Annotated in this window: 45 protein-coding genes and 5 pseudogenes; 22 read left to right on the forward strand and 28 right to left on the reverse strand. The window is 59.7% G+C overall.

All coding sequences use genetic code 11. The features are described 5' to 3' along the window. Positions 1-511: 511 nt before the first annotated feature. The 7 genes from NKH67_RS29910 to NKH67_RS29940 all read right to left on the reverse strand — a co-directional run bounded on the left by NKH67_RS29910 (position 512) and on the right by NKH67_RS29940 (position 6,704). The gene (locus NKH67_RS29910) at positions 512-1,216 is read right to left on the reverse strand and encodes a GntR family transcriptional regulator (RefSeq protein ID WP_352474573.1); all 705 of its coding nucleotides are present in this window, start codon (positions 1,214-1,216) and stop codon (positions 512-514) included. A 102-nt stretch (positions 1,217-1,318) separates the two neighbouring features. Further along, the gene (locus NKH67_RS29915) at positions 1,319-2,059 is read right to left on the reverse strand and encodes an aspartate/glutamate racemase family protein (protein WP_352474572.1); all 741 of its coding nucleotides are present in this window, start codon (positions 2,057-2,059) and stop codon (positions 1,319-1,321) included. Positions 2,060-2,067: 8 nt separating this feature from the next. Next, positions 2,068-2,790, reverse strand: coding sequence for an ABC transporter ATP-binding protein (locus NKH67_RS29920; RefSeq protein WP_352474571.1), 723 nt, complete (start codon positions 2,788-2,790; stop codon positions 2,068-2,070). A 2-nt stretch (positions 2,791-2,792) separates the two neighbouring features. Beyond that, the gene (locus tag NKH67_RS29925; RefSeq protein ID WP_352474568.1) at positions 2,793-3,572 is read right to left on the reverse strand and encodes an ABC transporter ATP-binding protein; all 780 of its coding nucleotides are present in this window, start codon (positions 3,570-3,572) and stop codon (positions 2,793-2,795) included. Positions 3,573-3,576: 4 nt separating this feature from the next. Next, on the reverse strand, positions 3,577-4,551 hold the full coding sequence (locus NKH67_RS29930; RefSeq protein ID WP_352474567.1) for a branched-chain amino acid ABC transporter permease: 975 nt from the start codon (positions 4,549-4,551) through the stop codon (positions 3,577-3,579). Between the two features lie 5 nt (positions 4,552-4,556). Beyond that, positions 4,557-5,423: a branched-chain amino acid ABC transporter permease gene (locus tag NKH67_RS29935; protein WP_352474566.1), complete on the reverse strand. Its 867-nt coding sequence runs from the start codon at positions 5,421-5,423 to the stop codon at positions 4,557-4,559. A 78-nt stretch (positions 5,424-5,501) separates the two neighbouring features. Continuing rightward, a complete protein-coding gene (locus tag NKH67_RS29940; protein WP_352474565.1) occupies positions 5,502-6,704 on the reverse strand; it encodes an ABC transporter substrate-binding protein in 1,203 nt (400 codons plus the stop codon). A 562-nt stretch (positions 6,705-7,266) separates the two neighbouring features. On the opposite strand from NKH67_RS29940, the gene NKH67_RS29945 reads away from it, so the two are divergent. From NKH67_RS29945 to NKH67_RS29970, 6 genes and pseudogenes are all read left to right on the forward strand, one after another. Next, positions 7,267-7,641, forward strand: a complete 375-nt coding sequence (locus NKH67_RS29945; RefSeq protein WP_352474564.1) for a VanZ family protein — start codon at positions 7,267-7,269, stop codon at positions 7,639-7,641. 1,302 nt (positions 7,642-8,943) lie between these two features. Next, positions 8,944-9,195 (forward strand): annotated as a pseudogene (locus NKH67_RS29950) (Tn3 family transposase); the annotation flags it as partial. A 245-nt stretch (positions 9,196-9,440) separates the two neighbouring features. Further along, positions 9,441-9,692: a type II toxin-antitoxin system Phd/YefM family antitoxin gene (locus NKH67_RS29955; protein WP_352474563.1), complete on the forward strand. Its 252-nt coding sequence runs from the start codon at positions 9,441-9,443 to the stop codon at positions 9,690-9,692. After that, positions 9,685-10,080, forward strand: a complete 396-nt coding sequence (locus NKH67_RS29960; protein WP_352618550.1) for a hypothetical protein — start codon at positions 9,685-9,687, stop codon at positions 10,078-10,080. The genes NKH67_RS29955 and NKH67_RS29960 overlap by 8 nt, the downstream gene beginning before the upstream one ends. Before the next feature lie 488 nt (positions 10,081-10,568). Continuing rightward, the gene (locus NKH67_RS29965; protein WP_352617492.1) at positions 10,569-10,997 is read left to right on the forward strand and encodes a putative toxin-antitoxin system toxin component, PIN family; all 429 of its coding nucleotides are present in this window, start codon (positions 10,569-10,571) and stop codon (positions 10,995-10,997) included. Next, entirely contained in the window at positions 10,994-11,245 is a 252-nt protein-coding gene (locus tag NKH67_RS29970) for a toxin-antitoxin system HicB family antitoxin (protein ID WP_353032469.1), read from the forward strand. Before NKH67_RS29965 ends, NKH67_RS29970 begins: the two co-directional genes overlap by 4 nt. Here the strand turns inward: NKH67_RS29970 and NKH67_RS34235 are convergent. The 9 genes and pseudogenes from NKH67_RS34235 to NKH67_RS30010 form a co-directional block, all read right to left on the reverse strand. Then, positions 11,220-11,735: a Y4oE-related protein gene (locus tag NKH67_RS34235; protein WP_502893832.1), complete on the reverse strand. Its 516-nt coding sequence runs from the start codon at positions 11,733-11,735 to the stop codon at positions 11,220-11,222. The genes NKH67_RS29970 and NKH67_RS34235 overlap by 26 nt on opposite strands. A gap of 849 nt (positions 11,736-12,584) precedes the next feature. Beyond that, entirely contained in the window at positions 12,585-12,824 is a 240-nt protein-coding gene (locus tag NKH67_RS29975) for a DUF736 domain-containing protein (RefSeq protein ID WP_352474556.1), read from the reverse strand. A gap of 35 nt (positions 12,825-12,859) precedes the next feature. Further along, positions 12,860-13,420 (reverse strand): S26 family signal peptidase, encoded by a 561-nt coding sequence (locus NKH67_RS29980; protein WP_352474555.1) that lies wholly within the window; start codon positions 13,418-13,420, stop codon positions 12,860-12,862. Further along, positions 13,417-13,881, reverse strand: a complete 465-nt coding sequence (locus NKH67_RS29985) for a DUF2840 domain-containing protein (protein ID WP_352474553.1) — start codon at positions 13,879-13,881, stop codon at positions 13,417-13,419. The genes NKH67_RS29980 and NKH67_RS29985 overlap by 4 nt, the downstream gene beginning before the upstream one ends. Before the next feature lie 313 nt (positions 13,882-14,194). Further along, positions 14,195-15,061, reverse strand: a complete 867-nt coding sequence (locus tag NKH67_RS29990) for a replication initiator protein A (protein WP_352474551.1) — start codon at positions 15,059-15,061, stop codon at positions 14,195-14,197. 24 nt (positions 15,062-15,085) lie between these two features. Next, positions 15,086-15,367: a helix-turn-helix transcriptional regulator gene (locus NKH67_RS29995; protein ID WP_352474550.1), complete on the reverse strand. Its 282-nt coding sequence runs from the start codon at positions 15,365-15,367 to the stop codon at positions 15,086-15,088. Positions 15,368-15,500: 133 nt separating this feature from the next. Beyond that, a complete protein-coding gene (locus NKH67_RS30000) occupies positions 15,501-15,926 on the reverse strand; it encodes a DUF2285 domain-containing protein (protein WP_352474548.1) in 426 nt (141 codons plus the stop codon). 163 nt (positions 15,927-16,089) lie between these two features. Continuing rightward, positions 16,090-16,299, reverse strand: a complete 210-nt coding sequence (locus tag NKH67_RS30005) for a transcriptional regulator domain-containing protein (RefSeq protein ID WP_352474546.1) — start codon at positions 16,297-16,299, stop codon at positions 16,090-16,092. A 143-nt stretch (positions 16,300-16,442) separates the two neighbouring features. Beyond that, a pseudogene (locus tag NKH67_RS30010) lies at positions 16,443-16,720 on the reverse strand (DUF2285 domain-containing protein). A gap of 111 nt (positions 16,721-16,831) precedes the next feature. On the opposite strand from NKH67_RS30010, the gene NKH67_RS30015 reads away from it, so the two are divergent. The 5 genes from NKH67_RS30015 (at position 16,832) to NKH67_RS30035 (ending at position 22,213) form a co-directional block, all read left to right on the forward strand. After that, positions 16,832-17,062: a helix-turn-helix domain-containing protein gene (locus NKH67_RS30015; protein ID WP_352474544.1), complete on the forward strand. Its 231-nt coding sequence runs from the start codon at positions 16,832-16,834 to the stop codon at positions 17,060-17,062. 150 nt (positions 17,063-17,212) lie between these two features. Further along, entirely contained in the window at positions 17,213-19,213 is a 2,001-nt protein-coding gene (locus NKH67_RS30020) for an SDR family oxidoreductase (RefSeq protein WP_352474543.1), read from the forward strand. Positions 19,214-19,403: 190 nt separating this feature from the next. Beyond that, positions 19,404-20,639 carry a DegT/DnrJ/EryC1/StrS family aminotransferase gene (locus tag NKH67_RS30025; protein WP_352474542.1) on the forward strand — a complete coding sequence of 412 codons (1,236 nt, stop codon included), beginning with the start codon at positions 19,404-19,406 and terminating at the stop codon, positions 20,637-20,639. Continuing rightward, entirely contained in the window at positions 20,636-21,358 is a 723-nt protein-coding gene (locus tag NKH67_RS30030; protein WP_352474540.1) for a class I SAM-dependent methyltransferase, read from the forward strand. Before NKH67_RS30025 ends, NKH67_RS30030 begins: the two co-directional genes overlap by 4 nt. A gap of 24 nt (positions 21,359-21,382) precedes the next feature. Beyond that, a complete protein-coding gene (locus NKH67_RS30035; protein ID WP_352474538.1) occupies positions 21,383-22,213 on the forward strand; it encodes a hypothetical protein in 831 nt (276 codons plus the stop codon). 69 nt (positions 22,214-22,282) lie between these two features. Here the strand turns inward: NKH67_RS30035 and NKH67_RS30040 are convergent, their stop codons facing one another. The 3 genes and pseudogenes from NKH67_RS30040 to NKH67_RS30050 form a co-directional block, all read right to left on the reverse strand. Continuing rightward, complete coding sequence (locus NKH67_RS30040) at positions 22,283-23,200, reverse strand: nucleotidyltransferase domain-containing protein (protein WP_353032474.1); 918 nt, start codon at positions 23,198-23,200, stop codon at positions 22,283-22,285. Between the two features lie 60 nt (positions 23,201-23,260). Next, positions 23,261-23,470, reverse strand: a complete 210-nt coding sequence (locus NKH67_RS30045) for a hypothetical protein (protein WP_352474536.1) — start codon at positions 23,468-23,470, stop codon at positions 23,261-23,263. 443 nt (positions 23,471-23,913) lie between these two features. Then, a pseudogene (locus tag NKH67_RS30050) lies at positions 23,914-25,117 on the reverse strand (DUF932 domain-containing protein). A 947-nt stretch (positions 25,118-26,064) separates the two neighbouring features. On the opposite strand from NKH67_RS30050, the gene NKH67_RS30060 reads away from it, so the two are divergent. Together NKH67_RS30060 and NKH67_RS30065 are read left to right on the forward strand one after the other, a co-directional pair. Beyond that, positions 26,065-26,262, forward strand: a complete 198-nt coding sequence (locus NKH67_RS30060; protein WP_353032476.1) for a hypothetical protein — start codon at positions 26,065-26,067, stop codon at positions 26,260-26,262. Next, positions 26,252-28,324 (forward strand): recombinase family protein, encoded by a 2,073-nt coding sequence (locus NKH67_RS30065; protein ID WP_353032478.1) that lies wholly within the window; start codon positions 26,252-26,254, stop codon positions 28,322-28,324. Before NKH67_RS30060 ends, NKH67_RS30065 begins: the two co-directional genes overlap by 11 nt. Positions 28,325-28,347: 23 nt before the next feature. Here the strand turns inward: NKH67_RS30065 and NKH67_RS30070 are convergent. Further along, positions 28,348-29,115, reverse strand: a pseudogene (locus NKH67_RS30070) (IS3 family transposase); the annotation flags it as partial. On the opposite strand from NKH67_RS30070, the gene NKH67_RS30075 reads away from it, so the two are divergent. From NKH67_RS30075 to NKH67_RS30085, 3 genes are read left to right on the forward strand one after another with little or no spacing between them, the layout of a single operon-like run. Further along, the gene (locus NKH67_RS30075; protein ID WP_352474915.1) at positions 29,018-29,701 is read left to right on the forward strand and encodes a hypothetical protein; all 684 of its coding nucleotides are present in this window, start codon (positions 29,018-29,020) and stop codon (positions 29,699-29,701) included. The pseudogene NKH67_RS30070 and the gene NKH67_RS30075 sit on opposite strands and share 98 nt — an antisense overlap. 1 nt (position 29,702) lies before the next feature. Continuing rightward, a complete protein-coding gene (locus NKH67_RS30080; protein WP_353032480.1) occupies positions 29,703-30,758 on the forward strand; it encodes a hypothetical protein in 1,056 nt (351 codons plus the stop codon). Then, positions 30,745-31,644, forward strand: coding sequence for an SPL family radical SAM protein (locus tag NKH67_RS30085; protein ID WP_352474902.1), 900 nt, complete (start codon positions 30,745-30,747; stop codon positions 31,642-31,644). Before NKH67_RS30080 ends, NKH67_RS30085 begins: the two co-directional genes overlap by 14 nt. A 688-nt stretch (positions 31,645-32,332) precedes the next feature. On the opposite strand, the gene NKH67_RS30090 is transcribed toward NKH67_RS30085, so the two are convergent. After that, positions 32,333-32,794 (reverse strand): hypothetical protein, encoded by a 462-nt coding sequence (locus NKH67_RS30090; RefSeq protein ID WP_353032482.1) that lies wholly within the window; start codon positions 32,792-32,794, stop codon positions 32,333-32,335. A gap of 275 nt (positions 32,795-33,069) precedes the next feature. Further along, the gene (locus NKH67_RS30095; protein WP_352474906.1) at positions 33,070-33,369 is read right to left on the reverse strand and encodes a hypothetical protein; all 300 of its coding nucleotides are present in this window, start codon (positions 33,367-33,369) and stop codon (positions 33,070-33,072) included. 192 nt (positions 33,370-33,561) lie between these two features. Between NKH67_RS30095 and NKH67_RS30100 the strand changes: the two genes are divergently transcribed. Together NKH67_RS30100 and NKH67_RS30105 are read left to right on the forward strand one after the other, a co-directional pair. Then, positions 33,562-34,050 (forward strand): hypothetical protein, encoded by a 489-nt coding sequence (locus NKH67_RS30100; RefSeq protein WP_352474908.1) that lies wholly within the window; start codon positions 33,562-33,564, stop codon positions 34,048-34,050. Next, positions 34,047-34,487 (forward strand): hypothetical protein, encoded by a 441-nt coding sequence (locus NKH67_RS30105; protein ID WP_353032485.1) that lies wholly within the window; start codon positions 34,047-34,049, stop codon positions 34,485-34,487. Before NKH67_RS30100 ends, NKH67_RS30105 begins: the two co-directional genes overlap by 4 nt. Positions 34,488-34,656: 169 nt before the next feature. On the opposite strand, the gene NKH67_RS30110 is transcribed toward NKH67_RS30105, so the two are convergent. Further along, positions 34,657-38,049 carry a TM0106 family RecB-like putative nuclease gene (locus tag NKH67_RS30110; protein ID WP_353032487.1) on the reverse strand — a complete coding sequence of 1,131 codons (3,393 nt, stop codon included), beginning with the start codon at positions 38,047-38,049 and terminating at the stop codon, positions 34,657-34,659. Positions 38,050-38,399: 350 nt separating this feature from the next. Further along, positions 38,400-39,452, reverse strand: a complete 1,053-nt coding sequence (locus tag NKH67_RS30115) for a class I SAM-dependent methyltransferase (RefSeq protein WP_352474911.1) — start codon at positions 39,450-39,452, stop codon at positions 38,400-38,402. A 465-nt stretch (positions 39,453-39,917) separates the two neighbouring features. On the opposite strand from NKH67_RS30115, the gene NKH67_RS30120 reads away from it, so the two are divergent. Beyond that, positions 39,918-40,187: a 2OG-Fe(II) oxygenase gene (locus NKH67_RS30120; RefSeq protein ID WP_352474914.1), complete on the forward strand. Its 270-nt coding sequence runs from the start codon at positions 39,918-39,920 to the stop codon at positions 40,185-40,187. Between the two features lie 3 nt (positions 40,188-40,190). Here NKH67_RS30120 and NKH67_RS30125 read toward each other — a convergent pair whose 3' ends face one another. Beyond that, positions 40,191-40,778, reverse strand: a complete 588-nt coding sequence (locus NKH67_RS30125; protein WP_352474912.1) for a hypothetical protein — start codon at positions 40,776-40,778, stop codon at positions 40,191-40,193. Between the two features lie 187 nt (positions 40,779-40,965). After that, positions 40,966-41,154, reverse strand: a complete 189-nt coding sequence (locus NKH67_RS30130; RefSeq protein WP_352460891.1) for a hypothetical protein — start codon at positions 41,152-41,154, stop codon at positions 40,966-40,968. Positions 41,155-41,625: 471 nt separating this feature from the next. Here NKH67_RS30130 and NKH67_RS30135 point away from each other — a divergent pair, with 471 nt between their 5' ends. The 3 genes and pseudogenes from NKH67_RS30135 (at position 41,626) to tnpC (NKH67_RS30145) (ending at position 43,987) form a co-directional block, all read left to right on the forward strand. After that, entirely contained in the window at positions 41,626-42,006 is a 381-nt protein-coding gene (locus NKH67_RS30135) for a transposase (RefSeq protein WP_245274633.1), read from the forward strand. Further along, positions 42,003-42,347, forward strand: coding sequence for an IS66 family insertion sequence element accessory protein TnpB (gene tnpB / locus NKH67_RS30140; RefSeq protein WP_023675163.1), 345 nt, complete (start codon positions 42,003-42,005; stop codon positions 42,345-42,347). Before NKH67_RS30135 ends, tnpB begins: the two co-directional genes overlap by 4 nt. 73 nt (positions 42,348-42,420) lie before the next feature. Continuing rightward, positions 42,421-43,987: pseudogene (tnpC, locus tag NKH67_RS30145) on the forward strand (IS66 family transposase). Between the two features lie 192 nt (positions 43,988-44,179). On the opposite strand, the gene NKH67_RS30150 reads toward tnpC (NKH67_RS30145), so the two are convergent. After that, positions 44,180-44,413, reverse strand: a complete 234-nt coding sequence (locus NKH67_RS30150) for a hypothetical protein (RefSeq protein WP_353032490.1) — start codon at positions 44,411-44,413, stop codon at positions 44,180-44,182. 2 nt (positions 44,414-44,415) lie between these two features. Further along, positions 44,416-45,760, reverse strand: a 1,345-nt coding sequence (gene tnpC, locus NKH67_RS30155) for an IS66 family transposase (protein WP_353032492.1), incomplete at its 5' end; no start/stop codon positions are given.

Below are 45,760 nucleotides of genomic sequence, written 5' to 3' on the forward strand. Positions count from 1 at the left end.
GGTGAAGTCGTCGCGCGAGAAGGTGCCATCCTTGCGCCTAGACTTGTCGAAGACCGGGATATGCGGCTCGATCCCACGCTCATGCTGCAGCAACCCGGACTTTTTCAACACTATCAGTCGGATCGCGAAGTTCCCCGCCGCATTGGCGAAACGTCCCGAGATGGCGCATGGTGCCGTTTCGGAACCGGGTGGACGGGGGGCAGGATCGCCAATCAACCTGGGATCATGTTGCAACCAAGTTCGAACGTCGCGTTACTGGCAAGTAGAAACGTCGCATTGGGACGTTTCAGAGGTAGGCGCCAGGTCAGGATAGCGGGGTGACGTGCATCCTGGCGTCGCCGTGAGCGCCCGATCGGGGGCGATCCAGTATGGCACTTCGGCTTTACCAGCTTTGAGAGCCACTTACGCGCGAGCTTCGTTGGCCGGTGTCGGTTGCGGGTGATCCGATATTCGTCCAGCATCGCGACGACATATGCAATGCGAAGCTTGGCGAAGAGTTTGACAGCGCAGATCAGCGCAAGATGTCCGACAGGCTCTCGGGCTTCTTCTCGCCAAGCGACAGATCAAGGCCCGACAGAAGTTCGACGAGGTGGCTTTGCATCAGGTCGGACGCGTTTTGTGCGTCGTGCTTTTCGATGGCATCGACGAGGGCGTGATGGGCGTGGCTTTCGCAGGTGGTGTCGCGGCGGCGCCAGTAGAGCGCGATGATCAGCGACGACCGCGACAGCAGGTCTTTGACGAAACCGGTCAGGATAGAATGGCCGGCGATTTGGGCGATGCCGACATGGAATTTTGCCGACAGCATGATGGCGTCGCTGTCGCGGCCGGCATGCAGGGCCTCGTGCTCTTTTTCGAGATGAAGCCGCAGTTGCGCGATCTCGGCCGGCTTTGCCACTTCGGCGGCAAGCGCGGCGACCTTGGGCTCGATCAGCGCCCGCGCTTCGAACACCTCGCGCGCTTCCTGCTTGGTCGGCTGGGCGACGAACGCGCCGCGGTTCGGCTCGAGCCGAGCCAAGCGGTCATGCGACAGCGCCTGCAGCGCCGCGCGTATCACCGCGCGGCTCACCGAATAGATCGAGGCGAGTTCGTCCTCGGGTAGTTTTGTGCCCGGTGCGAGGCGGTGGCTGACGATGGCGTCGCGCAGGCCGGCATAGACCGGAAACCAGCGCATCGTCGGCTTGTCGCCATCCCGTGGCTTTGGCCCAAGCAGGTCCATCGTCTCATTGTCCCGGCGGCCGGATCGCTTAGCGGCGCGAACACCGCGTTTCCGGCCGGACATCGAACATCCTGTGTGGGAATGTCAACAATTTTGCACGCATCAGGATACACGGCCGGAGGGCGAAAAGGACGCAAAGATTCCGGCGAAGGATTTTTCGAGTGGAACCTGGTAGCCGCCGCGCTTTGAGGTCGACAGGCCAAGGCCGACGAGGCTCTCACAGAGTTTTACTGCGCAGGCGACGCCGTCGAGCACGGGAAGCCTATGTTCGCGGCTGAGCGCGGCGGCGAGGTCGGCCATGCCGGCGCATCCCAGCACAATCGCTTCGGCCCGGTCGTCGCGGATGGCGCGCTCGATCTCCTCCGAAATTCGATGGCGGGCGTTGGAGCCGGGCACTTCGAGCTCCAGAACGGGAACGTCGCTGGCCCGCACCCTGGCGCAGCGGCTGGCGAGGCCGTACCGCACCAGATTGTGCTCGATCGCCGGCACCGAACGCGACAGTGTCGTCACCACGCTGAACTTGCCGGCAATCAGGCTCGCCATGTGAAACGCCGCTTCGCCGATACCGACCACCGGCATCTCGCCGAGGCAGCGTACTGCGTCGAGGCCGGTGTCGTCGAAGCAGGCGATGACGCAGGCGCTCGCCGCCGGATGTTTTTGGATCTCGCCGATCATTCCCGGGATGGCGAAGACCTCGTCGAAATAGCCTTCGACGCTCGGCGGCCCGTCCTTCGGATTGACGGCGATGATCCTGGTGCCGGCCGAAGCCGCGCGGCGCGCCGCCTCGCCGATCTTTTCGGTCATCGACGCGGTGGTGTTGGGATTGACGACGAGTACGTCCATTTGCGCTTTCATATTTCGCCGCCGAGATAGAGTTTCTTGACCCGGTCGTCGCCAAGCAGCTCAGCCGAATGTCCGGCCAGCGCGATCTTTCCGGTCGTCAGTGCGTAGGCACGCTGCGAGATGCGCAGCGCCATGCGCGAATTCTGCTCGACCAGCAGCACGCTGACCTTTTCGTCGCGGTTGATCGCGACGATCGAGCGGGCGATGTCCTGAACGAGCTTCGGCGCGACGCCGAGCGAGGGTTCATCGAGCAGCAGAAGCTTCGGTTTGGCCATCAGCGCCCGCCCGATCACCAGCATCTGCTGTTCGCCGCCGCTCATCGTACCCGCCGTCTGGGAATAGCGTTCCTTCAGGCGCGGGAAGCGCCCGAGCACCATGTCCAGCGTCCTTGCGATTTCGGCCTTGTCGGTGCGGGTGAAGGCCCCCATCATCAGATTGTCGCGCACCGTCATGTAGGAAAAGACGCGCCGACCCTCAGGTACCATGGCGATGCCCATCCTGACCAGCTCGTCCGGGCGCGTTCCGTCGATGCGGTGGCCCTGGAAATGAATCTCGCCGCTGCGGACCTTCTTCAGGCCGGTGATGGCGCGCAGGATCGAAGATTTGCCCGCGCCGTTCGCGCCGATCAGCGCTACCGTCTCGCCCCCGTTGACGCTCAGCGATACACCCTTCAGTGCATAGACATGGTCGTAGTAGAGTTCGACGTCGGAGACTTTCAGCAGTTCGCTCATGGCTAAAATCCGATCGTCTCATCTTCGGCGCCGAGATAGGCCTCGATGACCTTTTCGTTCTCCTGGATTTCCTTCGGCGTTCCCTCGGCGATTTTCACACCGAAGTTCAGGACGACGATGCGGTCGGAAATGTTCATGACGGCGGGCATATCGTGCTCGACCAGCAGGACCGTCACGCCGCGCTTCCGCACGCCGCGCACCATCTCCACCGCGCGCACGGTTTCGTCATGGTTCATGCCGGCGAAGGGCTCGTCGAGCAGAAGCACGGTCGGGTTCGTGGCGAGCCCGATGGCAATCCCGAGCGCGCGTAGATGGCCGTGCGGCAGCGTGCTGGCGATCTCATGCCGTTGCGCGCCGAGACCGAGGAAGTCGATGATCTCGTCGGCCGAGCGGCCGAATTCATCCTCGTCGCGCCGTGCGGTATTCGTGCCGAGATAGAAGCCGGCAAGGCTGGCATTGGAACGCAGGTGATGCGCGATTATGACATTGTCGCGCACCGTCATGCCCTTGAAGATCGTCGTCTCCTGGAACGTGCGCACCACGCCCTTCCGGGCGACGATATGCGGCGCCAGGCCTGAAATCCGCTCTCCCCGGAACAGCACTTCGCCCGAGGTCGGATTGAGGAAAGAGGAAATCAGCTTGAACAGCGTCGACTTGCCGGCGCCGTTGGGGCCGATGACGGAAAGGATCTCGCGTTCGCGGACCGCGAAGGAAACATTGTTGACCGCGACCAGCCCGCCGAAGCGTTTGGTCACTGCCTTGATCTGGAGAAGCTCAGTCATGGTCCTAGCCCTGCTTCTTGCCGAACAGCCTGAGGCTGAGCAGGCCGTTGGGAAGGAACAGCATTAGCGCGATCAGCACCGAAGAGAAGATCAGCAACTGGAACTCGCCGGTCTCGAACAGGAAATCCCAGCCGAAATAGAGCACGAAGGTGCCGATCATCGGCCCGAAGACGTGGCCGAGCCCGCCGAGGAAGCAGTTCAGCATGAAGTTCACCGAGTCGGTGACGGTGAAGCTCGACGGATAGATCGATTGCGAGATGGCGACGAACATCGCACCGCCGAGACCGCCGAGGAATGAGGAGATGGCATAGGCGATAACGCGCAAATAGGCGATGTTGACGCCGATCGAGGAGGCCAGTTCCTCGTTCTGCTGCAACGACTGGCAGAGTTTGCCGATGCGCGAATGGACAAGGCGGTAAAGCCCGGCAAAGCACAGCACCATCAGCGCAACCGAGACGAGATAGAAGGCGGGACGCGGATTGGCGAGCGTCGCGAAATCCGGAAGGATGGTCAGCCCGAAGATCGAGATGCTGCCGGGGAGCGGAATGCTGACCATGCCCTTGGCTCCGTTGGTGATCGGCAGTGCCAGCGCGAGCAGCCGCGCCACTTCGGTCAAAACCAGCGTGACCATGGCGAAATAGACGCCGCGAAGCCTGAGGATGGGCAGCCCGATCAGCACGCTTGCAGCGGCGCAGAACAGCCCAGCCAGCGGCAGTGTCAGCCAGAACGACACACCATACTGGACGACAAGGATGGCCGAAACATAGCCGCCCATAAGCGCGAAGGCGCCCTGGCCGATATTGATGCGGCCGATGTAGAAAGTCACCCACACCCCGGCGCTGGCGATGCTGAGCAGCGCGACCGAAGTCAGCGTGTAGTAGAGGTCGAGCCGACCGGTCGCCTCGATCAGCCAGGGCACGCCGATGAGTACGACCAGCAGGAAGACAGCGACGCCGAGGATGTTGCGTGTACGCTTCATGTCGATCACCCCCACGGCTTGCCCATGAGCCCGTTCGGGCGGATGCTCAGGAACACCATCAGCGCGGCGAAGATGACGAGATAAGTGACGTCGCCATATTGGCGTAGCACCGTCAGGCCGACTGATTCCATCATGCCGAGGATGAAGCCGCCGGCGATCGCTCCGCTGACCACGCCGGCCCCGCCGATCATCACCATCAAGAACGCTTTGATCGAGATCGGCCCGCCGATGCCCGAGTTGACGCCGGTGATGGCGACCAGCAGCCCGCCGACGATGCCGGCAAGCATGGCGCCGAGCGCAAAGCCGATCATCGAATAGCGGTCGACCTCGACGCCCATAAGCTGCGCCGCGACCCGGTCCTGCGCCAGCGCCCGCATGGCGCGTCCCGGCTTGCTGTACTGCATGAAAAGCACGAAGGAGGCGATGAACAGTATGGCGAGTGCGCCGACCAGCAGCCGGTCGTAAGGCATTATGAGGCTGTCGGAGACGAAGACGCCTTTGACGATCTTCGGCACGCCGCGCTGCTTTTCACCGAACAGGAGGAGGATCACGGCGTCGAGGAAGAATGCGACCGCCGCCGCGAGAAGCATCGTACTCTCCTCCCGCACGCTTCGCTTGATCACCGTTCTGAAAAGGAATTTCTCGACCAGCGCTCCAATAACCAGCAGCGTGATCCCGGACGCAACGAGCGCGACGACGAAAGGCATGCCGAGCTGGCCATAGACGGTGTAGGTGATGAAGCCGCCGAGAACGTACATCTGCCCATGGGCAAAGTTAAGCACGTTCATCAACGCGAAGATCAGGGTCAGACCGAGCGCGATCAAGGCGTATTGCGCGCCAAGATAGAGCCCGTTGGCGATGACCTGTTCCATCAGGATGGTTCCCCGGCCATTCAGAGGCTCAAGACGAATGCACGAGCCTCTGCGGCAATCCGCTTCAGTGCAGTTGCGTCAATCGACTTGAGCGACGAAGAGCGTCTCGAACTTGCCGTCGCGGTATTCCGTGACCACCATCGGGACCGAAAGCTGGCGCTTCTGGCCAAACGACGTCATTCCGACATAGGTCAGCTTGGCATCGCCCTTCAGATAGGGGTTGGGCGCCGAGAAAGTGTCGATCGTCTTCTTGAACTCCTCGACATTGTCGATCGCGGCCGGGTTCGCCTTCAGCGTCTCGATGATGTATTCGAGCGCGTAGACCTTGGTGTTGGATTCGTCATTGTATTCACCGAACATTTTCGTATAGCGGTCGACGAACTCCTTCATCATGTCGGACGCGATTTCGGGCGTCGATGCGCCGCCAACTGAGATGAAGCCGTTGGCCAACTCACCCGCGCCCTCTTCCAGCACCTTGGCATCCTGCGCCGTTTCGGTGGAGATCAGACCTTCGTAGCCGAGCTCGCGCGCGGCGCGGATCAGCAGCGGCGCATTGCCGGGCGCGACACCCGAAAGCACCAGCAGGTCCGGTTTTTGCAGAACGATCGGCGTCAGTACCGGTGTGAAATCGCGGGTATCGTTTTGGTAGACGTCCGTGGCAGCCACAACCTCAAGTCCGAGCGCCTTTGCCGCGGCAACACCGCCATCCCGCTGGCTCAGCGGATCGGATTCGTTGGCGGCGACAAAGGCAACTTTTCTTACGCCCCTGTTTTCCATGAGATATTTGTAGATCGCCGGAGCTGACTGGTAGTTTGCGATCATGCCGAGCACAGCGTTGGACGCCGGTGGGGTGTAGAGTTCCTTCGGGAATGCGTAGGGAAAATAGATGATGCCCTTGGATTCTGCCACGGGACGCACCGCCGCCGCGCCATCGTCAACATTCGGACCGACGACATAGTGGATGCCCTCCTGCGCCATCTTCTCCATGCCGGCGATCGCCCGCTTGGGGTCCTTCTGATCGTCGAAGGTGACGATTTTGATGTCATAGGTCTCGTCACCAATCTTCACACCGCCGGTTTCGTTGATCCAGGCGGCGCGCGTCTGCATCGAGCGGACGTTGGATGTGCCCCACGCAGCGGCCGCGCCACTCGTCACGCCGACAAAGCCGATCTTGAGTTCCTTGTTGGCGGCGTGCACCGTGATTGTGCCGCCGGCCATGATTGCCAGCGCAGAGACGGTGCCGAGCGCGGCGAATGTGATTATTGAACGTCTATTGATCATTGTTCTTTCCCCTTTGGAGGCCGCGCATTGTTGCGACAGAACTCGACCGATACGCGGAGTTTTGTGAGTGAGGGCTCAAATCTATTATCTGTCAACAAAACTTTTACAGATTGTTGACAATCTTGTGCGGTCGTAGATGAAGGACGCGGTCCGCAGCATCGCGGCTTCCCTTCCAGAATCAGGTTCCGTTCGCTCTGGCTAATATAAGTTTGTGCCTAGTATTGACTGAATGCGTAAAATTGTAGTACCGGCGCCGGCCGTCCCGAGTTCATTCCGCCGATGATGCCCACCTGGTCGCCAACGAGAGCAGCTCTCGGGCTCCCGCGACGAACTTCGCAAATGGTGCAGACGGCGCGTGCCGAAAATGCTGGAGCATGACCGGCTCAGCTCTCGGGTAGTTGGCGCCCGCCCTGATCCTGCCGCATTGAACGCGGAACGCCAGCTAATGGCTTTTGCCTAGCCCTCCCGCGGCAGTGGACTCTGTTCCGATGTGCCGCTACGTGCGGACGGCTATGTTCGAAGTACCGGCCTGTAACGTCGGAAAAGGAGTGATCCCATTTTTTTGCGTGCAAGATCTTTTCCCATCGCAGCAAGGACTGCTTTTCTGGTCACACTGGCCGGTGTCCTCGTGCTCGCACTCTCACCGGAGTGGCTTTTGCAGAATTTTGGCTTCGGCTTCACCTCTCATGATGACAAGCTCAATCACGCCGCAGCTTTCGTCGTATTGACGGCTATCGGCAGTCTCAGTTGGCCAGAGCACAGGGCAAGACTGACCATTTTTCTTGCTCTTACCGGCGCCGCGATCGAGATCCTCCAGGGCATGCAAATGATAGGCCGCGACATGGATATGTTCGACTGGTTTGCCGATTGTGTCGGCGTCGCTTGCGGGCTCGCAATTGCAAGCTGGACAAAGAAATTAGTCAGCGGATTCTCCTAGGTCACGACCCGTCAAGCTGGGCTAATCGGCCGCGTGAAGCATATGCGCGGCGAAGAGGATTTACGTCACGCTTCGCTGCAGGACTTCAGAGAGCATTGAGTAAGGCCGCAGCGATCACTGAGACTATCATCCGCAAGCCGATCTGCGCGTAGCAGCCGAGGGGAGTTATGGCCTTCTCTTTTTCATCAGAGCGCGGACTTTAACAATCATCGCTGCATTAGACCTCAATTGAGAGGCATGTATTTTGCGCATGTATCTGTCGGCGATCACCTTGTAACGAAGGGACAATCGCACCACGCGGTCGTACGTTGCGTCTTCTCCCGCGCACAATTGCTGCGCTTTTCTTGCTAAGGTACTCGGGGCGCCAGGCTGGACCGCTAGTTTTGCGGCCCACCCCAAATTACATCTGATTAGCGCGCTCTGTTCGGCCTTGATCATTGGATCGACTGCGGACCTAGCCTGAGAACTAAGAACCGCAGATGCGACCAGAACCGCGATAAAAAGCCGCTTCACAGTTGCCCTCAAACGCTGCATAGGCAGCCCAGTGATTAAACATTGGCTCCAAGTTTATAGCGCGCCGCCCGTTATGCGCAGCCGCCCACTCCGTTATTTTCGCCCCTGTTTCTGCCGGAAACATGTGATGACTTTGGAGACCATCGCCATCACAACCAGAACTCCGAATAGAATAAGAATCGGAAAATCGGTAGATTGCCGACAAGGTTCGTCATCTGGCGCGCAGTACGACAGGGCGGCCGCGAAATTCATCGTGGTTAGCAGCGCGGAAGTGGAAAGACCGAGTAACTCATACGCAGGTTTTTGGGAATATCGGCCTGCACCGGTCGGGCCGAGCCCGCGGTGCCGCATTTACTCGCAGCTATGGCGTACCTGATCAGCCACCATGCCCGCGGGACCCAACATAGCCTCGTTGAGCCCGGTGTAGCCATCTGTTTTGTCAACCTCGTTTATAGTGATAACGGCCGCGGGCTAATGGAGCCGATCGCTGACAATGCCACGGATTCGGGGCGCGCTCTCAACCGGCGCGTGGAAGTGAAAGCCGTGAAATAGGGCGAACGCGAGCAGATTCGGCCATGCGCTGCAGGTATTATAGCCCCGGCTGCCGTGCACTGAACGATAGCCATGGATGATGAGCTTCCGGAGGAATATCCGCTTGTTCGGCAATAGCAGAAGTTGTGTCTATGGTTAATCGGTCCTGAGGCTCATCTACATCGCTGCCAGCGCACGTCACGGCGGTCAGCCGCTCCGATACGATCGATGGCTGGCGCGACCGGCGCGGCGACGGCGGCGTTCCGCGCCTCCGGCCTCAACCTCATCGTTAGCGCAATCGTGCATTGGAATACGGTCTATATCGAACGGGCCGTCACCCACTTGCGCAAAATGCACCGCGAGATCCCGGATCATCCGCTCAAGCACGTCTCGCCGCTGAGCTGGGAACACATCAATCTGACCGGCATCTATACCTGGGATACAGAACATCAGATGCGTGAAAGCTTCCGGTCGCTCAGACTTCCGGCTCGGTTACGCCACGCCGCATGACGTTCATGCTCCGTTCAACCTCGTGTCGCTGGGAACTGTTCTTGCTCCGACCCCAGGCTGGGAGGCATGGAAGGATTGGGACGGCCACACGTTCCAGACCAACCGCGCCGCACTCAGCAATGAACGGACAATGCCGCTCTTTCGAGCGGGTCGATGCTGATAGGAAAGGTGGCGCGTGGGCGCCACCATTCTTGCTTTTCTTACGTGAATTACCTATTATAGGTACTTTAAAAGGAAGTACGGCGATGAAGCAATTCACATTCTCCGACATGAATCGCGTGTCAGGCGAAATCCTCGAAACGGCATTGATCGAGCCGGTGGCCCTGACCAAGCGCGGGAAGGAAAAGCTCGTCATCCTGTCCGCTGCTCAGTACCACCAGCTCGTCGGCCAGCCGCATTCGGTCGCCTATACGATCGAGGACGCACCGGATGATGTCCACAATGAACTCATGACAGGACTGGATGCCATAATTTCCGGCGACACGCCCGATGCTTAAAGCTGGCGATCTGCTCCGATATTATTACCTATGGGCGCGGGAAGCAGACGCCGGCGAGGAATCCGGACGCAAGGCGAGGCCGGTTTGCATCGTTGTCCGGACGCTAGCAACGCCCGCAGCCTTGTTTCTCTTTCCGCTGACTTCGCAAAAACCCGACCGGTCGCGCCCGCATCTCGCCATCAGCGAAATCGAATGCCGCCGCGGCGGCCTCGACTATCCGTCATGGCTGATCCTGGACGAATTTAACCGGGTGCCGGTCGATGAAGCCTATGATCTGGTGACGACGACGCCGATCGGCGCGTTCAGCCCCGCATTTGTCCGCAAAATTGCTGGCGTGATCAAAGAGACGGCGGCGCAGCGTCGATTGCGCGGCATCGTTCGCAAATAGCCGGACTGATTTCTTGGCGGGCCTCCGGTCCTTACCCGCATCGAACGGGCCAGCACCGGAGCGCGGGGCGCCCCTACGCCCTCTCCTCGCGCCCCACCCTCCCCTTCTGACGGTGTTTTCTCAAGAGGTGGACATTGTTGTCGTTGGCCGCCTGCAATTCCTCGAAATGCTCCCGAGCAGCCCGCCGACCCAACAAACGGGCGATCGACAGGACGGCTCGTTCAACCATATCTCGTGCCGACATATCAGCCCTGTACTCATGGCTGTCGTTCCCAGGTTTGGCCTCGTCCACCATGGCATGCCCGCTCTTCTGCGTAGATCGAGGGCATTGAGCGGCGTGATGATCAGCAAGACAAGTTCAGTTGCCGCGCGGTCGTAGTGTGGCGTGCAAATACTTGCGCGTTGCGATTTGGAATTCCGAAGCCAGGCCAAATTACCAAAAAGGTCGGTCGCCTTGCAATATCGCACGCGATATCCAATATGCCTGCATGAGACTGCTTCTTGACACGGCAGCAATGGTGGCGGCGATCCGAAGCGATGCTGGCGCCTCGCGCCAACTGTTGGTGGCGGCTTTGGAACGCCGGCTGACGCTCATCGCTTCGGTGCCGTTGATGATCGAGTACCAGGCGGTCATGACAAGGCCTGAGCACCTTGAGGCTTCCGGCCTGTCGGCCGAGGATGTGAATGCGTTGCTAGATGCCGTGGCGGCCGTCGCCGAGCCGGTTCGCCTTGTCTTCCTCTGGCGACCGGCCATTCGCGACCCGAACGACGATATGGTGCTGGAAGCGGCGGTCAACGGACGGGCGGATGCTATAGTGACGTTCAACTTACGCGACTTCGGCAAGGTGGCCGAGCGCTTCGGTATCATGGTCCTGTCGCCGGGTGAGGCGCTGAGACGATTGGAGAGAAAGACATGAGGAGAAGCAATTTCGCACTGCGGCTTCAGCTCTCGCTTCTTGATGAGGTGCGCAAGGTGGCGGAGAGCGAAGGCGTGCCGCTCAACCAGTTCATTAATGTGGCAGTCGCTGAAAAGCTTTCGGCGCTGCGCACGGAAAGTTACTTTCAGGAACGCGCCGCCCGTGCCGACCTTCCCAAGGCGCTGCATATCCTGAAACGGGCCGGCAAAGGGAAGGCGCCGATCAAGGGCGACGAATTGCCGGAGTAATGTACCCCGAGGGGTAGAGCGGTACCGCTCGTACCGGAGTTTGCCTGCGTCCCAAGCGTCCGCCGTGCCGGAAACTTCCGGTCAAGGCTGGCGCGGCACGCGCCACAGCGATGCGGCTCTGGCCTTGACGGGCTGACTTCGGTCCGGCGTTCTCTCGACAAGCAGGCAGTTCCCTCGTCGAACATGATTTCCCTATCGGGAAAAGCCTGGACGAACCTTCTCCGACTCTGCTCCCACTTCGGCAAAGATAGGCGAATACCCGAAACCAGAACCGGTACTCCCGTATCCGCCCGTAGCAATACGCCGACACCGCGCACCAGGCGATTGCGGTTGCGGCTGTCTTTCCCCACAGGGCAGTCGCTGCCTCTGCAGCTTCAGGCACGGTCCGTTTCTGCACGGCGGCATCGCGGTTGAAGGCATCCAACAGATTGGGATCGCTCACCGCCCGATGGTGAGATGCCGCAAGAGGGCTCTGCGCTGGCAATTCCATGGCGGTTGAAGGGTGACGTGAGGCAGACGCTTCACTGCAAGCTGAGGGGTTCTCGGCTGAAGCCGGAAGTTGGGTTGGACGGGATCTTAATATCGCGCCTCCATTTTTCAGCCGCGGAAACAGCAGCCAGCCCGCCGCCTCAGGATCTTAGGACGCTGCTCGCCGTGAAAAGAACTGTTCCGGCATGTTCTGCCGGGCGATGCGCAGCAGATCGCTAAGCGCCGAGCGGATTTGCGGCCAGGGGAACTCGGAGCATTCCCCCCAGGCCTTACCCTCGGGCAACACGGCCTCAAGCTTGCCCGCCACGCCGGCGACAGTCGTGGCAGGCGTCGTTGAGAACGCTTCCAGCAGATCCTTCGCCCGGTCGCCAGCCTCGCACTCGGCCTTGAGCGCGGCGGTGTCCGCTCCAAGCGGCCGACATCCTTTGCCCGCAGCTCAAGCGCCGGCAAATCTCCGCCGCCAGCCTCGCGCCGAAAGACTGTGTGAGATATCCGGGCTAGATATGCGCCACATTGATGCGCGCCTGCCTTGGGTGACTCCGAAGGCTGTGACAATCCACTTTGGTCTGCTACGTCGGTCCAGCATAGCTGCAGAAACGACTTCATGTCCAAGTTCACGCAGCTTGCGCGCGAAAGGCGTGATCTCACAGCCTCCATGCCAGCCGCCCGCCACGATAACAACGTTCGCCATCCGTCAACTCCTCGTCAATGCCCTGCCGTGGGGCACGTCAAGCCCTGCCGCCGTGCAATTGCGAAGGCTTTTGCTGTGGATAGGTTCTGACGTTCGACCATTGCCAATACCTGCTCAGGTTCGCAGGCCGTGAAGGTTGAATCCACAAACAGTATTGCGTTACAGCCCGGAGATATCCGGCTTGCCCTGGACGACGAATGTTTCGAGCATCGCCCAGCAATTGTCGCGCAGGTAGGTTTCGGTCCCGGCGAGCCTGTCGCAGTAGATGCGGTGTTCCGGAGCATTTTCCGCGTCCGACTTCTCAGCGGGTAGAATGGCGAGCTTGGCGTCGATGGTCAGCGTGCAGATGTTGCCGAAAAAGCCGTCATCGTTGCGGGTAAAAGTGCCGATCTGAGTCATGCTGATGTCCTTTCGTGGTGAGGAGAAACGAGCCGTCACGGCTCGCCAGAAGCCGGTTTGCCCGGAGTATCCGGTGCCGGAAAAATACGGTTGGTGGTCCAGAGGGGGACCGCGCGACCAACGATGGCGGTGTCTGGAAGCGGACCGAAATAGCGGCCGTCAAAACTCTCGGCGCTATCCCGGTTCATGAGGAACACTTCGCCGTCGGCGAGCACACGGCAGCCCTGCCAGATAGGCAGCCATCGGCCTTCGGTGTCGCGCTCTCGCGCGTATCCATAGGTGTTGCCGCGCGAGTTGATGGCAGTCCCGCGACGACAAACGGTTTCACCGCCAAGCGCCAGGACATGCTTCAAGAGCGGCACGCCGCGCGGCAGATATCGCCGCTCGGCGAGAAAGTTCGCTAGCGTATTTGGCGGCATGACGACGGCCAGATCGCCGATACCGATCGTGCTACCAGGCTCGATGCGATAGAGTCCAATCGCAACACTCGCCGACGCATTCCAGATCAACCACGGAACATGTCTGCTCAAGGCCGGGAAGATGCTAAGCGTCGCGCCGGCGAGCATTGCCACGACGATCTTGCCTCGCGCGGTCATGGCTCGATCCTGCGACGCAAAAGCCATGCTTCATGACGCTGCCGTGTGTAAGCCCTGGGACTCTCACGAGCGGCGAACCGGCTATGGACATGCCGCCAGTATTCCGGCGAGACCTCGACTGGATCGATGCCAAGCGCTTCGATGGCGTCGATGATCTGGAGCATTCGCTCGACGTTCGGCCATCCAATGACGGTCAGCAGAATGTCGGCGCCTGGCCGGACATAGGCAACGGTCGAGCGGCGCCTGCCCGAACCGACGGCGCGCAGAATGTCGATGCGCGAGGCGACCGTGCCGAAATCATTCGCCGTCCAGCGGACGAAGGCGAAGATGCTCCCTGGTGCGAAAGCAACGACGCGGCGGCTTTTGTCGATGATCCTGTTCTCGACGGTCTTGCCGAAGCGGATGTAGTTCTCAATTCGCTTCTTCAGCCACAGCAGCTCGATATAGGTGTGGTCGCTCATGTCGCCCTCCCGAGCGGGAGGTAAGTGCTCGTATCCGCTTCGGACGGTCGAGACCAGGCCGCTTGCTTGCCGGCTTGTGGCCGGATTTCGAGTTTGCCTGATGCGAACCGATCGTCTCGTCGCCAAGGCTGTTCACGTGAGGTCGGAATTGCGGGTTCCGTTAGAAAGAATCCGAAGGATTCAAAGTTAGATAAGTTAGAGGCTCGAATTCTGCTTTCGGGTCCGCTGGTTGAGCAGCGTTTGGGTTCCTGAAATGACGAGGAATGGGTTCCCGAAATCCCGTGCTGTCGGGTTCCTGAAATGACGAGTTGATTCACAGGCTGTCCTCCGTCGCCCTGGCCTTGCCGAAGCGGTTGAACGGATCCCGGTGACAGGCCTTGAATGTGAGCAGCGGCTCGCCGGTCTGGGTTGCACCGAGAGCGAGCCGGTAGCCCGGCAGGGATTGACGGCGAACGATGCCGCGAACCTCGAAGGCGAAGCGCTTATAGGCTGACAGGCTCCCCGACTTGCGGTGAAGGTGGCGCACGTCGAACGACCAACCATGCGACTGTCGGCCGCCGTGCTTGCGCACAAGGCGATAGAGCCATCGCTCGATGCCGCCCGACAGATCGAAGTAAGCGCGATCGATAGTGAGCACGAAGGCGTCGGCCATGATGCCCGCGTAAAACCAGTCGGGCAGCACGAGCTCGATGCCGAGAGGTCTGCCACGCTCGTCGGCACGCTCTTTCCATTCGTTGATCCAGGAGAAGCGATGCCTGCGCCGCTCGCTGGGCTGACGGATCGAGGTGGCGACAGTCGTCGACTGAAGCCGGTCGAGTGCTGCCTTGAGCAGCTGATACTCTCGTGCGGACGTGCCGCGGCCGATGAAGGTCAGAATTTCGTGCGGTGTCGCCGCCATCATGCGTGAGGTGCGCAGTCCATCGTCACGGGCATCGACAATCTGAGAGGCTGCCCAGATCAGGATGTCGGCGTCCCAGATGGTCGCCATGCCGTGCTCGATGGTCGCTTCGACGCGGATGGCGACCTCGCCCATTCGAAAATCGATCGGCGTGATCCGGCGCGATTTGGCGAGCGAGAAGAACGGCCAGGCCATCAGGTCCTGCGCATCGCGCAACGCCATCTTGCCGGGACGCGCATGGAACAGTGCGATGGGTTCGAGGTCTGTTGGAGGTGAACGCATGTCCGCTCCTGGAAACCAGGAGGCTCAGCGGTGCTTGCCGGCATAGGCCGGTGCACGTGCCGCATGCGGCTTGGCGGGCGGGACGTATGTGGCGTCGGTATCGCTGGTAGAAGAGCGCGCGCCAAGCTCGATCCAGGCGTGCAGGTCGTCGATGTCGTAGAGGACGCGGCCACCGACCTTGCGGTATTTGGGGCCGGTGCCGTAGGTCCGATGCTTTTCCAATGTGCGGGCACAAAGGCCGACGACAGGAGCAGCCTCCTTGGTCCGAAGATATTTTTTGTGCGCGTCCGCGGGACCACTCGACATTGCTCGATCTCCATTCGGTTGTGCTGTCGTCCTGGCCTGCCGGGACGCGCGAAACGGACGATGGCCGAATTGAGAAAATTGGAGGGAGGGCAAAGATCGGGGGCGTGTTTTTGCACCCCCCTGCCATAAAATCTCAGTGCTCGGATTTACGGCTGCGGCTTTGGGGATAGAGGAGAAGGTCGCGATAGCCGCCGGCGACCAGCCGGTCGGCGCGGCGCAGGATCGCACGAACCTTGTGGCGAAGATGATGGTCGCGCCAGTCGCGTGCAGCTATCGGATCGCGGGACAGCAGCTCTTCGGCGATCTGACGGTAGACCGCCTTCGCTCGCCTCGCATCATGGGCGCGCAGATTGAGGATGTGCCTCAGCTTTGTCTGTTGCGGCAGGGAGCCATAGGGGACGCCGGGCGGTCGGCCGTTTAGCGCCCGCCAGAGCCGACGAGCCGCGTCGAGACGAGTTTCGAAGTTCTCATCGAGCAGCAATACGACGGCATCGATGCTATCGGCATCGTCCGGGGTATCGATGAGGATGTGGTGCTTCCCGGAGGAGCTTTGCCACACGGCATGACGTTGCTCCGCCTCGGCCCAGGTGTGGGCCGTGCCAAGTTGAGGGAGTCGAACGGCCAGCCGCGAAGAGCCAGCAGAAGCTGCCAACTTCGTCGCGCGAAGAACCCGTGGCGAAACCTCTTCCGTCCATACGATGTGTTTGGGTGATGGGGGCTTGTCACCGACAATTGTGAAATCGGGCGCCCCACCGAGCGGCGAAGTCGGCCGAGCCGGCGAGTTTTCCCGGCGTCGTTGCCGACGATGCTAGCCGGCCGCAATCGGCGGCGAAGCCATCGTTCCGGATCAGATACTCGGCGGCGAATTCGTCGGCTTCATAAGCGCGCATGTGCTTGTATTCCGCCGGATCGGTCCAATCGCTTCGCGACATGGCTGCGGTCTTTCGTCCAATGCCCGTAGTTAGTCGCGGGCTTCGGAGCCAGCATCCGAAGCCACGGTTGGCTTGGGTAGTCAGAGAGTTAGCAAACCGGTTTGCTCATTCGACAAAGCCGGGCTCTGCTGCTGCAATGCCGCTCAGTGTGGCGCTCCGCCCGCCAGGAGATATTTGTAGCCGTTGGTTGTCATCCATCCAGCGCGGGCAAGATGGGTTTCCCACGCCTTGAAAGCCGCTCGGGCTCGTTCGCAGGATCGATGTGGAGAACGATCCTTGCCACCTCGCGCCAATCCGCGTCCTCGGCTGCAGCATCGAGAAGACGAATGTAAGTGAGGAGATGCTCTTCGTCGTAGCCAGTCAGGATGGAGGCGTCCGGCGCAACGTCGGCGATATCGGGATCGAGCAGAGGTTTAAGCACAGTACGAGCTGTCCAGCTTGAACAAGACCATTCGTCAGATCGAGTTCTGACTATAGCGAATAGGAACGATCATTCCTAGAACGATAGTTCCTCATCTGGTCCGTAGTCAGTATGGATCTCAAGGAGATCATGGCGATCAATCTGCGTCGTTTGCGCCATGATCAGGATGTGACGCAGGAGGAACTGGCAGCCCGCTCTGGGCTGAGCATGCGTTACGTCGGTTCGATCGAGCGTGCGAGAGTTTCAGCCAGCGTCAGTATTCTCGGTAGAATCGCAGCTGCGCTTAACGTGGACCCATGCGAACTCATCAGAGTATCAAAACGGCAAGTCGGCGGCGGGTAGCGCCTCGCGGATTGCGGCGGCGGGACGATACAAAGATCCAAACTGTCCTACAGCCGATATGACTGCAGACATGGACGTCCGAACGCAGGTCGCTGGTGATCCGTCTACTACATCGATTGGAATCTCGGCGCCGAAGGAGTTGGAACCTAGTTGACAGGCGCGCGATCTATTGATGATATCTCACAAGCACGCTCAAGACTTGCGACAAAAAAGCTAGGTAAGACTAAGCGGAAATCGACGCTCTTCTTTGAAATCTCGCTGGCTAGGGAGCAATCTATCTTGCCCGGTGATTCAGCATCTCAATCCCTTGAGGCCAGCAAGCGCATGACTGCGCTATGGGCTTCATCCTCGGTTCACCTGATGGACGGATGGGACGAGCCTCCCACGCAATTGTATGTCGCAAATCCTTTGGCAGGCGAAGTTGCGTGGCGCCCTTCTCAAATCGACACGGCCTACTCTTCTTCGTGGGGGCAAAAATCTCTTGCCGCAGATCCTATCGGGGTTAGCCGCGCGGTTTTGATTGTAGAGGCAGCCGCTGGCCGCTCGACAAGCAAGGTTGTCATCGATCTTCGGGCTATTGAGACAGCCGTTACACACGTTGCTCCCAATTCCGAAACCCTTCTTGCCCAGATTCGATGGAGCACTCTAGATCAGATCGGGCAAATTCCATCATCGGAAATCCTCGTGCATACGGCTGTCACGAAACGGTTCTCGATTGTCTTGAGGTGCCCTGAATTGCGTGACGTCGCGCGCACGACCCATGCAGCAGAACACCTAAGGGCAATTTTCGAACCTGGAATAAACCTGGCAATTCACATACTCACCACTGTCGATTTTACTGCTCTCCGAAAGGTTACATCAGATAACGCGACAGGCTATGCCATCATAGCCACTGACAAGATCGTATGCTGGGGCGAAGATACGGCGGAATGCGAGGCTATTGCAGCACATATCGCTCGATGCTTGAGTTCCCTTGTCGGAATGGAAGAGTTTCCTGCGCACACGCTCCCGTATCAAATTGGCTTTGTAGATGACCTACTAACGTTGCGTGGTCGCATAGCTCGCGATCGTCGACAGATTGTTGTGTCCTATCCAAATGGTCTGACTGCGAGTTTCTTCAATCGCAGCATAGAGTGTCAAATGGACCTTACGCCGACTCAACGACCCGTCAGTTGGGTATCCAAAACTTCTGATGTACTGGGAATAGGCCGCAGCCGATTGGACGCGCGCCGGGCGGCTGAGGCGGAGATCCGTAGCTTGCGAGCCAACGTAGCGTACGGTCTACAGGCGGGTGGGCAAATAGTGAGATCCTGGGAAGACGAAGGTGAAGTAAGCGGCTTGGGGTTGGAGCAGGAGCTTGCGGGTCGCATCGCACTAGTTACTGGCGCGGCCTCTGGGATTGGCCGGCAGGTAGCCTTCGGTCTTGCTGAACGCGGAGCTCACCTCCTACTGGTTGATCGAGAAAGAGAAAATCTCCGGAAAGTAGTTGAAACTATTGATGCGACGCATCCGGATAGCGTTGAGATGATGGTGGGCGACGTTACCGACAGTACAGCTGTCTTGGCCGCATTCCATCACTGCATCCTCGAATTCGGGGGCATAGATGTCGTTGTTTCGTGCGCAGGCGTGGGCGCAACAGGCTTTCTGAGAGACATTACTGAAGAACAATGGCATGCATGTATCAACGTCAATACCACGGCCCATTTTCTGGTGACACGAAGTGCGCTGCGCATGTTTGAACGGCAGGGATTAGGTGGCAGTTTGGTCTATGTCGCTTCCAAGACTGCAATAGCGCCAGGTCTTGCGTTTGGTGCCTATGCCATCGCCAAGGCAGCTGAACTGCAGCTCGCGCGCGTAGCCGCAATCGAAGGAGGAAAATTTGGCGTACGCTCCAATGTCGTCAACCCAGGTGCGTTATTTGGAGATTCACAATTCTGGTCCAGCGAGATGTTAGAAGAGCGAGCCTCGCTGCATCAGATACAACCAGAGCAACTAGCCGACTATTATGCGCAGCGAAACTTACTTCGGAGATCAATTACATGCACCGACGTTGCGGAAGCTGTCGCGTTCTTGGCCTCCGAGCGATCAGCTGCCACTTCGGGATGTATTCTGTCCGTCGATGGAGGCGATGACAGCGCATTTTCCCGATAACAGAATGGTGCGATTCTCCTTCGGCAACTGCGCTGACAATGCCACGTGGCGACTAGCAATTAGCTTTGCCTGAATTCATTCGAATAGACCCGACGCCGATGGTGCAGTGTCCAAGTGAGGATTGCTCGTGGCTTGTTCTCTAAGATCTAGAAGCACGGAAAGTCTGGCGCTCTTCGGCGGAGAGCCAGCCGTGTCCGTTCAGCATGGTCGAGAATGGCCGTGGGTTTCTCCTCAGGCGATGGATCGAGTCAACGACCTCATGAAGCAAGGCCACCTGTTCGAGTTCGACCGTGGACCTGTTGTTACCGAGCTTGAGCAGGCGATGAGTTCGTATTTTCAGGTACCTTATGTTGTAGCAACATCATCGGGGACATCGGCCCTACATTCTGCTTTCGTTGCATTGAACATCGCGCCGGGCGACGAAGTCATCGTTCCTACGTATACATTTCATGCAACGGCGACACCGCTCTTTCTGTGCGGTGCCACTCCCGTGCTCTGCGATAGCGAAGCCGAAACCGGCAATATCGACGTGATCGATATTGAGGCGCGAATAACAGAGCGAACACGGGCAATTGTCGTTACACATATGTGGGGTCACCCGGCCGAGATGGACGCCATCATCACCGTGGCAAGACGTCGAGGTCTTCCTGTTGTTGAGGATGCCGCGCATGCCGTGGGATCTTGGTATTGCGGTCGTCGGGTCGGCTCCCTGGCCGACATTGGCATCGTTAGCCTCGGGGGCGCAAAAATGGTGACTGGTGGTATGGGAGGCGCCCTGTTGACCAATAGTCGAGAATATTATGAGCGCGCCGTCGTCCTTGGTCACTCGCATGAACGATCACGCAGAAGCAATCTACGCGAGCCTTATCACGCCTTGGCCGAATCTGGCTTTGGGGCCAACTACCGGATCACGGTATTGGCGGCGGCGATCTGTATCGAGCAGTTTAAGGATGTCGAAGAGCGCATTGCCGTTAAGACGGCAAACTTCAATGCAATTTCGGAACTCTTGAAAAGCACAGAGGTCTTTCGCACACCGGTGTGCCGACCGAACACTACCCGGGGAGGCTGGTATGGCTACAAGGCCTTCTTTCTTCCAGAAAATGTCCGCGGAGTATCGTTGGATCGATTGATCACGGCACTTAAGGCAGAAGGCTTGAAGGTATCAAAACCGACGACCAAGCCCCTGCATGCCTCGCAAGCTTTTTGCGGTTCGGCGATCGAACTTGCCCAATATGATTCGGTGGCACATCCGCGGGCTGAATTGAAATCGGGAGATTTTCCGGTTGCAAGGCGCCTGTACGAGACCGTGATTGGCTTCACAGACGCCTACTTTCATGAAAGCTGCCCTGACGTACTTGAGATGTACTCGGTAGGCATCCAAAAGGTGATGAAAAACATAGACAGACTTCGCGACAGCCGGTCATGAGCGATTTTTTTTCAACCACATTTCGCGATGCGCAGCTAGTATCTCGCGATTTGCAAGCCGATGAAGAGGTGGCCTACGTCGAAAACACTCTCGGCCCAGGCTCCTACGACATACTGGATCTTGGGTGCGGTCTCGGTCGGCATTGTATCCGTCTAGCGAAGCATGGCCACAGAGTTGTAGGCCTGGACATTAACGAAGACTATCTCAGAATCGGAAAAGCTGCTGCTTCCCAGGCAAATGTCAGTGTTGAGTGGCTCGTTTCCGATGATCGCAGTTTAGACCATCAAGATCGCTTCGATGCGGTTTTGAGCTTTTATTCGACTTTCGGCTATCACTCAGACGCAGAAAATGTTGATGTTCTTAGGCGTATAGCTTCCGCACTGCATCGAGGTGGGTATCTCTTTCTAGAAGTACTGAACCGCGATTTTCCCCCATATGGCGATGGCTACATACGGCAAGAGTCGTTCGGCGCGGCAACAATATTTAAAAATCACCATCTACGGGCAAGCGACAGTCGGCTAGAAATGGAGTGGATACATGTGTCAGCGCAAGGTGGAATTGAGACGCTGAAATTTGATTTCAGATTGTATTCGCTTCATGAAATACTATATTTACTTACGTTGGTCAAGATGTCTCCGATTTTTGTTGGTTCCGGGATCAACGAGCGTGAGTTCAAGATACACGGCAAGAAATTATTCGTCACTGCAGTAAAGCTGTAGCCGCCGGCAATAGGGAGCAACGCATTGGATATCGCGTTTCTTGGCATAGACGGAATCGGCAAAAGCACGCTTATTAATTCTCTTGTTCCAATTCTGCACAGTCGTGGGTATAGTCCAAAAGTAGTCACGTGGCGACGTGCAATGAGAGAATCTGACAACCCGTTCGTTAGAGACACGCTGCGTGACTTGTATGTTGGCACATTTCGCACGATGTTCGGTTGGGCAGACAGGGAGCGCAGCGAAGCAGAGATTTGGAAACTATTTCCAAGCGAGAGCCAAGTTTTCATTGACACAGGCGTAGAAAATACGCTTGGTAACCTCTCTCTCACAAGCAACGCAACAGCTGGTCTCCTTGCGACCGCGCTGGTTGAGCTGGCTGGCAATTTCTTCCTCAAGCACAATGAAATAGACCGATCGAAGACAGGTCACGATATTATTATACAGGAGACCTTCGGGTACAAACACATAGTAAAGGAGCTGCTGATCGCTCGAGAAATAATTGGCGAGAACGAGGAATCATTCGCGGCATCGATTGTGCAAAACTTTCTAGACTTGGCTGAGCGATGCTTCATGGCGTGGCTTCAGCCTACCTACGGATTCTTTGTGCGCGGTAGTCCGCAGCTGGCTTACGAGTGGCGGCTAAAGCAATCTGGACGAGTTGGAGTGATTGAGGACTTTGGGCTTGCCAGTCAGCACGGCAGGGACTCTTTTGTAAATCTTCAGACTGCTTGCGATGGGATCTTTGCCGGATACGCGGCGAAATGCGGTTGGCCAGTTATTGAGATGCAGGATCGCCCAGTTGAACAGAACATTCGTCACGCCAATGACGTTATCTTGACCACAATTGGGGCTTAAGACCTCTGGGCGGCGGTGGCTGCTATGCGCTACTCCGAGTAGGGGCGAAGCTCTATATAATCACAACGTTCATATACGGATCGTAGCTTGCCTACTCGAATGCATCCCGGCAGCTTCGCCGATCAGCGCCTGGACATCGGCATGGAGATCGCCCCAGGAAATCGCGAGATCCGCTATTTCTCCTGAGTTAATATTGTGCAACGCACCGGACAGCATCGTCAATTCCAGGAAAGCAAGAGTAGACGGCGGCAATTGCGTTGAGGTGCGAACAGCTGCTATTTGCGTGAGTATGTTGGACAGTGGAAAGTGTTCGTCATCTGAGCGATCTGCCCTCTCTGCTGTAGATAACATTAACGCTTCACATAGCTCTCTATATGCGGGTGAGCGACCAAGAGCGTTAAATATTCGCGTGCAGAGGTAATAAGTACGAGGGGCCTCCTTTTGAAGGACATACATTGCCCACTTCAATTTTAATAAGCGAAAGGTGGTCGCAGCGCACGCTAGGAGAACGCAAGACTGTATCGATTGGTTCAGGGCGAATAATCGTTGTATTGTATCCCCGTCGACAAGTTTCTTCGCACAGCTCGCGGCAATTTCTAAATAGAATGAGGTGATGTCAGCGCTCAATACCGCGCTTTGATTGCGTTCAAATGCTTGGCGGCAGATAGTGTGCCCTCCCACAATGGGGATTCCGCTTGCTAGATTGCTAAGTACCCTAAGTTGAATAAGATCGAGGGTATCTAAACCTAAAAGAAATTCCACCATTGACAGGTCTAAGTACGTAACAGAAATATCCGCAATATACTCCAGGTCACCTCTCATCTTAAAGGGCGAGATTACAGCGATATCTATGTCCGACGAGTGTTCAGACCAACCCCGTGCGGTAGACCCGATCACGATCGCACATTCTTGAGACGCGTCAAGTTGCCAACTTGCCGCTATCCTCCGCGCTCGATCGAGGCGCTCCGTTCGCTCAAGTTCACGCATCGCTCCAGCCTCGTAGACGAAGCGACTGCTGCCTTGCTCCCGGAAACCAGGCAGGCCTGGTTAACCTGCAATTTTTGAGGAGTTCGCCTCTAGCGAAGATTGAGCTGCCGAGGACGAAACGTCAAGCTTAAGAAAGTTGGTGTTATCTTTTGCAGCCTGCTGTCCCAACAGCAATTCCCGAGCTTTGCTCCAGTTTGCTTGGTCGAATTCTGGCAGTCCTGCGGCTTGCAAATAAGCGCGAACGGCGACCGCTGCATGCATCATAGTCATCAAAATATCCTCTCGCAAGAGTGAGCCCGTTTAGCACCGACAATATATGACCTTAACCTTAGTATAAGCAAGAGGTATTGGGCGGACCGAGAGCTAGAGTTCCAGAGCTGATAGCATCTCGACGCGCCTTCCCGCCCGTCGATCTCTAGCAGGTGCTGCCGCCGCGAGTCCGATGGTCAGCTGATCGATGTTGTCGAATTCCTCGATCTGGCTGCTTCGATCCGCATGATTTATTAAAGAGGGTGTGGCAGTTCGAACGCGAAATCAAGCACGTTGAGTATCGAACTGTTCCAATTGATAGTCGAAAGTGAACGCGCCGCAATCTGACTGAACTTGCATCGCGAGCCGGTCAAAGCCCGGCAAGCGGCGGCCACGAGCCGGCGCGACCGCAGATAGTGTGAACATCTGCGCGGTCAGATTTCCGACCGCGCAGTGTCCGACGGTCAGGCCGCCTTTTCGAGCAACGCCTTCGCCTTTCCTTCCAGCTTAAGACGGCTGTCCTGATGGGGTTTGGTCCTAGCGCGCGCGGTCATGCCCTGCACGAAATCGAAGATGCTTTCAGGTGGCCTGCCTTCCTCATGCAAAACCGCTTCGATGATCTTGCCGGTTTCTGCCTTGGAGAATCCGCGCTTGCGCAGAAAGTTTTCGCGGTCGTCATCGCTGCGGGCGACGATCTTCTCGCGACCGGCCTTGATGCCCGCGATGAACGGCGCGGGCGAAGAATTGGCGAAGCTGGTCAAGGCAGGTGCTGCCTCGTGGGCAAAACGCTGTGCGGCGAATTTCGAATGCGGGATGCTGATTTCCTCGAACCCTTCGACACCCCAAAGGTTGCGGTTCATGCACACGGCGGAGGTAAAAGCTGGCTATCCCGAGGGTCTTGCTGCCGACTTCGCTATTCCAGCAATAGAAGCCTCGGAAATACAAATCCGGCTCTCCATTCGGAAGGCGTCCAGCTTCGATGGGGTGGGTATCGTCCACCAGAAACAGGAACACGTCACGGTCGCTCGCGTAAAGCGTGGTGGTGTCCTTGGTGACGTCTATCAATGGGTTATGCGTCATCGTCGCCCAATCCAGCATGCCGGGCACTTTCCACATGGTGTCGCCAGTGCCATTGCCTGCGATCTTCACGACGGCGGCGACAAGTTCTCGATCCCAGATGCGGCCATAGTCCGGGCCGGTGACAGCGCGAAGTTCGACGCGTCCGTCCTCCGCCTCAAGGGTTTTCACTAGCTCGGCGCGGTGATTGAGCAAGCCATGCTGCAGATTGATACCTGCCAACGGAGCGGGAAGCTGCCGCATATAGTTTGCGGGTGCACCGACAAGGCTGCATAGCTGACCGAAGCTCCAATGTGTGGGCGCGATTGGCTGCCCCCGTCCTGGAACGATAACCGCTAGCCGTTCGGCATTCTCACGGCTTGCCTCGACGCGGATCGCGCGGCTCTCCACGGTGCGGGCTGTGGCGCGGTCCGCGCGGGCTCGCACGGCATCATAAAGCTCAGTCAGCGAGAGATAGCGCTCGTCGTCAGGACGCGAAAACCATTCCGACGACACGCGACCGATGCGCTCGCCGCGGGAGATATCCACGCGAAAGCCATTTGAAGCCGGCTGCTGCCGGCTGCTGTCGGTGCCTTTGGTGTTTGTGATCATGTTCATTGTGGTCACTCCTTTTTCCGTCATTGCCGAAGGCATGTCGCCCGGCATGCCTTCCGGGGGCGCGTGAGCGCGCGGGAGTGATGGGGGCCAATGCCGACGCGCGGACCCGGACTGCGCGGTCGAGCGGGGCGGATGGAAATGATCGTGAGGCTTGCCTTAGTCGGCCGCCTTGCGAGCCGGCGGTCCTGCTCTGCACAGACGGCAATGGCGGGGAAGAGAGGGGAAAGTCTCCTCGCTTCCCAACGGATCGGCAAGGTTATCCGCAGCCGATCGAAACGATGAAAGCTAAGCTTCGCTGTACAATATTGCCACGGGATATGGATTGTCGGAAGGAAACGGATTATTTGCCCGATCGGGGGATGGAAAATCACACGTCTTTAATGCGCGTGACCTGCCACTGAACTTTCATCCAGTGGCGATTAGAGTCCGGCCGTTTCTGTTACGCCGTATGGCGCGGTTTGAGCAACCGGCGGAGACGCGAAGCCTTCATTTAGCGCAGCGTCGGAGCCGGTTGCGGCGAGGGTTCCGGCGAAGGCCGCCGGGGTCTGGTAGCCGAGCGAGGAATGCGGCCTCGCGGTGTTGTACAACACGACGAGAGAACGCCCACGGGACCGAGGAACGCAAGTTTCTTTATCCATGGCATCCCTGGGCCGGGCGTTGTGTTCACGTTCATGAGGTGATCGAGAAGGCTGACCGGGAGGTTTTCCGCTGCAGTCTCTCTGGCCACGCCTCCGATCGGTGGCTGGAGGTTCCGGCCTGGATGTTTGATCGCGCGGTCTGCACCGCGTGGCGCATTGCCGCTGCCCCACATGTCGATCCCAGAACGCTTGGCGTCTTGGTGACACTGCTGCAGGACGCGACGGCCAATTCCCACACCCCATCGCAATTGGAGGTTTCGGGCGCAGCATCGGATCCTCACGACGCGAATCGGGGAGAGGTCCATGCCGCGCCAGCCCACGACATATCAGTTCGATCTGTTCTCCAACCCGCACGATGCGGAGACCGCGCAGATGCCACCATGGCAGGCGCTGCCGGAAGAGACGCGCCTGACGCTGACAAAGCTGATGGTGTGCCTGATCCTCGACCACGTCGACGGCGAGCGCGCCGTTCCACGGGAGGAGGCACGCCATGATGCATGAGAAGATCCGGCCCCACCATCTGGAGCGAAAGGCGATCCTTTATGTGCGGCAGTCCTCGGCCCATCAGGTTCTGCACAATCGTGAGAGCAGCGCCCTGCAGTATGCGATGCGCGATCGCCTGGTCGCGCTCGGCTGGTCTTGCATCGAGACGGTCGATGACGATCTCGGCCGCTCTGCTGCTGGCGGTGTCGCGCGAGCGGGCTTCGATCGGATGGTCGCAGCAGTCTGTCTCGGCAAGGTTGGGGCGGTTGCGGCGCGGGAGGTATCGCGCTTCGCCCGCAACAGCCGCGACTGGCAGCAGCTCATCGAGATGTGCCGCGTCGTCGATACCGTGCTGATCGACCAGGAGACGGTCTACGCACCGCGCCAGGGCAATGACCGGCTGCTGCTGGGATTGAAGGGCAGTCTCAACGAGTATGAGCTCGATCTTCTGCGTCAGCGCTCCTTGTCGGCCCGCTATGAGAAGGCCCGGCGCGGTGAACTCGTCGTCGCTTCCCCGGTCGGCTTCGTGAAGGTCGGCGACCGGCTGGAGAAGGATCCCGACCATCGCATGCAGGAGGCCATCACCCTTGTGTTTGACAAGGTGGCGGAACTCGGCAGTGCCCGCCAGGCCCTGCTCTGGTTCCTCGAACATGGGCTGGATTTGCCTGCCAAGCGCAACAATGGCGATGTGGTCTGGCGCAGGCCAAGCTATGCGACCATCCACCGAATGATCGAGAACCCGATCTACGGCGGCGCCTACGCCTATGGTAAGACTCGTGCTGCGTCGGGATATGATGCAACAGCCATTCGTTCGCGCAGCCGCCGTAAGGCGCGTGATGAATGGCTGGCGCTGATCCCGGGTGCACACGAAGGCTACGTCAGCTGGGAAAGGGCGGAAGCGATCCGCAAGATGGTGAGCGACAACGTGCCCACGAGCCGGCATCACGGGGCGCCCAAGCATGGCGACGCTCTGCTCGCCGGCCTTGTCCGCTGCCGGCGCTGCGGCCGCAAGCTGACGGTCCGCTACACGGGAACCAAGCACAACATTCCGCGCTATTCCTGCTGGCGTGGTCTGCTTGACAATGGCGAGCCGCGTTGCATCGCCTTCGGTGGACTACGCGTCGACGACGCCATCGAGGAAGCTCTTCTGCGGGTTGTCGAGCCGGCAGCGATAGCCGCGGCCGTCGAGGCCGAAGCGCAAGCGGCCAGTCGCCGCGATCAGGTCCGCGATGCTCTGATGCGCGATCGCGAGGCGGCACGCTACAACGCCGATCGGGCGTTCCGGCAATACGACGCCATCGATCCGCAGAACCGGCTGGTCGCGGCGGAACTGGAGTTGCGATGGAACCGGGCGCTTACGCGTGTCGGCGAGATCGAGAGCAGGATTGCCGCGCATGATGCCTCGACATCGGAGCCATCACTTCTGTCGCCAATACACGTCACCGCGCTCGCCGCCGATCTCAAGGCTGTATGGGCGGCGCCGACGACGGATGCAAGGCTCAAGAAGCGCATCGTTCGCACCGTCATCCGGGAGGTGGTCGCCGATATCGATGACGAAGCGTCAGAGATCGTTCTTCTGATCCATTGGGTTGGCGGCGTCCATACTGAACTGCGCCTGCCGAAGCGGCGCCGTGGACAGCGCAACAGCACGTCCGGCGATATCATCGCGGCCGTCCGCCAACTGGTGCTCATCGCCAATGATGATCTGATTGCTGGCATCCTCAACCGCAATGGACTGGTGACCGGCCACGGCAATCGATGGACACGCGAACGGGTCACCGCGCACAGGTCGCATCATAAGATCCCTGTCTTCCGGCCAGCGGCGGACGGCAAAGAGCCATGGCTTAACCTGAACAAGGCGGCGCGCCTTCTCGGCGTTGCACCGAAGACCCTCAGGCTCGCCGCCGAGGCGGGCGAGATCGAAGGCGTTCATCCTCTGCCGGATGGTCCATGGGTCTTCAGCCGATCAACGCTTGGCGAACCTGCGGCACAGCGCATCGTTCATCGCGCGCGGCAAAACCCAAAATACCCCACGGGATCGCATCCAGATCAGCAAAACCTATTCACTTCAACGACATAGACAGATGGGTGTTATGAAACAGGATTGTAGTCCTGCCTCCATTCGGCAATGGCACTGCGGGCGTGGTCGAGGCCGAAGAACAGGCTCTCGTTCAACAGCTCGTCGCGCATTCGGCCGTTGAAGGATTCGACGTAGCCATTTTGCATCGGCTTGCCCGGCGCGATGTAGTGCCATTCGACGCGATGATCCTTCGACCAGGCGAGGATGGCGTTCGAGGTGAACTCTGTGCCGTGGTCGGAAACGATCATGTCCGGCTTGCCGCGCCGGGCGATCAGGTCAGTCAGTTCCCGAGTAACGCGCCGACCGGAGATCGACGTGTCCGGGATCGCGGCAAGGCATTCGCGCGTCACGTCGTCGACGATGTTCAGCACCCGAAACCGCCGCCCGCAGGCGAACTGGTCATGGACGAAGTCCAGCGACCAGCGCGCGTTCGGCTTCGCCTCAACCAGGATCGGCGCCCGCGTGCCGACCGCTCGCCGCCGTGCCCGGCGCTTGCGCACCGTCAGTCCTTCCTCGCGGTAAAGACGATAGATACGGTTGACCCCTGATGGCTCGCCCTGGCGCCTGAGCAGAATGAACAGCCGTCGATAGCCAAAGCGGCGGCGCTCGTTGGCGAGGTCGCGTAACCTTGTGCGCAGTTCCGCTGGAAAGGCTTCCTGTAATTTCCTGATCTTTTGCGCAACCAACACAACGGTGCTGGTTGCATATGTACAGCTCTGGGACGCTGAGGCCGTGGTGCCGGATCCGCACGACCGTGCTTGGAAGCCAATCCGCGTCGGCGCTATCGACACGGTGTTTCTGCTCGATTCGATCCGCGTGCCACCACCGTTGGCAGTTGATGGCGCGCCGTTGATCGATGCCTGGAATGGCGGCCTTGAATGTTCGCTGTTTGGGGGCGATTGGCAAAAGCCAATTGCGTTCCAGTATGCGCGGGTGTTGGCCGACGCCGGCATGCCTGATTTGTGCGTCGGTGGCGGCATGCGCGGCGCGGCCGACATAATCGAGGCGATCATGTTGGGCGCAACAACCGTCCAGGTCGCAACGCAAATCGTCATCCAGGGCTACGACTGGATCGCGCGGACCAATGACAAGCTCGAGCAGCTCCTTGAGCAGTCGGGCGCTGCCGACTTGTCGACACTGCGCGGCCATGCCCTGCGTGTACGCAACCATGATGCTCCCGAAACCGTTCGACCTGTGCGCGCCGTTGTCGACCCCGCCAAATGCGATCCCTGCGGCGTTTGCACCAAGCTTGTTTTCTGCGCCTTCATCAAAAGCCAGGCCAGCCGCGTGCCGGTAATCAGTGACGCCTGCTACGGGTGCGGTCTGTGCGCCGAACTCTGTCCTCAGCCAGGCGCAATCCGCATGGAGGCGGCGTGACATGGCGCTCGTCTCACACAAATATCAGTTGCTTGGTTTGGCGTCGGCGGCAAGCCTCTTGGAGCTCGGACCGATCGCGGCCCTGCTAAATTTGGGTGGAAGTATTACAACCCTGCTGGCTGCCGGGCTAGCCTACCAGGTCGGGAATGCCTTCCCGATCTCGGCGCACACCGGACGGTCGACGCTTGCCCTCGTGGCAACCATAGCTGTGGTGTTGCTATTGGTCTTGCAAATAGCAACACCGGGCTGGTTTGTAGCCCTCGCCGTATCGAGTTGGGCCCTCCAGTCTGTTCGCCGTGCCATTGCTGCTGGCGATGATGGTGACCGGCCAACGACGGCGCAGAAACGCCTGGCGCGCGTTTGCGGGTTCGTGCTGAGCACTCTGCTGCCGATGCCTGCCTCGATGCTCAGTGTACTGGCTTTGCTTGCGGCTGCCGTTCCCGCAATGTCGGTCATGAGGAAGCGGTCGCCTCGGCGCCCGCTCCTGCCGGAGCATTCCTTGGAATGGACAATGCTCATCCATCAAACGCACTATTTCGCGTACGCCTATGCAGTTCCGGCTTTGGTGGCGCGTCCAGGACTTGGCGGCATCCCGTTTGTCGGGGTCTGGTTCGCACTTGGTTGGATTAGTTATCTCTCCGCCGAAATGCTCTGGCAAAGATTCCCACCGAGACCAGTCTTCATTCTCGGCCATCTCTCCCTGACGGTCGTGCTGTTGGTGCTGTCGGCTTTGAGCGACGCGCCGTGGGCCGCCATGGTGTTTTGGGTTCTATCGGGATTTGGCGGTGGCACAGTCTATTGCCTGACCCTTTTGCACAAGCGGGAGGGCCTTTCCCATGTACGCCTGGAGCGGGCCGAAGATGGCGGCCATCTGACTGGTGTGACGCTCGCTATTGGGGGCGTCAGCCTGTTTGGATGGAGTGCCGGCACCCTTCCTGCTGTCGGCGCGGTTTGTGCCCTGGCGGCAGCGCTCACCATGATTGCGATGCTTCGCTTTGGTTCCAAGAGTACGGCATCACACAGCGGAACTCAGGGAGCTACCCATGCGCGTCAATGAGATCGTATGCAAGTCCATGCTGGTGGCCAGCAAGCTGCCTGCAAGCGACTATGTCGTGAACCCATACACTGGATGCAGCTTTGCGTGTGCCTACTGCTATGCCTCGTTCATGGGGCGTTTCGTGGGCGAATCAAACGACGCTTGGGGTGACTATCTTTCGGTGAAGAAAAACGCAGTCGAAGTCTTCCGCGCTGATCTGAATCGCCTGCCAACAAAGAGGCGCAACTCGACGATCCTGATGAGTTCCGTCACAGATGCCTGGCAAGGCCCAGAGAAAAAATACCGGCTAGCGCGGGGCATTCTGGAAGTTTTGCGCGACAACGATTACCCCGGCATGCTGAGCATTTTGACCAAGAGTCCGCTGGTACTTCGCGACACAGACGTGATCGCCTCGCTCAACGCCAAGGAGGTTGGCATCACGATTACAACGACAGACGACGCGATTGGTCGATTCATGGAAGCTCACGCTCCACCTGCCTCGGAGCGGCTTAGCACGCTCACGGCGCTCAACCTGACAGGAATTCCTACCTACGCCTTCATTGGACCCCTGTTCCCGCATTACCGCCATCGTCAAGACCTGCTCGAAGATCTCTTTCGTGGAATCCGCGACGCTGGCACGACCACGCTCTTCGTGGAACACCTCAACACGTCGTCCTACATCCTGGCGCGCATCGATCCGCTTGTGGCCAACGCCGAACCAGAAGTCCAATCAATCTATCGGGCCGCTCGAACGCATGAGCACCGTGCCGTGCTCTCTGATATGGTGATGAACCTGGTAAGCAAATACGGCCTGGAACTCAGACTGGGGCGCACGCTAGATCATAATCGAGACAAAAAGGCGGGTGCCGGTCAGCCGCCTCTGCGAGAAGGGTCAGCGTCAACATAGCATGTCGGCGCGCGACGAACGCACAGAACAACGGCGGTGGGTCTGCCGACGGCTGCGATGATTGCTGTAATCCTCGCCAGTCACCACCGTTACGTTTTTCATCGGAGCCAAAACCCTTTAGGTCTCGGAGCATTGAAGTGAGCGCCCTTTCACCGAGTAGGGGCTTGTGACCTACGGCATGAAGCTTCGGAACGGCGTGGTCTTAAATGGCGAGGTTCGTCTCTCCATTCAGTCTTGAGGCGTTGCGACAGAAAGCTTGCCTCAAGATCGCACCGAATGGAACTGGTGTGAAGATTAGCTGACAAACCCCCGAGGCGACCGGGAGCGATCCTTTTCGTCTATCTCGGCGCCGGCAACCGTCGGCGCTCTAAGCTCCCTGCGCGTCCGCAACAGCGGACAATTGTCGCGCGTAGGACGGAGGAAATTCGCCCCCGCCGCGGGCGGTGAACGGGACAGCCGTAGGAGCGTCAGCATAGCGCCGGCCGCAGGACGGGACGCGGGACCGACTGTCCCCGCCGGCGGCGGTCCGCATGCTTTGCGCCAGGATGGAAGCTGACCGGCCAAAATCGCGCGCAGTTCCGCTTATCGACAATCCGGCCGCTGATCGGCGACGATGCGATAGGATTGGCCGGTACCAGCGCCGTGTTAGCCTGAAGAAATCGATCAGGTGCACCCTTTCCAGCTCCTCTCAATTGCGTGGCAGCTTGTGAATTTCCAGCCGGACCGGCCCGCCCCTGTCACAACTCGTGCAAAAAAGCGCTCGCTCGACCGAACTGAACAGAGCGCCATTTCCATAGCGCTCGATGAGCCCGGCTGGCTTCACCGTTGCATGGTGGGAACAGGATCTGCACCAGGCACGCAACACGTGCCATTCGCGAAGATCTCCGAGTGCCACATCGAGGCCCGCATGAACGCTGCCGTCGATGATGGCCTGTGGCGGGATCTTCACCTCGCCTGGTGTCAGGATTTTCTCCATCACATGCCGGCTGTTGTAGTGGATCAGCAGCATGCCCGGCCGGCGCCGGATGGCGGCCTGCCAGGCCGCCTGGCTCACAGTTGAATCGGGAGAACGCGAAATGGTTTCTGCCAAAGCCTGCTCCTCGCGATCCCAGACTTCGATCCGAAAATTGTCTTCCGCTGTTTTCGCCATAGCTTCGCCGGCCGGCGCGATTGACGCCGAGCCATGGTCCTTTGTTGCTCCAGATCATGCTGAAATAAGGAACATATTCCTCTCTCGTCAAGGGCACGCCTGACTCTTTGTTCTTATTTTGTTCATATTGGCAAAATTGGGCCACGGGAGGCGAGCCCATGGAACTTCGCTTAAATTGAGAACGCAAACACCTCAGGAGCTCGCTCGCGGCATCGTGGCAGCCGAAGCAGCGTTGCACGCCGGCATCACGGCTGTGCAAGGTCGCCGGTTGGCATTCAACGATCTTTCTTTCGCGCCTCACGCAGTCGGAACGCGGCGCATTCGAGATCGTCGCCAGTAAACTCATCAGGGAATTTCTCGACGGCTGCCTCAATCGTCCAATCAAGCAGATTGAGCTTGTGAAGGCGTTTGAAGCCGCTCTGGATGTCGCCGCTTCGGACGAGCTTCGATATGGCGGGGATAGTGCCTAGCTGTTGACGCATCCCTATGAAGACAGTTGGGACGTATCGTTTCTCGCGCCCTTTCTGGATCGTTTCGTCAATGAACGCTTCGAGTGCTAGGCTTGCCTTGCGCATACCGCATTCCCATGCTTTCCGGTAAGCATATATGACCAAACGCATGGTCGATCAAAGCCATTTGGAAATGGGCATATTACAAGCCGGGCAACTTTATTTTGCTGGGCCGCGTCTTGGAAGCTACCTCGGGTCCCTCGCAGTCACTGTGGTGGGCAAGAAAGGCTTGCTGGCCAGGGGCAAAGGGAGGACCGCATGAGCGACATCGCGAAGATCCTGGGACTGATCGAGAACTGCAATGATCCCGAAAAGCTGAGATCGTGGATCAGGAACGCCCGGGACAAGGGTGAGCCGGGCGTCGCCGACGCCGCATTCCGCAAGCTGGTTTCGGTCCTGCCCAAGGAGAAGCCGGGGACCGTGGAGCATGATTTCTGGCAGACGATACATGCCTTCGAGCATGTCCTGTCCGAAGAGCGGGGAAAGACGACCCGGCTCGCACGCACAAGGCAGAAAGTCGCAAGGGCGGGAGTGGTCCAGACCCTTCAAGACTGGGCCACGAGCGCCAAGAGCACCGACGGCTTTGACATGCTGCTGGAGCGGAACATGCCGGAGCTGACCGGCGAAGCGATCGTCCTGCGGCACGCGCCGCAGTTTGGCGCCGAGGTCGTCGCGGCGGCCAGGCGCAGGCTGGAGGCAGCGGATATCGATATTGCCACGCTTCCCGGCGCCACGCCTGCCGGATGACCGTCCGCAAGAAGGGCGACCGTCTGAAGCTGCCGCCGATCGTGGCGGGCGAGTGGCGCGGCGAGATCGTAGCCCCGGCCAGCGTCAACTTCGGCCAGGTGGTCCAGCCGGGCCCGCCCCGCCAGTCGGTCGAGTTCACCTATGTCATTCTCCCCGCCACGCTCATCATGCCGGACGCGGCGTTCCGGTGGCCGGGCATTGTCATGATCATGGCGCCCACGCCCTTGAAGACGGAGTTCCCTGACGCGGGCACGCTCTTCCCGGCCGATCGCCTTCCGTCGCTGAGCCTCTCCCTCCAAGTCACCAGGGCGCAGTTTTCGGACATGCTGCCTCGCATCGAAGCGCGGCGGTTCAAAGACTTTTATTTCACCGTGGAGGAGGCAAGCGAGGGTTCCTGGCCTGTGCGCAGCTGGGGCATGGGAACCATAACAGCCTAGCGCGCCGGCTCCGCCCCCATTCCATCTGTCTCGGCGATGGCCGGGTGCGCCTGCAGCGGCGCGGCCATGATCGCCATCCCGGCCGCCTTGACAGGTGCGGTGTCGAGCACCTGGACATTCTTGCTCGTGGCTGCCTTTCAACGGCCATGACCGCGCCACTGCGATACGGCTATGGATCGGCCAAATCGGCCATTTCCAGGTAGCGGCAGAAGCCGTTGGCGAGCTGCATCTGGCGCGGCGTCCGGCATTCCGGCTCGAACACGTCCGGATTGGCCACGAGAATGCACAGTGCCTTGGCACGGGAGGTGGCCACGTTGAGCCGGTTCGCGCTGTAGAGGAACTCCATGCCACGCGGGGCGTCGGCATAACTGGAGGTCGTGATGGAATAGATCACGATGGGCGCCTCCTGCCCCTGGAACTTGTCAACCGTCCCTACCCGCGCGCCGGGGAGGCGCGCCTGTATTTCGAAGACCTGCGCGTTGTAGGGCGCGATAACCAGGATGTCGTTCGGGGTGAGCGACGCCGCGTTGCCCTCGCGGTCGCGCCAACGTGCGCCCGAAGCGAGGATCCCGGTCACAATATTGCGGATACGGTCGGCTTCCTCCGGGCTGGAGTTCTGGTTGCCACTGTGCTGCACCGCGACATAGCGCAGGCCGCTCCCGCCAAGCGGGCCGCCCATCAGGATGGCCTGGTTCTCGAGACCGGGACGGGGAAGGAGGCGGCTTTCGTAGAACAGCTCGGAGGTGAACCGGCAGATGTCGGGGTGGAGGCGCCAGGTCTGGTCGAGGAACAGGCCCTCGTCCTCGGCGATGGTCTGCCGTCCGCCGAGAAGGTGGTCGAGGGCCGAGACCTCCGTGCCCTCGGGGTGCGAGCCCTGCATCGGCTGCTCAAGCTGCTGCGGATCGCCAAGCAGGACAAGGCTGGCTGCGGCCGGCGATATGGCAATCACGTTGGCGAGCGACATCTGCGCGGCCTCATCCACGAACAGCACGTCGACGAGGCCAGCTGCATCGGGCCGGGCCCACAGGAACCCCGTGCCGCCGAGGACGCGGTAGCCGCTTGCAAAGGCGCCGAGGGCCTCGGGGTTCTTCGTGGTGAAGGTGAGGTGCGGGACATCGTCTTCCGCATCCGTGACCTTGTGCAGGCACTGCAGGTCGAAGTCTGCCTTCGCTGCCTCCTCGGCGGCCTTCGCGAGCAGGTTGCGAATGACCTTGTGGCTGTTGGCGGTCACCCCGACGCGAAGGCCGGCCCTGACCAGCGCAAGGATCGCGTAGGCGCCGGTATGGGTCTTGCCCGCGCCAGGCGGTCCCTGGATGGCGAGCGCGCCCTGCAAGGCCGGCACGAGGCGGCAGGCCGCATCGACCGGGCTCTCGCCCGGCTGGCGCAGCGCCGCGCCGCCGGCATCGGGCGGCCGCCGCAGCAGCAGATCGCGCGCCGCCTTGTAGGCACCGGGATCGCCTATGCCATGACCGGCCACGTACTCGCCGATCTGCACCAGGGACTCGGCCAGGACAGCCGTGTCGATGTAGGTATGGGCGAAGATCGCTTCGGGGTGAAAACCGGCAGTGTCGCCCCGCTTCTTGATGTCGATGAAGCGATGTTCCAGGTCGACGCCCTCGACTTTGCCGAAACGCTCGCCGCCGACGCTGCGCAAATCCTCCCCGCCGCGAAATTCCGCATCCTGCGGGGGAAATCGATAGCGGTGGATAGGGGCCTTGGCGGTTCCGCCCACGGTATCCACGAACTCGAGGCCGGCAATGCCTGCCCGCTCGTCCTCCAGCTCGTCCGCTGACAGCGCCGCCAGCCGGAAATATTCCCACCAGGTCGCCTTCTCTTCCCGGCGATGCCAGTCGAGCACGTTCGCCAGCACGTAGTGCGCCTGTTGCTCGGCGCTGCGCTCCGCGGAGTCAACCGGAATGCCATCGGTCAGCACGGCCACGACTGCATCGATCCGCGCCTGCCAGGCTGTAATATCCGGGGGAGCGTCCTCACCAGGCGGAGCGGGCCGGGGAATATCCACGCCTGAGGCGACCGCGCCAGTCCGCAGGCCCTCCAGCCAGTCCCGAAGCCGCTCCGTCGAGACACAGTCATCTTGGTTGTAGCCCGTCACGACGGCCCGATCATCCGCATTGATCCCGCCTGCATCCCCGAGCTCTAGACGGGCCTGGACCCTACTCAAGGAGTAATTGGCATCGGGCAGCGACACCGCGCGCATGAATTCGTAGAGCGGCTCCAGCTTCTTGATGGAATAGCTCTCGACGCTGGCGCGGATGGCGTGGCGGACCACCGCGTAAAGATCGACCAGGACCTGCCCGCGCAGCAGAGCGTCGATCTCTTCCTCGCGCGTGGCGTAGCGCCCCATCAGGCGTTTTAGCGCGCCCACCTCATAGGCCGCGTAGTGATAAATGTGCATGCCGGGATGGTGCGCTCGCCGCTCGATCACGAAATCGACGAAGCGTTCGAAGGCGGCCTTTTCATCGGCCGGCGTGAGACACCAGTCGGCGACGTAGGTGAGCGCGCCCTCCGCGTCCTTGAAGGCATAGCCGAAGAGATATTCAAGGCCGCCTTCGCCGACGAAGGGGTCGCCTTCGAGATCGAAGAAAATGTCGCCGTCGTCCGGCAGCGGCAGGCGACACAGGCCAAAGCCCGGTTCTATCGGCAGCGCTTCATGGAGCACCTGCCCGGCCGCGCGCCCCGCGACCTGGATCCGGGCCTGCTCCCGGATGCGATTGTAGGACGAAGCGGCGCCGCGCTCCGGCTTCCACGGCAGCGGAAGGGGGAGCTCGGCCAGCGCAGTCATGGTGGCCACGTCGTGGCCGGCGAGCTCGCCGCGCTGCACGGCCGTGATCCCGGCCACAAGGGAGAGGTGATCGTCCTGGTGGCGCTGGTCGTCGCATCGGCCGCGCCAGCGGCAGATATCGCAATGAGCGACCGGCTCCGGGTAGGTGCCGCCGTTTCCGTTCAAGGACGCGACGAAGCGTTCGCGGACATTGCGGTAGTAGGCGGCATAGTCGCTGACCCGAAACCCCTCCGCCTCGAAGCCGGTAAGGGGCGCGACAACGTAGGCATGTTCTGGCACGAGGCCCTGCACCTGCCCGACGAGGTCAGAATAGAGGCAGAGCTGCAGCACCGTCCCGCCCTTGGTTTCGCGGGCGAGCTTGGTGTCGACGACTTCATAGGACCATTCGCCGAGATCGCTTGGCGTCTCGACGCGCCGGAGGATGTCGGCCCGGCCCGTGAAGGGCGACGCGCGCAGCGCCGCCTGCACGACGATCTGCGCGCCGGAGCGCATCACCTCGATCGTGGCGGCCACCGAGCTGTCATCGATGCCCTTGCCCTCGATGACCGCGACTGTAAGGCCGGACGCGCGCAGGTGATCGACATAGGCCGCCTCGTGCGCGGCGCCGCGCTGCTGCAGGATCTCGAGCAGTGGGTCCCAGATCTTCGGCTTTTCGAGCGCGCCGTCCGCCACCTGGAGGTCAAGCGCCGTCAGGTGGCCGCAGTTCAAGTGGCCGACCAGGTCAGAGGCGCTAAGCTGTAATTGGGAGCCGATTCTCAGCATAGACAAAGTCTACGCAGATTGGCGGCAGCCCGGCAATTCGGCTGATCTCGCCGCCTTGTGCCTACGCCGCCGGATTTGAGGTATTGTCTTCCATCGTTCCCCGCGGGCGCCGACATACTCATGGCCGATGTGCTGCGCCTTGTCGATCGGTTCGATGTCTCGCGGAATATCCCGCCCGACTTTGGTTGAGGCACATGCCGATCAGATAGCACATTTCGCTGCCGGCAAACCAAGCAAGACCCGCGCCAAGCTGACAGTCGCGAAACGCGCTCTTCCGCACTTATCGATTTGGCGAGATGTCAGCCCTTGGCGCCACCGCGACTCCGCGCGTTCCCCCGCGTCACCTTGGCTTATCTCGTGACCCCGGACTGGCTTAATGTCAGAATTTCAGCATATCGCGTGTCTAGAAATCTTGCAGTTGAGTGGGGGTCGAATGTCCTCTTACCATCGACATATATGTTCTCCAAAAGCTCATGAACCGCTACTACTACCAGGTTGGTTAGGATAACATCGGCAAGTTCCTCATTTGAGGCCGCCGATTTGAAGGCGTCCGTGCGCACATAGTGCACGTTCCGTTTCTGCCCCGTTACGCGATCTGGAGCGGAATAGAGTATGGACAAGTCGGCTGCGTCTCTGCTTGCGAATAATGCTTCCATTCTCATTTGCCAAGGGTAGTGGCTGGCGATGCTGAATGTTCGCAGCAACTCTTCAAGTCGCGGACTAAGCGGCGCGCCTTTCCCGCCAATTCGCACCGAGTTTGGGAGAGCATTTAGTAGAACATCCGACACGCCGAGTGATTCAAAACGCTTCTGAAACACGGCCGACCAGCCCAACGGGCGCATTTCCTCCGCGGTCGATTCAAAAAGGAAACGCCGAAGGTCAATAAGCTCGAAGAAGGGCTGGTGCTCCCTCAAGAGATCATACGCGCTCACTCGCTTCGGTCCAAAGATCTGACCATCCTCAGGATTTCCAACAAAAGTTATTAGCAGCCCGCCGGGTCTTAATGCCGACCATACGAGCTCCATGTATTTGCGCAGTGAGGTCCGTCTAGAGGAATGGTACACGCCACTATCGAATACAACATCGAAGCGTCTACTGTCGTTTGCATAACCGAAGGCGTCCGCCACCTCGAATTCCACGTAAACCCCGGCATCTGCGGCCGCAGATCTAGCCACTCCAATAGCGCTCTCAACAAAGTCAATCGCCGTAACCTCATGGCCCTGTTGCGCCATCGCAATCGCGTTGGCGCCGGTGCCGCAACCAATCTCCAAAATGCGCGATGCCCCAAGATTAAGGTCTTGAAGGCGGCTCAATAGCTCCGGAGTCGGCATTCGGGTATCCCATGCGCAATTGCCGCTGAGATAGGCACCTTCCCACTCGACCTGAGATGTCTGCGTGCTCACCACGTCACCTCGCAAAAAGATCCGCTTGCTAGTCGTCGCAATGATCCATCCTCACACAGATGAATGCACCGAGAGAGTGTTGCAAACGCGACCATTGCCAAACTCTAGAAGATGGTCTTAGCTAATACAAGAAGCCTGGAAATCGCTTGACGCAAACGGTCTTATCGACTGCGAGACAATATGAACCAGTTCAAAGGTGCTCACTGCTCTGAGCTAGCCGCCGGGCTTTGGCTCGCCCCTATACTTTCAACAGAGCAGTGCGAAAGCATTATTCGTGAGTTGCGAGTTTGCGAGGGTTGGACTCCCGCGACCGTTGTGTCTCCCACAGGGGAGAGGGTTGTTAAGGAGGAGTTTCGCCACTGTGAGGTTCTTGCCGCAACTCGAACGGCTGCGTATCACCAGGCAATTTCTGGCGCGATCGTCCAAGCTGCGGCTATACTTCCTCTTCGCTTGAGCGTAGTTAAGATGTCCCCCACAACCATAGTCCGGTACAACGCGGGAGGATTCTATCAGGAGCATCGTGACTCGGGGCCGACCTTGGATCGTATTTACAGCTTCGTGACTTATCTAAACGGGGATTTTACTGGTGGCTCGACAGTGTTCCCCGACCGGGGAATGCTGGTGAAGGCGACTCCAGGCCATGCCGTTGTTTTCCCTTCTGACGAGCTTCACAAAGGCGATACGGTGACCAGCGGGACCAAATTTATTGCCACCACATGGCTTCTATCAGGCTAGCTCTCAGTATCGAACGGCTACATGGGCGTTGTTGTGCCGCGCCGTAGACAACTCAGTCAAAATTTGGGCGTTGAACGCCGCAAACTCTAGCTGATAAATTTCATTTGCGAGATGCGGGTTGTCCACGCCACCAGCCTCTTTCATGACTAGCGCCGTGTATATGATATGATTGATCTCGTCTCGAATTAACGTGTCTGTCAAACGTTTGGCCTGATCGCTGTGTTGCGAGGGCACATACATCATCACCCACCTTTGCATGAGCGACAAATGAACTCTGTTCTTCACTTCGCCGATGTTGATGCGAATTGCCTCAGACATTATGTCCGCCTTGGACAACAGAGGGTCTGCTCGCCCCGAAAAGATCGATTTCTGCCGCTGCTCTAAAAGCCTTCGCTGCTCTCTGTCGTGTATATGGTCGGGGAACACGCACTCCAACAGATCAAGGAAGCAAAGGGAGTGACGGGCCTCATCATGAGCATGCTTCAACACGGCGGATTCGGCTCTCGGAATGACGACAGAGACCGAGGACGCCAGTGCAATCAGCCGCTCAGCACCGTCTGCTTCTTCGTGTGCATAGGTGACAAAGGACATCGCCAAACGTTCCGGATCAGCCGCAAAGCGATCATATTCTTCAGCATACCAACCCTCGCCGTACGGCGGAGGCGATCTCAGGCACGATTTCCTCAAGCACCCAAGAAAGACCCCCAGCGTCTCAGAGTTCTTTAATGAAAGAGCTCGCACAGTGTCGTCGTATAGAGAATTGCCCACAATCTTCTGGTCACCCGGGCGGACCCGGTGGCCAGTTATGTGCAAACGGCGACTTAAATTCTTGCTGCACGCCTGTGATGGTCAACTTACCATCCCTCACATACCCTTTTACGGTGACAATGGCGCCCTGAGCCATCTTGAGCTTTTCGATGTCTTGCGGCGAGATGCTAAATTCGACTGGTTGACTTTCATCGGGCATATCTGTCCCTCATTGCGAAAGTGCTTTAAAGTCGCTCGGATTAGGCGCGGAGGCGACGCGATCCAGTTTATTCAGATGCGGACATTTATCAAGCGGCAATGGTGCATTGGGCCCAGAATGGCGCGAAAAGTGGCGTATCCGAGATTGAGGAGTAGAAAATGCCCTCAAGCTATACCTTCGGGCTAGACTGTGGCCGTATTTGAAGGGTCATGCATCTGAGTTGCAAGTGCGTACGCAAGAGTAGATCGCCCCAGGGATAGAGCGCGATGCCGTCGATCTGGCCTCGAAATGAGCCGTGGTGAACATCCGCTATGGGCGGTGCGTTCAACGGATCGCAGCGACACACTCGGCGAACTTTTCGTAAGCGCCAAGCTGACCCCATCTGGCGCGGCTTGAGGTGATGAGCGAGACATACTGACACTGAAGCAAGGAGCCGAGGAGCTTGCAGTGTCAATTTCTATGTCTGCGCCTATGCCTGATGATAGAAGTTTCCATGTTCTTGAAGCGGTTGCCAACCGACTGGAGGCAAGCCCGCAGCGTCCGCGCCGGCGCTGGTCGGCGGAAGCGAAGTCGCGGCTGATCGAGGCGACACTGAAGCCGGGCGCGAATGTATCGGCCATTGCCAGACAAGCGGGGATGGCGCCGGCCCAGCTGTTCGGCTGGCGGAGCAAGGCGATCAAGAGCGGTGCGGTCACGCCACACAGGGATGCGGAGCGGCTCGGCTTTGTCGAGGTCACGCCGACAGCGTCTGCGTCGGTGGAGATCGAGCTGGGTGGCGTGGTCATTCGCGCCGGTGCCGATATCAATGAGGAGCAGCTGGTGCGGATTATCCGGGCGGTTCGCCAGGCATGATCCCGGCTGGCGTGAAGGTGTTGGTCGCCAGTCATCCCGTCGATTTTAGAAAAGGTCCCGACGGCCTTTTGGCACTGGTGCGCGATGCCGGCTCGGATCCGTTCAACGGCGCACTTTATGTATTCCGCGCCAAAAGAGCGGACAGGATCAAGATCGTCTGGTGGGACGGCAGCGGCGTGTGTCTTTATGCCAAGCGGCTGGATGAGGCGAAGTTCTGCTGGCCGCGGATCGGCCACCACCGGGTCCAGCTCAATCATGCTCAGCTCATGGCTCTGGTTGACGGAATGGACTGGAAACGGGTTCGAACGGAGACCGTCAGGCGGCCGCAATCGGTTGGGTAAAACCCTGCGGCATGATGAATCAGGGGCCTGAAAACGCGGGAAAATTGCCCGCGAATATGCTCTGATTTTGGCCATGTCGGCACCCGATCTCGCGCTCCCGGACGACGTTGACGCGCTCAAGGCGATGGTTGTTGCCATGGCCGAAAAAGCCGCCGGTCTGGAAGAGCGTAATGCCGATCTCGAAGCCCACAATACGCATCTCGAGTTGGTCAACAAGAGCGCCGAGGAGCGGATCGCACGACTGACGGCGGTGGTGAAGATGCTGGAGCGGTCGCGCTTCGGCAGCCGCTCCGAAAGGTTGCGGGCCGGTGCGCTGAGCGAGGAGCAGTACGCTCTGGTCTTCGACGAGATCGAAACCGGCGTGGCGGCCATCCAAGCGCAGATGGAGAAGTCTGCGGGCGGCTCGAAAGCGAAGCGCGCCCCGCGCCCTCGCAAAGGCTTTGCGGCCCATCTCGAACGGGTCGAGGTGGTTATCGAGCCCGAAACGCCTGCTGGCTGCGAAGCGCTGGAAAAGATCCTCGGCGAAGTTCCGGGTGATCGTCACGCGTCGCCCCAAATATGCCTACAAGGGTTGGGACGGCGTCATCCAGGCAGCCGCGCCCGCCCGCATCATCGAAAGCGGCATTCCGACCGAAGCGCTGCTGGCGCAGATCGCAGTGTCGAAATACGCCGATGGCCTGCCGCTCTACCGCCAAGAAGCGATCTATGCCCGCGATCAGGTCGAGATCGACCGGTCACAGATGGCGCAGTGGATGGGCAAGCTCGGCTTCGAGCTCGAGCCGCTCGCCGATTACGCACTGGCTCGCATCAAGCAGGGGGAGCGGGTCTTCGCCGATGAGACCACGCTGCCAACGCTGGCGCCGGGATCTGGCAAGGCCAAGACGGCCTACCTCTGGACCTATGTCCGCGATGATCGGCCCTTTGGCGGCAGTGGACCGCCCATCGTCGCCTACCGCTTCGAGGACAGCCGCGCCGGCGAATGTGTCGCCCGTCATCTGGACGGCTATCGCGGCATCCTGCAAGTCGACGGATACGCCGCCTATAACCGGCTGGCCCGATCCGATCGGGGCAATGACGGCGTGATGCTGGCGGCGTGCTGGTCGCACGTGCGGCGCAAGTTCTACGAACTGCATGCCGCAGGCTCCTCCGTTATCGCCTCGCAGACGGTGGCGCAGATGGCCCCACTGTGGGCCGCCGAGGAGGCCGTACGCGGCCAGGACCCGGCAGTACGGATTACTGCGCGTCAGGAGAAATCCGCCGCCATCGTTGCCGCTCTCTTTGCGCTGTGGGAAAAGGAGCTGCCCAAGCTGTCGGGAAAATCGAAGCCCGCCGAGGCGATCCGCTATGCGCTCGGCCGGCGTGGCGCGCTCGAGCGCTTCCTCACCGACGGCCGCATCGAAATCGACTCCAACACCGTCGAGCGCGCCATCCGGCCGCAGACAATTACCCGAAAGAACAGCCTCTTCGCGGGCAGCGACGGCGGCGGACGGACATGGGCCACCATCGCAACCCTGCTGACCACCGCCAAGATGAATCAGGTCGATCCACACGCCTGGCTCACCCTGACCCTCGAGCGCATTGCCAATGGCTGGCCAAACAGCGATATCGACGCCCTCATGCCATGGAATTACCAGCGCTGAACGGTCTCAGCTGCCCGCTTACAACTTTTCAGCTGAGTTTGATTGAGCAATGTCCTTCGCGACCTCACATTGAGCTGTCGTGCGATCGCGCTGAGCTTGGCCTGACCGTGTAGGGATAGAGTACCCATCCGGTGAAGACCGCAGACGTGCGCATCCGGCAGCCAGGAGAACCTGAGCACCGGAGTGCTGGGGTCAAGCTTTCGATGGGGAGACGCGATGATATTCTTCGAGGAGGAGTTTGACCTCCTCGATGCCTTCATCGGTGAAGGCCAAGATTCCGTCGTCATCGTTGGCGCCGTACACCCAGATGACGCCGTCCTCGGGCTCGAGACCGAGGGTCAGGTCCTGGATGAGCGCTTCGCTGACATCGAGGTCCCTGGCGACACGTTCGACGGTGTAGACGTGATGCACCTTATTGCGCTGCATGATCAGGCCGCCGCTGATTGGGTCCGCAGTTGTGCGGATCTCCAATTCCACGGCAGCAAATCATCGATCCGCTGTGCTGGGTGGGCTGCGATGCGCGCCAGGATATCGGCGAGCCAGGCCTGAGGGTCGATGTCGTTCAACTTGGCGCTGGCGATCAGGCTGTAGAGAACGGCAGCGCGCTGTCCGCCGCGATCGGAACCGCAGAACAGCCAGGACTTTCTGCCGAGAGCGATGCCGCGCAGGGCTCGCTCGGCTGCATTGTTCGATAGGCAGATCCGCCCATCGTCGAGGAACCGGGTGAAGGATGACCAGCGGCGCAGCATGTAGTTGAAGGCCTTGGTCAGATCGTGTCCGCGAGAGAGCTTGTCGCGCGTCTCGATCATCCAGCGCTCGAGCTCGGTGACCAGCGGCACGCTCCGCTCTTGGCGTACGGTGTGGCGTTGGCCTGGCGACAGGCCGTTAATCTCGCGTTCGATATCGAACAGGGCATCGATGCGCTTCACGGCTTCAACCGCTAGCGGATAGACCAGGTTGGGCTTCTCGCTGCGCGCCTTCTTGCGCGCCGCCGCTTCGATATCGGCCAGCTCGAACACTTTGCGCCGGCTGTGGGCCCAGCAGCTGGCTTCCAGAATAGGTGCCGGCTGACGGCCCGTCGCATAGAGATCGCCATAACCGCCATAGGCATCGGCCTGCAGAATGCCGCTCCAGCCGGCGAGATGCGCCGCGGGATGTTCGCCTCGACGATCGCGGGAATAATAGAACACCGCCGCCGGCGGATCGGCGCCGCCAAAAGGTCGGTCATCGCGCACATAGGTCCATAATCGGCCGGTATCGGTCTTGCCCTTGGCCAGGACCGGCACCGTCGTATCGTCGCCGTGCAGACGTGACGCGGCCAGCACATGGGCTTCGAGTCGCTTGAACAGCGGCATCAGCGCCGCGGCGGCGGCGCCGACCTGGTCGGCGAGCGTCGACAGGCTGAACGGCACGCCTTCGCGGGCATAGCGTTCAGCCTGGCGGTTGAGCGGCTGATGCTGGCCGAACTTCTCGAACAGGATCATCGCCAGCAGGCCGGGACCGGCCCAGCCGCGTGGGGTGGCGTGGAAGGGCGCCGGAGCCTGGCTGATCGCTTCGCAGTCGCGGCAGGTGAACTTCTCCCGCACGTGCTGGATCACTTTCCATTGCCGCGGCACCACCTCCAGGGTCTCGGTGATATCCTCACCCAGCCAGCGCAGCCGATGGCCGCCGCAGCAATGGCAAGCGGTCGGCGCCGGCTCGACGACGCGTTCGCGCGGCAGATGCTCGGGAAATGGCTGGCGCGCCGGTCGCTTGCGCATGTAAGGCGCCACC

The sequence above is a fragment of the Mesorhizobium sp. M0968 genome (assembly GCF_040319065.1).
GTDB lineage: Bacteria > Pseudomonadota > Alphaproteobacteria > Rhizobiales > Rhizobiaceae > Mesorhizobium.

Coding starts and splice junctions, on each gene's coding strand:
- NKH67_RS29910 (WP_352474573.1), bottom strand. CDS start 1,216: ATGGACCTGCTTGGGCCAAAGCCACGGGATGGCGACAAGCCGACGATG.
- NKH67_RS29915 (WP_352474572.1), bottom strand. CDS start 2,059: ATGGACGTACTCGTCGTCAATCCCAACACCACCGCGTCGATGACCGAA.
- NKH67_RS29920 (WP_352474571.1), bottom strand. CDS start 2,790: ATGAGCGAACTGCTGAAAGTCTCCGACGTCGAACTCTACTACGACCAT.
- NKH67_RS29925 (WP_352474568.1), bottom strand. CDS start 3,572: ATGACTGAGCTTCTCCAGATCAAGGCAGTGACCAAACGCTTCGGCGGG.
- NKH67_RS29930 (WP_352474567.1), bottom strand. CDS start 4,551: ATGAAGCGTACACGCAACATCCTCGGCGTCGCTGTCTTCCTGCTGGTC.
- NKH67_RS29935 (WP_352474566.1), bottom strand. CDS start 5,423: ATGGAACAGGTCATCGCCAACGGGCTCTATCTTGGCGCGCAATACGCC.
- NKH67_RS29940 (WP_352474565.1), bottom strand. CDS start 6,704: ATGATCAATAGACGTTCAATAATCACATTCGCCGCGCTCGGCACCGTC.
- NKH67_RS29955 (WP_352474563.1), top strand. CDS start 9,441: ATGAAGCAATTCACATTCTCCGACATGAATCGCGTGTCAGGCGAAATC.
- NKH67_RS29960 (WP_352618550.1), top strand. CDS start 9,685: ATGCTTAAAGCTGGCGATCTGCTCCGATATTATTACCTATGGGCGCGG.
- NKH67_RS29965 (WP_352617492.1), top strand. CDS start 10,569: ATGAGACTGCTTCTTGACACGGCAGCAATGGTGGCGGCGATCCGAAGC.
- NKH67_RS29970 (WP_353032469.1), top strand. CDS start 10,994: ATGAGGAGAAGCAATTTCGCACTGCGGCTTCAGCTCTCGCTTCTTGAT.
- NKH67_RS34235 (WP_502893832.1), bottom strand. CDS start 11,735: ATGGAATTGCCAGCGCAGAGCCCTCTTGCGGCATCTCACCATCGGGCG.
- NKH67_RS29975 (WP_352474556.1), bottom strand. CDS start 12,824: ATGACTCAGATCGGCACTTTTACCCGCAACGATGACGGCTTTTTCGGC.
- NKH67_RS29980 (WP_352474555.1), bottom strand. CDS start 13,420: ATGACCGCGCGAGGCAAGATCGTCGTGGCAATGCTCGCCGGCGCGACG.
- NKH67_RS29985 (WP_352474553.1), bottom strand. CDS start 13,881: ATGAGCGACCACACCTATATCGAGCTGCTGTGGCTGAAGAAGCGAATT.
- NKH67_RS29990 (WP_352474551.1), bottom strand. CDS start 15,061: ATGCGTTCACCTCCAACAGACCTCGAACCCATCGCACTGTTCCATGCG.
- NKH67_RS29995 (WP_352474550.1), bottom strand. CDS start 15,367: ATGTCGAGTGGTCCCGCGGACGCGCACAAAAAATATCTTCGGACCAAG.
- NKH67_RS30005 (WP_352474546.1), bottom strand. CDS start 16,299: ATGTCGCGAAGCGATTGGACCGATCCGGCGGAATACAAGCACATGCGC.
- NKH67_RS30015 (WP_352474544.1), top strand. CDS start 16,832: ATGGATCTCAAGGAGATCATGGCGATCAATCTGCGTCGTTTGCGCCAT.
- NKH67_RS30030 (WP_352474540.1), top strand. CDS start 20,636: ATGAGCGATTTTTTTTCAACCACATTTCGCGATGCGCAGCTAGTATCT.
- NKH67_RS30040 (WP_353032474.1), bottom strand. CDS start 23,200: ATGCGTGAACTTGAGCGAACGGAGCGCCTCGATCGAGCGCGGAGGATA.
- NKH67_RS30045 (WP_352474536.1), bottom strand. CDS start 23,470: ATGACTATGATGCATGCAGCGGTCGCCGTTCGCGCTTATTTGCAAGCC.
- NKH67_RS30060 (WP_353032476.1), top strand. CDS start 26,065: ATGCCGCGCCAGCCCACGACATATCAGTTCGATCTGTTCTCCAACCCG.
- NKH67_RS30065 (WP_353032478.1), top strand. CDS start 26,252: ATGATGCATGAGAAGATCCGGCCCCACCATCTGGAGCGAAAGGCGATC.
- NKH67_RS30080 (WP_353032480.1), top strand. CDS start 29,703: ATGGCGCTCGTCTCACACAAATATCAGTTGCTTGGTTTGGCGTCGGCG.
- NKH67_RS30085 (WP_352474902.1), top strand. CDS start 30,745: ATGCGCGTCAATGAGATCGTATGCAAGTCCATGCTGGTGGCCAGCAAG.
- NKH67_RS30090 (WP_353032482.1), bottom strand. CDS start 32,794: ATGGCGAAAACAGCGGAAGACAATTTTCGGATCGAAGTCTGGGATCGC.
- NKH67_RS30095 (WP_352474906.1), bottom strand. CDS start 33,369: ATGCGCAAGGCAAGCCTAGCACTCGAAGCGTTCATTGACGAAACGATC.
- NKH67_RS30100 (WP_352474908.1), top strand. CDS start 33,562: ATGAGCGACATCGCGAAGATCCTGGGACTGATCGAGAACTGCAATGAT.
- NKH67_RS30105 (WP_353032485.1), top strand. CDS start 34,047: ATGACCGTCCGCAAGAAGGGCGACCGTCTGAAGCTGCCGCCGATCGTG.
- NKH67_RS30110 (WP_353032487.1), bottom strand. CDS start 38,049: ATGCTGAGAATCGGCTCCCAATTACAGCTTAGCGCCTCTGACCTGGTC.
- NKH67_RS30120 (WP_352474914.1), top strand. CDS start 39,918: ATGTCCCCCACAACCATAGTCCGGTACAACGCGGGAGGATTCTATCAG.
- NKH67_RS30125 (WP_352474912.1), bottom strand. CDS start 40,778: ATGTCCTTTGTCACCTATGCACACGAAGAAGCAGACGGTGCTGAGCGG.
- NKH67_RS30130 (WP_352460891.1), bottom strand. CDS start 41,154: ATGCCCGATGAAAGTCAACCAGTCGAATTTAGCATCTCGCCGCAAGAC.
- NKH67_RS30135 (WP_245274633.1), top strand. CDS start 41,626: ATGCCTGATGATAGAAGTTTCCATGTTCTTGAAGCGGTTGCCAACCGA.
- tnpB (WP_023675163.1), top strand. CDS start 42,003: ATGATCCCGGCTGGCGTGAAGGTGTTGGTCGCCAGTCATCCCGTCGAT.
- NKH67_RS30150 (WP_353032490.1), bottom strand. CDS start 44,413: ATGCAGCGCAATAAGGTGCATCACGTCTACACCGTCGAACGTGTCGCC.